This window comes from Pseudoduganella sp. OTU4001, assembly GCF_038440195.1.
Taxonomy (GTDB): Bacteria; Pseudomonadota; Gammaproteobacteria; order Burkholderiales; family Burkholderiaceae_D; genus Rugamonas.
Genome location: NZ_JASATG010000018.1, coordinates 1 through 55,987, shown reverse-complemented (window position 1 = coordinate 55,987; position 55,987 = coordinate 1). Strand labels below are relative to the sequence as shown.

The following is a 55,987-nucleotide window of genomic DNA, read 5'->3' as shown; positions in this document are numbered from 1 at the left end:
CGATACCACGCCGGCGGAAATCAAGCGGGTGACTTTGCATGCTTAAGAACTTCACGCAGTCGCTGCGGATCGAGATCACGGGGCAGGCCTTGCGCCTGCTGCGCGTGCGGCGCTGGAGCAAGGCCGCGCCGGAGCTGCTGGCCGGGCAGCAGCTGGCTGCGCCGGACGTACTTGGCGCCGCGCTGGACGCGCTGTTGGCCGGGCAGGACGTGTCCGGCATGGCCGCCTGCTTCGTCCTGTCCGATGAACTGGTGCGCTTGTGGCAGGTGGCGCCGCCCGCCCAGGCAGCACGGCTGGCCGACCTGGAGGCCGCCGCCGCGCTGCGCTTCCACACGCTGTACGGCGAATTGCCGGCGGCCTGGCATATCAGCGCCGACTGGAGCGCTGCGGAGCCGTTCATGGCCGCCGCCATCCCGCGCGTTTTGCAGGCCGCCATCGAGGCCGCTTGCACGAAGCATGCGCTGACCGCCACCGCCATCGTGCCGCACTTTGTGCTGGCATGGAACCGCCATGCCGGCGCCCTGAAGGACAACGCCTGGTTCGGTGTCGTGCAGGGCAGCGTGCTGGCGCTGGCTGCCTGCGAGGATGGCCAGCTGCGCGCCTTGCGCCATATCGCCGTCCCGCATGGCGCCGACCATTACTGGCTGACCCAGGCCGCCCAGCGCGAAGCACTGCTGCTTGGCCTGGCTGCGCCGTCATTGATCCAGCTGAGCGGCGAGCTGCCGCCGGCGCTGGCCAAGCCCGCCAGCACCGATAAGCACATTGCTACCGCTGCGCTGGGAGCCGCCGCATGAAGCCGATGCAGATCGATTTCGCCCCACGCGGCTGGCGGCGCGCCCTGTACCGCATGCATCCCGCCGCGCTGGTTGCCGGAATGGCGGGCGCCGCGCTGCTGGTGGCCGGGACGGTGCTTGGCGTGCAGGCGTCGCAGCAGCAGGCCGCGCGCGACGCTGCGCTGCGCGCCCAGGAGCGCAAGCAGGCCGCCGCCGTGCGCGCGCCGCAGCGGCAGCCGGAAGTGGCGATACCGGAAGCGCAGGCTATAGCCGTCAACGCTGCCGTGCTGCAACTGAACCTGCCGTGGCGCCAGCTGCAGGACGCGGTGGCCGCCGCCAGCTCGCCCGCGGTGGCCTTGCTGGCGCTGGATCCGGACCCGCGCAAGCAGACCCTGAAGATCACCGCCGAAGCGAAAAATGCCGACGATATGGTGGGCTATATCGAGCAATTGAAACAGCAGGAATTCTTTAGCGGCGCGGCATTGCTGCGGCACGAAATCAACGACCAGGACCCGAACCGCCCATTGCGGTTCCAGGTCGAGGTGCAGTGGAGGGCGCGATGAACGTTTCCGCCCTCATGCTGCGCGCGCGTTTACTGGCCATGCGCCTTGGCCCTGCTGTCTGCATCGCGCTGGCCCTGCTGCTGGCGGGAGCGCTGGCGCTGGCCTGGTCGCTCAAGGCGCGGCAGCTGGCGCGCTTACCGCTGCCGCCGGCGCCGCCGCAACTGGTGCAGGCCGCGCCGCCGCCCAGCGCCAATGAAAACCTGGCCCACTTCTACGCCACGCTGGGCGAGAAGCGCCATGCCGAGCAGCAGGTCAAGCAATTGTTCGATATCGCCGCCAAGACCGGCCTGGCGCTGGACCAGGGCGATTACAAATTCAGCATGGACAAGGCCAGCGGCGTGGCGGCCTACCAGGTCACGCTGCCGGTGAAGGGGGCATACCAGAATATCTGGCAATTCAGCCTGCAGGCGCTGGGGGCGATCCCGTTCGCGGCGCTGGACGATATTGCCTTCCGCCGCGAGACCATCACCGAGCCGGTGGTGGAGGCGCGCGTGCGCTTTACGCTGTATTTGAAGGAGCAGCCATGAAGCCGCGCCATATCCTGATGGGCGTGGCCCTGGTGGGCGCCGCAGCGCTGGTGCTGTTCGGCGACCGCACGCCGGGCGATGCCGTGGCCGAGGCGGTCGAGCGCAAGCCGGCGCGCAATACGGCCGCCACCGCGGCGCCGGCCGTAGCGGCGGCGGCTACGCCCGCAGCGCGGCCCGGCCAGGCCGCGATCCTGCGCCTGGTACCGCGCGAGGAACTGATCGGCGCGGTGGGCGAGGGCTCGTTCAAGAGCAAGGATGGCGTCTTTGGCGGCCAGACCTGGAATCCGCCGCCACCACCGCCGCCTCCCGAGAGCCTGAAACCGCCGCCGCCACCGCCGCCCACCGCACCGCCGCTGCCATTCCAGTTCCTCGGCAAAGCGGCTGCCGACGGCCAGTGGGAAGTCTACCTGGGCCGCGGCGAACAAACCTTTGTGGTGCGTAAAGGCACCCAGATCGACGGCGCATACCGCGTGGACAATATCGCGCCGCCGACGTTGACGATGACCTACCTGCCCATGAACCAGGTGCAGCAGCTACATATTGGAGTGATTGAGTGAAGCCAAGTCTGAGAACGCTGACCCTGTCCGTGCTGGTGCTGGCGCTGTCCGGCTGCGCGGCCGAAATGGCCTACCGCGAGGGCCGCGGCCTGGCCGAGAAAGACCAGGTCGAAGCCAGCCTGCTGAAATTCCAGGAAGCGATCAGCCGCGAACCGGGCAATCCCGTCTACCGCTCCGCCTTTTACGAGGCGCGCGACCGCAACAGCATCCGCTTGCTGGAGCAGGCCGACCGCTACGTCAACGACGGCAAGTACGACCTGGCCGCACAGAACTTCCAGCGCGTGCTGGTGATGAATCCGCAGGACGAACGTGCGCGCGCCGGCATGCGGGCGCTGGAAATGGCCGACCGCCATGACAAGCTGCTGGCGCAGGCCAGCGTCAGCCTGGAACAAAGGGAATACGAGGCGGCGAAGAACCGCGTCAACACGGTGCTGGCCGAGAAGCCGGAGCATGTGCGCGGCCGCGCGCTGATGCGCGCGATCAATGAGCAGATGCCGCAGGTGCCGGCGGAGTCCGGGCTGTCCAAAGCCTACAAGACGCCGATCACCATTGAATTCCGCGAAGCTCCGCTGAAGCAGGTGTTCGACATCGTCTCGCGCCGCTCGGGCCTGAATTTCATCTTCGACAAGGACGTGAAAAGCGACGCGCGCACCACCATCATGCTGAAGAACAGCACGGTGGAATCGGCGATCTATTTCCTGCTGATGACCAACCAGCTGGAGCAGCAGGTCATGGACGGCAATACCATCCTGATCTACCCGAACACCGCGGCCAAGCTGAAGGAGTACCAGGAGACGGTGGTGCGCACCTTCTACCTGTCCAATGCGGAAGCCAAGAGCGTGGCCAATACGCTGAAGACCATCCTGAAGTCGCGCGATGTGGTGGCGGACGAAAAGCTCAACCTGGTGATCCTGCGCGACAGCGCCGACGCGGTGAAGCTGGCCGAGAAGATCGTCGCCATGCAGGACCAGCCGGAGCCGGAAGTGATGCTGGACGTGGAGATCCTGGAGATCAAGCGCAGCCGCCTGATGGAGCTGGGCATCGAGTGGCCGAACACCGTCGGCCTGTCGGTGCTGAATTCCGGTAAGACGGCGACGCCGCTGACCCTGCGCGACCTGGACTTCATCAACCGCAATTACATTGGCGTATCGGCGCTGGGCGCCAACATCAACCTGAAGAAAACCGACGGCGATACCAACCTGTTGGCCAGCCCGCGCATCCGCGTGCGCAACAAGGAAAAGGCCAAGGTGGTGATCGGCGAGAAGGTGCCGGTGATTACCACCACCGTGTCGCCGGGCACGCAGGGCTTTGCCTATGAGTCGGTGAGCTATGTCGATGTCGGCCTGACGCTGAACGCCGAGCCGACCATCTACCTGAATAACGAAGTCGGCATCCGCATCGCGCTGGAAGTGTCGAACCTGATCCAGCAGATCCAGACTAAATCGGGTACCACGGCGTACCAGATCGGTACGCGCCAGGCATCCACCTTCCTGCAGCTGAAGGATGGCGAGAACCAGGTGCTGGCGGGCCTGATCAATAATGAGGAGCGCAGCACGGCGGACCGCGTGCCGGGCCTGGGCGATATCCCGATCCTGGGACGTCTGTTCGGCTCCCAGCTGGACGACAAGCAGAAGACGGAAATCGTGCTGTCGATTACGCCGCACCTGGTGCGCAACCTGCAGCGGCCGGAGACCTCGGCTGCCGAGTTCTCGGCCGGTACGGAAGCCAACTTCCGCCGCAAGCCTGACGTGACGCCGCGCCAGCAAGTGGTGCTGCCGGGCGCGCGCCCAGCCGGCACAGCGCCGGTCGCCGTGCCGCAGCCGGTGCCGGCGCTAACCACCTCCGTCCCGCAGAACATCCCGTTGTCGGGCAGCCAGCCGGGCCAGGCCACCAGCGTGACCGACCCTGCGCCGCCGGTGCCTGCGCAACCGCAGCCGCAGCCGCCTGCCAGCACGGAGCGCAAGGAATAAGACCGATGCGCGCACGCGGTTTCACGCTGATCGAACTGCTGGTGACGCTGGCGATCCTGGGCATGCTGGCCATGCTGGCGATCCCGGTCGGCCAGACCGTGGTCCAGCGCCGCAACGAACAGGAGCTGCGACGTTCGCTGCATGAAATCCGCAAGGCGCTGGACGACTACAAGGTGGCCTACGACGAAGGCCGCATCGCCAAGTCGATCACCGGCAACGGCTACCCGCGCAACCTGGAAGTGCTGGTGGAAGGCGTGGTCGACCTGCGCAGCCCAAAGCGCGCCAAGATCTTCTTCCTGCGCCGCATCCCGCGCGACCCGTTCAGTTCGGACAGCAACGCCACCAGCTCCCAAAGCTGGGGCAAGCGCAGCTACGCCAGCGAAGCGGACGATCCGCGCGAGGGCGAAGACGTCTTTGATGTGTATTCGACTTCGGAGCAGGTAGGCCTGAACGGCGTGCCGTACAAGAAATGGTGAACAAAAAGGGCTTCACGCTGATCGAGCTGCTGGTGGTGCTGGGCATTATCGCCTTGCTGCTGACGCTCGCCGTGCCGCGCTATTTCCCGAGCGTGGACAAGACCAAGGAAACCATCCTGGCCGATAACCTGCGCAATACACGCGCCGTCATCGACCAGTTCTACGGCGACACCGGCCGCTATCCGGATAGCCTGGAACAGCTGGTGGAGAAAAAATACCTGCGCGCCGTGCCGATGGACCCGATCACGGAAAAGAGCGACAGCTGGGTCGTCGTCGCGCCGGATGACGTGAGCAAAGGCAGTGTGGCCGATATCAAGAGCGGAGCGCCCGGCAATGACCGCAGCGGCAAGCCCTATTCGGAGTGGTAAGCAGCACGGGTTCACCTACGTCAGCGTGGTGATCCTGGTGATGGTTATCGGCCTGGTGGGCGCGGCCTCGCTGCGCCTGGGCGCCACCTTGCAGCGCGCGGCAGCCGAACAGGCCTTGCTCGATATCGGCATGGAGTACAGCAATGCGCTGGCCAGCTATGCCGCCGCCACGCCGGCCGGGCAGCCGAGCTATCCGAATTCGTTCCAGGAGTTGCTGAAGGACCCGCGCTTTCCGCAGATGCGCCGCCATTTGCGGCGTATCTACGTCGACCCGATGACGGGCAAGGCGGAGTGGGGCATCATGAAGGCGACCGAGAATGGCGGCATCCTGGCCATTTACAGCCTGTCCAAAGCGGCGCCGATCAAGATCGCAAACTTCCCGCCGCGCTTTGCGGCGTTCGAGGGCAAGACCCGCCTGGACGAGTGGCGCTTCACCGGCGAGGGCGTGACGGTCCCGGGCAGCAAGGGCGCCGAGCCGATGCCGGGCCAGCAGCCGGCCAAGCCTGGCATGCCGCCGCCCGGCAGCAAGCCCGGCATGCCGCAGGAACCGCCCAAGCCAACCGAGCCGCCCAAACCGGCCGAACCGCCGCCGGAGCCGGAACCACCGCAAGAGCCGCAAGAGCCGCCTGCCGAACCACCGCCGGAGCCGCAGCCGGAACAGCCTCCGGCCGACCCGCCGCGCCGCTGATTATTTGGCGCGGCGCTTGAAGTCGCGCAGGCGGAAACCGAGCGCGAACAGGGTGCCGAAGTAGATCGCGACGCAGGCCCCGATCACCAGGAACAGCGCACCCGCGCGCATCAAGGCGTGGCCGCGCATGCCCAGCCAGTCGAACTGCTGCGCGCCAAACCAGCCCGCCACGCCCATGAGGATGACCGCCACCAGCAGGCGCAGGAAGAACTTGGTCCATCCTGGCTGCGGCGCGTAAATGCCCTTCCGGCGCAGGCCGCGATAGAGCAGGGCGGCATTCAGCAGGGCCGCCACGCTGATCGACAGCGCCAGGCCCGCCACCTGGAACTGCCACACGAAACCGATATTCATGATCTGCGTCGCCACCAGGGTAATGATGCCGATGCGGACCGGTGTGCGCACATCCTGGCGCGCATAGAAGGCTGGCGTCAGCGACTTCACCAGGATGATGCCGACCAGGCCGACCGCATAGGCCAGCAGCGGCTGCGCCGAACCGAGGGCTGCCTTGTCAGTAAACGCGCCGTTGTGGAACAGGGTAGCAATCAGCGGCAGCGACAGCACCGCGATCCCCACCGCAGCCGGCAGGGCGAGCAGGAAGGTCAGGCGCAGGCCCCAGTCCAGCAGGGCGGAATACTCGGCATGGTCTTGCTCCTGGCTGGCCTTGGACAGGCTGGGCAGCAGGATGGTGCCCAGCGCCACGCCCAGCAGCGCATTGGGGAATTCCATCAGGCGGTCGGCGGCGGTCAGCCAGGACACGCTGCCTTCCTGCATCCAGGAGGCGTAGGTGGTGTTGATCATCAGGCTGATTTGCGCAACCGAAACCGCAAACAGCGCCGGCACCATATTCTTCAGCATGCGGCGCACGCCCGGATCGGCCAGGCCATGGCGCGGATTCCAGGACAGGCGCGGCAGCATGCCGATCTTCACCAGCGATGGGATCTGGAGCGCCACCTGCAGGATGCCGCCCACCATGACAGCAATCGCCATGGCGTACACCGGCTGCGCCAGGTGCGGCGCCAGGAACAGGGCGGCAGCAATGAAGGAGAGGTTCAGGAGTACCGGCGTGAAGGCGGGGATCTTGAACTGTCGCCAGGTATTCAGGATGCCGCTGGAAAGCGCCACGAAAGACATGCAGGCGATGTAAGGGAACATCAGGCGCGTCATCCAGACGGCGGCATCAAACGAAGCCGGATCCTTGCTCAGGCCCGAGCCAATCAGGTAGATGAACAGCGGAGCACCTATAATACCGACCGCGCTGGTCAGCAGGGTGGCCCAGACCAGGACCGTGGCGACATGGTCGACCAGGGTGCGGGTGGCTTCTTCGCCCTGTTTGGTTTTATATTCTGCCAACATTGGCACAAATGCCTGCGAAAAAGCGCCCTCGGCGAACAGGCGGCGCAGCAGGTTGGGGATGCGGAAGGCAATGTAGAACGCGTCGGTCAGCCCGCCCGCGCCGAATGCGCGGAAGAAGAGGATTTCGCGCAGGAGCCCCGTGATACGGGACAGCATTGTCATACTGGAAATGGCGGCCAGGGTTTTGAGCAGGTTCATGGGGGCTGATTATATTTTGAATTGCCCTGGCGGCAAAACCCCGTTATAATCTAAGGCTGTACAGAATTCAGTATGGCAGGCAACGACGTTCAGCCGGCTCTGAAAACACCGCACCGGTTTGGCAAACGCTATTGTTTGCAAACGAACTTTGACAACGAATTAGGATTCTCAAATGGCAAATACCGCACAAGCGCGCAAACGCGCTCGCCAAGCAGTTAAGCAAAACGCTCACAACTCCGCACAGCGTTCCACCCTGCGTACCGCTATCAAGGCTGTCCGCAAGGCGATCCAGGCTGGCGACAAAGCTGCTGCTACCACCATCTTCCAGGCTTCCGTGTCGACCATCGACTCGATCGCTGACAAGAAAATCATCCACAAGAACAAGGCTGCTCGTCACAAGAGCCGTCTGGCAGCTGCCCTGAAGGCACTGTCCGCTTAAGTTCGTGTGCTGGCGGCACTAGCCGCCAAACAGGTGTACCGGAATAACCCGCATGGCATTGCGCCATAGCGGGTTTTTCGCTTTGTGCTTACTTCATCGAGGCGGCGGATGCTGCCGATGCAGCGGAGGCGGCCGAAGCGGCGGAGGCGGCCGAAGCGGCTTTCTTGGCTTTTTGGCCCTTGTGCATGGAGGCTGCCGAAGCGGCCGATGCGGCCGATGCGGCCGATGCGGCCGAAGCGGCGGAGGCCATCGAGGCAGCCGAAGCAGCGGCGGAGGCCGAAGCCGAGCCCTTCATATGGTGGTCAGCGGCGAAGGCGGAGAGGGAAAGCAGGGAGGCAAGCAGCGCGACAGTAGTCTTAGACATGACGGACTCCTTTTATATAGTGAAGGCAGGTTCTTGATGAACCTGCTTCATAAACGCTGTCGCGCCGGATGGCGTTGACTTAAGCTGGGCGCAAGTCGTCGGGCGAGACTTCCATCCACTCGCCCGGCATCAGCGGGTGGCTGGCCAGGGAAATGCCGCCGATGGCGGAGCGTACCAGGCGCAGGGTGGGGTGGCCGACGGCGGCCGTCATGCGGCGCACCTGGCGGTTTTTCCCCTCTTGCAAAGTGAGGGCCAGCCAGGAGGTGGGCTGGTCGGCGCGCTGGCGGATCGGCGGGTTGCGCGGCCAGATCCATTCCGGATCGGCGATCCGCACCGCCTTGCAGGGCTGGGTGGTGAAGTCACCCAGGTCGAGCGGCGCCTGCAGGCGTGCCAGGGTGGCGGCGTCGGGCACGCCTTCCACCTGCACCAGGTAGGTCTTGGCTTCCTTGCGGTCGGGGTGGGCGATCTTGTGCTGCAGCTTGCCGTCGTCCGTCATCAGCATCAAGCCTTCGCTGTCGTAGTCGAGGCGGCCAGCCGGGTAGATGTTCGGGATCTTGATGTAGTCGGCCAGCGTTTCCTTATCTCCCGAAGGGGAAAACTGGCACAATACCTGGAAAGGTTTATTAAAAAGTATCAGTGGCATAGGCTGGATTGTATAGCGCCCTGTAAGATACTGGTGCATAATGTGGAACGCCAGTGTCTTATGTCTTATAGAAGACTGCTCTAACCCTTCTTCGGAGAACACGATGTACCAACATATCAAAGTACCTGCCGACGGCCAGAAAATCACCGTCAACGCCGATTATTCCCTGAACGTGCCGGACACCCCGATTATTCCTTACCTGGAGGGTGATGGTACTGGCGTTGATATTACCCCGGTGATGATCAAGGTGGTCGATGCGGCAGTGGCCAAGTCTTACGGCGGCAAGCGCAAGATCAGCTGGATGGAGATCTTCGCCGGCGAGAAGTCGACCAAGGTCTATGGCCCCGATGTGTGGCTGCCGGAAGAAACCCTGCAGGTGCTGAAGGATTATGTGGTCTCCATCAAGGGCCCGCTGACCACCCCGGTCGGCGGCGGCATCCGTTCGCTGAACGTGGCGCTGCGCCAGGAGCTGGACCTGTACGTCTGTCTGCGCCCGGTGCGCTATTTCAAGGGCGTGCCTTCGCCGGTGCGCGAGCCTGAGAAGACCGATATGGTGATCTTCCGTGAAAACTCGGAAGACATCTACGCCGGTATCGAATACCAGCAGGGCACTGAAGGCGCCAAGAAGATCATTGAATTCCTGACCAAGGAAATGGGCGTCAAGAAGATCCGTTTCCCTGAGACTTCGGGCATCGGCATCAAGCCGGTGTCGATCGAAGGTACCGAGCGCCTGGTGCGCAAGGCGATCCAGTACGCGATCGACAACGACAAGCCATCGGTGACCATTGTCCACAAGGGCAATATCATGAAGTACACCGAAGGCGGCTTCCGTGACTGGGCCTACGCGCTGGCGCAGAAGGAGTTCGGCGCGGAGCTGATCGACGGCGGCCCATGGTGCAAATTCAAGAATCCAAAGACTGGCCGCGAAATTACGGTCAAGGATTCCATCGCCGACGCGTTCCTGCAGCAGATCCTGCTGCGCCCGGCGGAGTATTCGGTGATCGCGACCCTGAACCTGAATGGCGACTACATTTCCGACGCACTGGCGGCGCAGGTGGGCGGCATTGGTATCGCCCCGGGCGCCAACCTGTCCGACTCGGTGGCCATGTTCGAAGCGACCCACGGCACTGCGCCGAAGTACGCCGGCAAGGACTATGTGAACCCAGGTTCGCTGATCCTGTCGGCAGAAATGATGCTGCGCCATATGGGCTGGACCGAGGCGGCTGACCTGATCATCACCGCGATGGAAAAAGCCATCACCTCCAAGCGCGTCACTTACGACTTTGCCCGCCTGATGGAAGGCGCGACCCAGGTGTCGTGCTCCGGCTTCGGCGATGTGATGATCGAGCAGATGTAATCCCCGCGCCCCCGCCAGCGCAAGCGAGCCCCGCCATCCGCAAGGAGGCGGGGTTTTTATTTTGTCGAGCGTGGAACTGATCCTTCGGCTGGCAGTCTAACAACCGAGGCAACCAGAAAGGGGGATCCTATGGAACGTGCGCCGATGGACGACGGCCAGAAACCGTCGCAGAATGATCATGAACTGCGGATTACAGCACTGGAGCGGGCCATGACAGGAATTGAAGCTGAGATCAGGCAATTGCGCCAGCATATGAATGATGGCTTCGCTTTGCTGCGTGATGCGCTGGCGGAAATCGTCAAACGCCTTGACCGCCAGGACGATCGAATGGATCGCTTCGAGAAGAAGTTGGATAAGATTGAAGGGCGTGTCGATCGGTTTGAGTTGCGAGTGGATGCGCGCTTCGACAAAATGGATGCGCGCTTTGACAAAATGGATGCGCGCTTCGATCAGATGGCTTCGCTACTTAGATGGGCGATCGGTCTGATGCTTGCCGTATTGGTTGCCGTACTCGGCGGCGAGATCTCTTTACTAGGTGTCGTGTTGCAGCGCCTGCTGTGAACTGTCGGCGAAGTGCCGGTAGTGCAGGCAGTCGAGCCGCTGGCCGGCGACGAGGGCTTTGATGGGGGAGGGGCCGGCGAGAGTGAAACCGGCGCGTTCGAGGACGCGGGCGGAGGCGGCGTTGGCGATGGTGACGTGGGCGTCCAGTCGGCTTAGCTGCCACTGGCCGTAGGCCAGCTCCATCAGATGGCGCAGGGCGCCCCCCGCCAGGCCGCGCCCGCAGGCGGAAGCCGCAATCCGGTAACCCACTTCGGCGCGCCCCGCATCCCGGTCGATATCTTTCAGGTTGCCGCGGCCAACGATGGTGCCGTCGCCTTCCACCAACAAACACGGATGCATGCTGCCAGCCGCATGACGGGCCAGGATGTCGTCGATATGCGCGGCCACGCCGGCCAGGTGATAGAAGTCCGGCGGGCGGGCGTCGATGTGCGACTCGAACCAGGTGCGGTTGGCGAGCTCAAATTCCAGCAGGGCAGGCGCGTCGGTGCGGCTGATTAAGCGGAAATGCATGACGAATTCTGCATAGTTTATGGCGGGTAGGGCCGAAAAAAAACCCCGCGGGGCGGGGCTTTTCGTTGTCCGAGGCAGGGATTAGCCGGTCTGGATGTTGGAAGCTTGCTTGCCTTTAGGGCCTTGCGTAACTTCGAACTGAACTTTTTGACCTTCTTTCAGGGTCTTGAAGCCGTTCATGTTGATCGCGGAGAAGTGTGCGAACAAATCCTCACCGCCATCATCAGGAGTGATGAAGCCAAAACCTTTGGAGTCATTGAACCACTTAACGGTACCAGTTGCCATTTTAAAAAAACTTTCAATAAAAACGAATCACACGAGCCATAAAAGCAAGAAGCTTCCTGCCCCCTCCTCGACAACTCACTTCTTACCAACACATGTACATATCTGCACAAAGTCGATATCGCATTGTTGGCGGAACAATTTTTAATGTCAAGCGCTTTCACTAACACATGGTGAGATTTTTGCAACAGCTTTTTTCACTGCCCTTGATTTCGGCAAACCCGACCGCCATCTGCGGCAATCGGCGAAAACGCGTAAGATGAGTACTGATGGAAACGCCCCTCTAAATGGGCGTTGCATCCAGTCTGAAAGCATTAGAATATAAGCGTATGGCAACCAAGCATGACACAGAAACTGTCCTGGAACGGCAGGCGATTAAGCCGCCACCTATGTACCAGGTGGCGCTACTCAATGACGACTACACTCCAATGGAGTTTGTAGTGGCCATCATCCAGGAGTATTTCAATAAGGACCGGGAAACGGCCACACAAATTATGCTGAGTGTCCATCGCTACGGCAAAGGCGTGTGCGGCGTTTTCTCTAAAGATATAGCTTCAACCAAAGTGGAGTTTGTTTTAACGCATGCACGCAAGGCGGGGCATCCCCTGCAATGTGTGATGGAGGAAGTATGATTGCGCAGGAATTGGAAGTAAGTTTGCATATGGCGTTTGTCGAGGCGCGGCAGGCACGGCATGAGTTCATCACCGTGGAACACCTGCTGCTGGCCCTCCTGGACAATCCATCGGCAGCCGAGGTGCTGCGCGCCTGCGCAGTGAATATTGAGGATCTGCGCAAGACGCTGACTAACTTCATCGGCGATAACACCCCAACCGTGCCTGGCACCGGCGAAGTGGATACCCAGCCAACCCTGGGATTCCAGCGCGTGATCCAGCGCGCCATCATGCATGTGCAGTCGGCTTCCAACGGCAAGAAGGAAGTGACCGGCGCTAATGTATTAGTGGCGATTTTCGGCGAGAAGGATTCCCACGCTGTTTACTACTTGCACCAGCAGGGCGTAACCCGCCTGGATGTGGTGAACTTCATCTCGCACGGCGTACGCAAGGACCAGCAGATGGATTCCGGCAAGGCATCGGAAGGCGTGGAAGAAGGCGCCGCACCGGAAGGCCAGACCAAGGAATCGCCGCTGGACCAGTTCACCCAGAACCTGAACAAGGCAGCAGCCGAGGGCAAGATCGACCCGCTGATCGGCCGCGAAGACGAGGTCGACCGCGTGATCCAGGTCCTGTGCCGCCGCCGCAAGAACAACCCGCTGCTGGTGGGCGAGGCCGGCGTGGGCAAGACCGCCATCGCGGAAGGCCTGGCTTACCGCATCACCCAGAACGATGTGCCGGAAGTGCTGACCAATGCGGTCGTGTACTCGCTGGACATGGGCGCGCTGCTGGCCGGTACCAAATACCGCGGCGACTTCGAGCAGCGCCTGAAGGCGGTGCTGAAGCAGCTGAAGGATAACCCGAACGGCATCCTGTTCATCGACGAGATCCACACCATTATCGGCGCCGGTTCGGCGTCGGGCGGCACCCTGGATGCGTCCAACCTGCTGAAACCGGCCCTGGCCAACGGCCAGCTGAAGTGCATCGGGGCGACCACCTTCACGGAGTTCCGTGGCGTGTTCGAGAAAGACCATGCGCTGTCCCGCCGCTTCCAGAAAGTGGACGTGAACGAGCCGACCGTGGAGCAGACCGTGCAGATCCTGCGCGGCCTGAAGTCGCGCTTCGAAGAACACCATGGCGTGAAGTATTCGTCGTCGGCGCTGTCGACCGCGGCCGAGCTGGCGGCGCGCTTCATCAACGACCGCCACCTGCCGGACAAGGCGATCGACGTGATCGACGAGGCGGGCGCCGCGCAGCGCATCCTGCCGAAGTCGAAGCAGAAGAAAACTATCGGCAAGACCGAGATCGAGGAGATCATTTCCAAGATCGCGCGTATTCCGCCGCAGACCGTCAACCAGGACGACCGCAGCAAGCTGCAAACCATCGACCGCGACCTGCGCAATGTGGTGTTTGGCCAGGATCCTGCGATCGAGGCGCTGGCTTCCGCGATCAAGATGTCGCGCGCCGGCCTGGGCAAGCAGGACAAGCCGATCGGCTCCTTCCTGTTCTCCGGTCCGACCGGCGTCGGCAAGACCGAGGTGGCGAAGCAGCTGGCCTTCATCCTGGGCATTGAGCTGATCCGCTTCGACATGTCCGAGTACATGGAGCGCCATGCGGTGAGCCGCCTGATCGGCGCGCCTCCTGGCTATGTGGGTTACGACCAGGGCGGCCTGCTGACCGAGGCGATCACCAAGAAGCCGCACGCGGTGCTGTTGCTGGACGAGATCGAGAAGGCGCATCCGGATATCTTCAATATCCTGCTGCAGGTGATGGACCACGGCACGCTGACCGACAACAACGGCCGCAAAGCCGACTTCCGCAACGTGATCATCATCATGACCACCAATGCGGGCGCGGAAAGCCTGCAGAAGCGTTCGATCGGCTTCACCGACACCAAGGAAGCGGGCGACGAGATGGCGGACATCAAGCGCATGTTCACGCCGGAGTTCCGCAACCGCCTGGATGCGACCATCAGCTTCCGCGCGCTGGACGAGGAAATCATCCTGCGCGTGGTCGACAAGTTCCTGATGCAGCTGGAAGAGCAGCTGCATGAGAAGAAGGTGGAAGCGATCTTCAGCGAGAAACTGCGCAAGTTCCTGGCGAAGAAGGGCTTCGATCCTCTGATGGGTGCGCGCCCGATGTCGCGCCTGATCCAGGACATGATCCGCAAGGCGCTGGCCGACGAACTGCTGTTCGGCCGCCTGGTCAGCGGCGGCAAGGTGATTGTCGACCTGGACGATGCCGAAGGCATCAAGCTGGAGTTCCCGGAACCGGATGCGGCGCCCACCCCGCCACCGGAGACCGTCGAAGTCGAATAAGCGGCTCTCCCGCCCACAAAACCCGCTCTACGAGCGGGTTTTTTTATTGGTCAATATTAATATAAATGCAATTTATTGATATACTGTCAGCTAATTTTGAATGGCTCGCTGTACAGCTCCCTGTTCGTGAACAATAACGGCAATGTCTCGTTCGGCTCAGGTATGAGCATGTTCGCACCAGGGGCGTTCAGCCCGAATACCTTCAGCTTTGATTCCCTCACTTTCCTCGCGCCGTATTTTGGCGACGTCGACACCACCAACGCAAATACTTTCCAGCTGCTGCTGGTGGACCGTTCCGAGACGGGCACGGGCAACTTCGACTTTTACTACAACTATGGTTCGCTGCTGTGGGATCACACCCAGTACGGTAACGCGCGCGCCGGCTACAACATTGCTGGGGCGGCGGCCGATTTCGAATTCGCTGGCTCGGGTGTTGCGGGCTCGATGCTGGACTCCGGCGCCAACGCGCTGATCAAGGGCAGTAACGTTGGCGTCAATGGACGCTATGGCTTCACGGTACGCGGTGCCGCGATCACCCAAGGCATCGAGGCGCCGGTGCCGGCGTCGCAAGTGCCGCTGCCAGGCACTGTCGGCCTGCTTGGCATCGGAGCGCTGGCGCTGGGCTTCACCCGCCGCCGCAAAGCCTGACTACCGCCGCTGCGCTGCACCATCGAAACCCGCTTACAGAGCGGGTTTTTTATTGCACAATCTCGGGCGGTTTAATCATCAATTTAACAAACGCAATGAATAAATCCCTGCTGCTTTCACTTGGCCTTTGCGCCGCTACCGTGGCCAGCGCCGCCAACGCGGCTGATCCTTATATCCGCTTCCCCGCCGTGCGCGGCGACACGGTGGTCTTCACCGCCGAAGGCGACTTGTGGAAAGCCGGCATCGCCGGCGGCGCCGCACAGCGCCTGACCACGCACGCCGGTTCCGAAACCCAGGCCGCCATCTCGCCCGACGGCCAGTGGCTGGCCTTCGTCGCCAGCTACGAGGGGACGCCGGAGGCCTACGTCATGCCGCTGGCGGGCGGCCTGCCAAAGCGCCTGACTTTCGCCAACGAGAATGCGCGCGTGCTGGGCTGGACAGCGAAAGGCGAAGTGCTGGTCGCGCTGCCGACCCAGACCGGTCCGCGCAACCGCTGGGAAGTGTCGGCGCTGAAGCCTGACACGCTGGCGCGGCGCGCCTTCCCGGTCGCCGACGCCAATGACGCGGTGCTGGACGATGCCGGCAAGACGCTGTACTTCACGCGCCTTGGCTTGCTCATGACCGGCGATAACGTGCGACGTTACCGTGGCGGCGCGGCGGCGCAGCTGTGGCGCTACGATATCGATGGCGGCGGCGAAGCGCGCCTGGTGTTCAAGGGCGAAGCGGGCAACTTCAAGCGGCCTATGTGGTGGAAGGGCCGCCTGTACTTCATCAGCGACCGAGATGGCGCCGACAATATCTGGTCCTCGAACGCGGACGGCGGCGACCTGCGCGCGCATACCCAGCACAAGGACTGGGACGTACGCAATGCCACGCTGGGCGATGGCCGCATCGTCTACCAGCTGGGCGCCGATGCGCAGGTGCTGGACCTGACAAGCGGTGCTTCGCGTCCGCTGAAGATGTCGCTGCTGTCGGACTTCGACCAGCAGCGTACGCGCCAGATCCGCTCGCCGCTGGAGGCGCTGACCAACACCGCCTTGTCGGCGCGCGAAGAGCGGGTGGTGCTGACCGCGCGCGGCCGCGTGAGCATTGCCGGCACCGGCAGCCTGCGCCGCGTGGAGATCGCGATTCCGGAAGGCGCGCGCGCACGCGATGCGGTATTCAGCCATGACGAGAAGTGGGTGTACGCGATTGTCGACACCACCGGCGAGAACGAGATCTGGAAGTTCGCTGCCGACGGTTCCGGTAAAGGCGAGCGCCTGACCACCGACGGCAACAACCATCGCTGGGCGATCTACCCTTCGCCGGACGGCAAATGGCTGGCCCACAGCGACAAGAAGGGCCGCATGTGGCTGATGGACCTGGCCACGCGCGTCAACACGCTGGTGGATGACGCGGGCAAGGCGGTCGGCATCGACCAGCACGACCCGGCCGTGTGGTCGCCCGACAGCCGCTACCTGGCCTTCGTGCGCTCCGACAGCGATGCGCAGCGCGACCAGATCGCGCTGTATGCAGTGGAAGGCAAGCAGTTGGCCTTTGTGACCGGCGACCGCTATCCGTCCGAGTCGCCGGTGTTCTCGCCGGATGGCCGCTGGCTGTATTTCCTGTCGGCGCGCAATTTCGCGCTGGCTAACGGTTCGCCATGGGGCGACCGCAATATGGGACCGGTGTTCGACAAGCGCGTTGGCGTCTATGCGCTGGCGCTGCAGCCGGGCAACCGCTTCCCGTTCAAGCCGGACGATGAGTTGAGTAAGGCTGGCGCCAAGCCGGCCGAGACGCCGGAAGACAAGGCGGCGGAGAAGGCAGTCGAGAAGGCTGCCGAGAAGGCGGCGGATGCCAAGGCCGACAAGGCAGCAGGCGGCGCCAAGCCGGCCGCACCGGCCAAGCCTTCGCTGCCGGCCATCGACTTCGCTGGCTTGGCGGAGCGCATTTATGAGGTGCCTCTGGCGGCAGGAAACTATCGCGACCTGGCGGTGGACGACAAGCGCCTGTATTTCCTGGAGCGCGAAGGCAACGACGGCCGCAGCACGCTGAAGACGCTGGCCATCGCCCGTACCAGCCCGCAGCCGGAGACCTTCGTGGCCGGCATCCGCAACTTCGAGCTGTCTGGCGACCGCAAGCGCATCTACTACCGCACCTTCTCGGCCTCCGGCCCGGGCGACATGATGATCGTTGACGCGGGCGCCAAGCTGCCATCCGACACCAGCAAGGCCAAGGTGCGCGTGGACGACTGGACTTTCGTCTCCAGCCCGCGCCTGGAATGGAAGCAGATGTTCAACGACGCCTGGCGCATGCACCGCGACTTCCTGTACGACGCCAAGATGCGCGGCGTGGACTGGAACATCGTGCGCTCGAAGTACACGCCGCTGGTCGAACGCGTGACCGAGCGCGCGGAGCTGAACGACATCCTCGGCATGATGGTGGCCGAAGTGGGCGCCTTGCATTCACAGGTACAGCCGGGCGATATCCGCCGGCCAACGCCGGAGGGCGCGCCAGCCAGTCTGGGTGCTGTGCTGGAGCGTACCGCCAAGGGCTACCGCGTGGAGCACATCTACAGCACCGAGCCTGAGCAGCCGAATGCCCGCGCACCGCTGGCGCAGCCGGACGTCGACGTGCGCGCAGGCGATACCATTACTGCCATCAATGGCAAGCCGGTGCTGGAAGCACGCGATATCTCCGACCTGCTGTTGAACCAGGCCGACAAGCAGGTACTGCTGAACGTGGCCACTGCCAAGGGTACGCAGCGATCCGTCATCGTCACGCCGGTGACGCAGGCACGCCATGCGTTGCTGCGCTACGGCGACTGGGAGCAGGGCCTGGCGCGCAAGGTGGACGAAGCCTCCAAGGGCCGTATCGGCTACCTGCACCTGCGTGCGATGGGGCCGAACGATATCGCCACCTTCGCCCGTGAGTTCTACGCCAACATCAACCGCGATGGCCTGATCATCGACGTGCGCCGCAACCAGGGCGGCAATATCGACAGCTGGATCATCGAGAAGCTGCTGCGCAAGGCTTGGGCTTACTGGGCGCCGCCATCGGGCCGCGTGTATCCGAACATGCAGAACACCTTCCGCGGCCACCTGGTGGTGCTGGTCGATGAGCTGACTTATTCGGATGGCGAAACCTTCGCGGCGGGCATCAAGTCGCTGGGCCTGGCGCCGCTTGTTGGCAAGCGCACCGCCGGCGCCGGCGTTTGGCTCAGCGACCGCAATCGCCTGAGCGACAACGGTATGGTGCGTGTGGCGGAGAACGGCCAGTTCAGCGAGGCCGATGGCCAGTGGCTGATCGAAGGTGTGGGTGTGGCGCCCGACGTGGAGGTGGACAATCTGCCGCACGCCGCCTACACGGGCCGCGACCGCCAGCTGGAAGTGGCGATTGAAATGCTGCAGAAGAAGCTGAAGGAGCAGCCGGTCAAGCCGCTGCAGCCGCAGGCCATTCCGGCATTGAAGTAAGCTTCAGAACTCCTGCAGCTGCTTGAGCGCCGCCGCCCGGCGGCGCGATACTTCCACTTCCATATCGTCCAGCCGCAAGGTCAGGCCGCCGCCGTCGTCGCTGTCGATGCTGCGCACGGCGGCCAGGTTGACAATGTGGCGGCGGCTGGCGCGGAAGAACTGTTGTGGGTCCAGGCGCTGCTCCAGGGCGAGCAGCGAGCGGGCCAGCAGCGGTTTGGCGCCGTCGAAATACAGGCGGGTGTAATTGCCTTCCGACTCGAACAGGCGGATATCTTCCAGCTTGACGAACCAGCAGCGTTCACCGTCGCGGATGAATAGTTTACGCGGCGTGCTGGCCGGCGTGGGCGCCATGCCCAGCCTTGCCGCCGCCCGTTCCAGCGCGGCCGCCAGGCGCGGCGGAGCGATGGGCTTCATCAGGTAATCCAGCGCGCTGGCTTCGAACGCTTGCAGGGTGTATTGGTCGAAGGCGGTGGTGAAGATCACTTCCGGCGCGTCGTCCAGCGCATCCAGCAGGTCAAAGCCGCTGCCGCCCGGCATTTGAACGTCCAGCAGAAGCAAGTCTGGCTGCAGGGCCGCAACCTGCTGCGCCGCCTCCGCCGCGTTGGCGGCTTCCCCGACTATTTCCACGCCCGGATGGGCGGCCAGCAGGCGGCGCAACTCCGCGCGTGCCAGGCGTTCGTCGTCGACGATCAGCGCGCGGATCATGCGGCCACCGGGAATTGCAAGGTTGCGCGCACCCAGCCGCTGTTTTCGCTCAATTGCAGGCTGGCGTCTTCGCCCATCGACAGCGCCAGGCGCTTGCGGGTATTGGTCAGGCCGACCTTGGTCGAGTTGCCGAAGGCGCGGATGGCGCCTGCATTGGCGATTTCGATGGTGGCGTTGGGGCCGTTGCGGCGCGCCGTTATCACGATATCGCTGCCGGTGGTGCTCATCTCCACGCCGTATTTGACGGCGTTCTCCACCAGGGTTTGCAATGACATCGGCGGGATCATGACCTGCTCCAGTCCCGGTTCGACTTCGATGCGGACGCGCAGGCGCTCTTCAAAGCGGATTTTCTCGATGGCCAGGTAGGCTTCCACGGCTTCCAGTTCCTTATGCAGCGGCACCTTCTGCTGCATGCCGGATTGCAGGGCGTAGCGCATCAGGCTGGCCAGCTGGTCGATCATCTGCGCCGCCGAATCGGGTTCTTCGTAGACCAGGGCGCGGATGCTGTTCAGGCTATTGAAGAAGAAGTGCGGGTTGACCTGGGCTTGCAGTGCGCGCAGTTCGGAGTCCTTGGCCTGCACTTCCATGCGCAGGGCGGTGGCTTCGAACTGGTTGGCGCGGCGCAGCGCCAGGGCTGCCATGTAAGCGATCTGCCAGCCCACGAACACGCCGCTCCACGGAATCATGATCATTGGCAGCGCTGCAGGGTTGATGTCGAACTTGCCCTGCAGGAGCCAGATCGCCGACATGACGCTGATGCCCTGCAGGGGGCCGAGCAGCAGCAGCGGGCCGGCGAACATGCGCAATTTAATGGAGCCTTCATTCCAGCGGCGAGCCTTGATGACGCGGTGCCACAGGTCCGACAGCAGCAGGCCGCTGGCGCCAGTCCAAACGCAGGTGAGGAATACACCCGGCTTGTCGAGGAAGCGGGCGTACACCGCCACCACCATCAGGAACACCATCGTCCAGCCGAGGCCCTGCATGATCCAGTACCAGTTGAGCCTTGCCAGCAGCGGACGCGTCGTGTGTTCCATGGTGAGCAGATTATTGGATGAATTGGTCGATGCGAGCATACATCCATTCCGGCTCGTCGTACATGATGAAGTGGCGCGCGTTATTGGCCAGTTCCACTTTCACGCCAGGCAGCTTTGCATATTGGGACTTGAACAGGCCTTCAACCGCTTCTTTTGGCGCGAAGGCAGCCATGGCTGGGCCCCAGGCGGCCAGCACCAGGGTAGGGGCCTTGATGCGTGCGATGTCTTCGCGCAGGTCGGTGGCCATGATGTCGTGCATTGCTTCAGTGACGGTGGCGCGGTCGGACTGCTTGCCCCAGCCGGCAATGCGCTGCGCGTGCTCGGGCGCGGTCACCATGGTGGAGACGCTGCGCTGTTGCATGGCGCTGAAGGTGGCGTCGTCCTGGCCGCTCATGGCGTCGCGCATCTGGGCTGCGCCGGCCAGCAATTGCTCTTTGGTGACGGCGGGATTGCGGGTGGCGCCCAAGGCCGGGAACGAATCGATGATGATCAGGCGGCCGACCTTTTCCGGGTGGTCGCTCGCCAGCTTCATGCCGAGGAAGCCGCCCAGGCTATGGCCGATGACGGTCGGCTTGGCCAGCTTGTTGGCGGTGATGTAGTCGGCCAGTTGCTGCTCGGCGGCTGGCAGCAGGCGTTCGCCTTTGAGGGCCGGTACGCCGGCGAATCCTGCCAGGGTCAGGATATGGCATTGACGGCTGGCGCAGATGCGGGCGGCGGTGTCCTGCCACACTTCGCCGGAAGAGGCCAGGCCTGGGATCAGGATGACCGGTTCTCCCTTGCCTTTAACTTCCGCTTTGAAAGCTGTTGCGGCGACGGCGGGAACAGCGGCTGCAGCCAGCAGCAAGGTCGCGGCGATTTTGACGAGTTGGGTTTTCATTGGGTGTTTCCTCCTTGTGAATGAAACACAGCTTATCGGCTGCTGCGGCGCGGCCAAATTGAAAACGTGATGAACGGTCAAATGCCGTGATGAGTGGAGGCGAGGATTTCGCGCGAGACCATGCCGGCGGCATGTGGTGACATATGGTCATCGTCGAAGTACAGGGCCTTCGATCCTTTCACCGCATAGCAGCGTTGCGCGTCGCATAGCAGTGATTCCGGTCGCAAGACGCGCACAGCGGAGGGCAGTTCGCCCAGCCGCCGCTCAACATACGCACTGCGCCGGTGCCACCAGTCGGTTGTAACGCCGGTCACGTTGCGAGGATCATCAGCCAGGCGTATCAGCTTGTCGACCTGGCGCGGCAGCTCCGGTGCTTGCAGCACGACTGTGACATGCTTGCCCGCGTCGACAAAGCGCTGCAGGATCGTCTTGTAGGAAGCCCAGATGGCTTCGCGCTGGGCATCGCTGTACTCGTGCGGCAGGTGCGGATAGCTGCTTTCATGGTCGCCGAACAGCGCGCTGTGGAGGCGGTAGCTGACCACGACTTCCTTGATATGCGGCTCGTGCGCGATGAACTCGACCGTCTCCCGGGTCCATTCGCTGCACCCGGGATTGCTATCCTCACGCTGGTAAGAAGGGGAGCAGCCACTAAAGCTGAACTGACGCACGCCTTGCCCTTGCTCTTTCAGTTCATTGGCGAGCGCAAACGCCAGTTCAATGGCATGGCTGTCGCCAAACACGGCCCATGCGCCGTTGGGCACATTGAAGGCACATGCATCCTGCGGCTTGCGATAGTCGAGCCCCTTGGTATGGCAGCCTGAGCGCTTGGGGCTGGAGGTGACGGTCTGTAGGACTTCTTGCTGCTGCGGCGTGGTTTTCGCGGCTTTCATGCCATCGGTTTTGTGACCTGCCATGCCGATGCCGAAGAACAGTAGCGAGCCTGCAATCGTGAATGCGAAGACCTGCGAACGGTTAAACCGGCTGCGGTTACGGAATGGCTTCTCGACGTATTGCCAGCTCAGGTAGGCCAGTACCAAGGTCAATACGACCAGCGCCGCCATCCATTGCGGTGTCGGACCTTCCAAGGTGCGATGGCGGGCAAAAGCAAGGATAGGCTGGTGCCACAGATAGGCGCTGTAGCTGATCAACCCAACGCCGACCGCTATCCGGCTGCCGAGGACTTTGCCCACCGTGGTCGCTGGCGCGGCAAACAGGATCACCAGTGCGGCACCGATGGTTGGCAGCAAGGCGTAGATACTGGGGAATGGCGTATATTTATTGAAGGCAACGATGCTGACCCCGATCATGGACAGGCCCGCCAGGCTGGCCAGCTCGTGTGTGCGCCTTGTTGGCTGCTTCGCAGCGGGGCGCTTCATATAAAAGGCGCACAAGGCGCCAATCGCCAGTTCCCAGCTGCGTGTGGGTAACAGGAAGAAGGTCGCGGTCGGATCGCGTGCGACACCCCATTGGGCGGCGCCCAGGCTGAGCACTGCGGCGCCGACCAGAACGGCTAGCAGCAGACGTTGGCTGCGGCGCCAGAAGAGCATCAGGAACAGCGGGAACAGCAGGTAAAACTGTTCTTCGACCGCAAGGCTCCAGGTATGCAGCAGCGGTTTGAATTCTGCGGCGGCATCGAAGTAATCGCTTTGCTGCCAGAACACGATGTTGGATGCGAATAGCGTAACGGCCAACAGGCTTTGGGCGAAGCCTTTCAAGTCCTCAGGCACCAGCCAGAACCAGGCGAATGGCAGGCAGGCAAGCAACAGCACGAAGAGTGCGGGCAGGATACGGCGTGCCCGTCTTTCGTAGAAATTGATGATGGAGAACTGGCCGGCAGCCAGTTCGTTGATCAGAATGGTCGTGATCAGGTAGCCGCTGATGACGAAGAAAATGTCGACGCCGACGAAGCCACCGCCAAAGAACTGGAAGCCGGCGTGAAACAGAATTACTGGCAAGACGGCAACCGCGCGCAGCCCGTCAATTTCCCTGCGATAGTCCATCGTCGACCTTTTTGGATTCGCAAGGACGATACTACAGGATTGATATTAATGCAATGATTTGCGGCGCTGGCGCAGGGGGTAGGCGAACCAGAGTCCAATCAGCAACACGAAGGCGCACAGACCGCCGCCGGCGCTGGCCATGCTGCTCTCGGTCACCATGTATAAAACTACAGCAACATCAAGCGCCAAGGCCGCGGCGAGCGGAGCGAGGGCGTAGCAGATGGCGCGCGAACTGACCTTGATGGCGCGGCGCGATACGATGCTAGGTTCGGCCAGGCGGTGGTAGGCCGCAGGCAGCATGACCAGCGCGATCGCCACCACGACCAGGGCCAGCGCAGCGGCGTGGCAGTCCTGTGCGTACACTGGCAGCCTTTCGAAGCGGTCGCTGAAGACGGCAATGGTCTGGAAGCCAAACAGGGCCTGGATACCAGGCAGCATCATGCGCGCTTCTTCGATGATGCGTCCTATCTGTTCTTTCAGCGATTCGGGTTCACTATGCGCATGCTCGTCCATATCCCAGTGTAGCTGGCTGCGGGAATGGGAAGCGCAAGGTTGCGCGTACCCAGCCGTCGTGCTCACCGAAGTCCAGGGAAGCTTGCTCTCCCTTGGACAAGACCAGCCGCTTGCGCGCGTTCTGCAGGCCGACGCCGGTCGAGCGGCCCGAGGCCTGGATGGCGCCCCGGTTGGCGACTTCAATGACGGCGTTGCCGTCCACGTTCAGGGCGCGGATAGTGATCGTACTGCCTGCACTGGAGTGCTCGACGCCGTACTTCACGGCATTTTCCACCAGGGTCTGAAGCGCCATTGGCGGGACGGTTACGTGTTCCATGCCTGGCTCGATCTCAATGGCGAACTGCAGCCTGTCCTCAAAGCGGATCTTCTCGATGGCCAGGTAGGCGCGCACGGCAGACAATTCCTCGGACAGCGGCACGCAGCCACTATAGCTGGTGAGCAGGGTGTAGCGCATCAGGGTTGCCAGCTGGTCGATCATGCGGGCTGCCGCATCATGGTCCTGATACACGAGGACCCGTACGCTGGCCAGGCTGTTGAAGAAGAAGTGCGGATTCACCTGCGCCTGGAGGGCGCGCAGTTCGGCATCTTTGGCTTGTACCTCAAGGCGCAGGGTTTCGGCTTCCAGCAGCAGGGTTTCCGCTTCCAGGCGCTCGTTGCGGCGCAGCGAGAGGGCAGCCATATAGCAGACGTTCCAGGCCAGCATGATGCCGATCCAGAAGGAATTCAACATCAGGAACCAGACCGGGCTTGGCATGCGCCAGCTGGCACCGGATAACGGCATGTCCATCAAGAAATTGCTCGCGGATTGCACGATGCCGAGTACTAATGCTGCGCCCAGGGCAACCCGCAAGGGCATATGCTTGCTGCGCTGCAGGCGGGGCTTGTACAGCGCGTGCCATAGGGTAGTCAGCAGGAGGCCGCTGATGCCGGACCAGGCGGAAATAGCGAAGTACTGCGCACCAAGGCGGTTAGCGAAGGCGACAAACAGGGCGACGCTGATCCACCCCAGTAGCTGCAGTAGCCAGAAATAGTGTTGACGTGTCATGGGGGGAGAGCTTAGCCGATCCTGGCGCCGGCGGCTCGCCTGGCGTGATAGACGGTTGAATTATGGGGATGAGCTGCTGGTATCGCCCGATTCTTCGCGCAGGCGCCGCCACAGGGTGGTGCGGCTGATGCCGAGGTATTCGGCGGCGGCATCGCGGCGGCCGCCGAAGCGTGCCAGCACCTCAGTGGCGGTCTCGCGCAGCCCTTGCGCGCCTTGGCGCCGCGCTGCAGGCAGAAGGGCTGCAGGCGCCGGGGCAGCCAGCGTAGCCGCGGCAGGCCAGGCACTGGCGCCGGCGGCGAGTTCTGGTGCGACGCCGGCGACAAAGCTTGGGGTCAGCGCCTGCAGCGGCTCGGCGGCGAGGAACAGGGCGATACGCTCGGTGAGGTTGCGCAGTTCGCGCACATTGCCCGGCCAGCCGTAGCGCAGCAGCAGAGGCCCGCAGGCCGCCAGTTCGGCCGCCAGGTTGGGGTGGGCGCGCGCGCCGAGGCTGGCGAGCGCTGTGCGCAGCGACCATTCCGCCAGGGGCAGGATATCGTTCGGCCGCTCGCGCAACGGCGGCAGCGACAGCCGCAGCACGGCCAGGCGGTAGAACAGGTCCGCGCGGAAGCGGCCCTCGCGCACGCGCGCCTCCAGGTCGCAGTGGGTGGCGCTTATAATGCGCACGCTGACCGGGATCGGCCGCGTGCCGCCGACCCGCACTACCTCGCGCTCTTCGAGCACGCGCAGCAGGCGCGTTTGCAAAGTGAGCGGCATTTCGCCAATCTCGTCCAGGAACAGCGTGCCCCGGTTGGCCGCTTCGAACAGCCCCGCATGGCCGCCGCGCCGGGCGCCGGTAAAGGCGCCTTCCTCATGCCCGAACAGTTCCGATTCCAGCAGCGATTCCGCAATGGCGCCGCAATTGACCGCCACGAAAGGCCGATTGGCGCCGCCCAGCATGCGCGGTGATTCGCGGTGGATGGCCTGCGCCACCAGCTCCTTGCCGCAGCCGGTCTCGCCCTGGATCAGCACCGTGGCGGGCGACTTCGCATACAGCACCACCGCCTGGCGCACGCGCTCCATGGCGTCCGACTCGCCGCGCAGGTCGGCCAGGCCATGTTTGGCGCGCAGCGTGTCGGCGACGGCCGGCCGGCGGCTGCGGCCAGTTTCCAGTTGCGCCAGGCGCGCCAGTTCCAGCGCATCGTCAAAGGCCTGGCGGATCGAGGCGGCGGAGTAGACGAAGACGCCCGTCAGGCCGGCTTCCTCGGCCAGGTCGGTGATCAGGCCGGCACCGACAATCGCCTTGATGCCCGCCGCTTTCAGGTCGTTGATCTGGGCGCGCGCATCCTCCTCGGTGGCATAGGTACGCTGCGCGATCGGGACGCCGAAGGTGGTGGCGAATTCCGCCAGCGCCGGCATATCTTCCTGATAGGTGATCACGCCGATGCGGTCCGAGATGCGGCGGGCACGCGCCAGCGCCTGCATGAAATCGAAGCCGCTGGCCTTGGCGATGACCACCGGCACGGAAAGGCGGCCTTTCAGGTAGGCCGCGTTGGAGCCGGCGGCGATCACGGCATCGCAGCGCTCCGTCGCCAGCCGCTCGCGGATGTGGCGCGCCGCTTCGTCGAAGCCAAGGTTGATCGGCTCGATGTCTGCCAGCGCGTCGTATTCCAGTGTGATGTCGCGGAACAGCTCGGACAGGCGCGAGACGGAAACGGTCCAGATGACCGGTTTGTCGGCGGGATCGAAGGGCAGGGGCGTGGAATGTCTCATGTTTCGCCTGAAGCGTTTCATGTTTCAATGTGAAACATTATACTACGGCGCCCGCGTTGCAAGTGCTTGATTTTGCTGGCTTGGCCCAGCTGGCACGCAGCTTGCAGTATGGACGGCAAACAATCCGTTTCTGAAAGGACTTCAATGAGCCAATACTCCGCCGGCGCCGCCTTCCGCAAGGCCGTGCAAGAAGAATCCCCACTGCAGGTGGTGGGCGCCATCAACGCCAACCACGCCCTGCTGGCCAAGCGCGCCGGTTTCAAGGCGATCTACCTGTCGGGCGGCGGCGTTGCAGCCGGCTCCCTGGGCCTGCCTGACCTGGGCATCTCCAGCCTGGACGACGTGCTGACCGACGTGCGCCGCATCACCGACGTGTGCGACCTGCCGCTGCTGGTCGACGTGGATACCGGCTTCGGCGCCTCCGCCTTCAACGTGGCGCGCACCGTGAAGTCGATGATCAAGTTCGGCGCCGCTGCGATGCATATCGAAGACCAGGTGGGCGCCAAGCGTTGCGGCCACCGTCCGGGCAAGGAAATCGTCTCCAAGGGCGAGATGGTGGACCGTATCAAGGCCGCCGTCGATGCGCGTACCGACGAAAACTTCGTGATCATGGCCCGCACCGACGCGCTGGCAGTGGAAGGCCTGGATGCCGCTATCGACCGCGCGGTGGCCTGCGTGGAAGCCGGCGCCGACATGATCTTCCCTGAAGCGATGATCTCGCTGGACATGTACAAGCAGTTCGCCGCTGCCGTGAAAGTGCCAATCCTGGCCAATATCACCGAATTCGGCTCGACCCCGCTGTTCACCGTGGAAGAACTGAAGTCCGCCGACGTGGGCCTGGTGCTGTACCCGCTGTCCGCTTTCCGCGCCATGAACAAGGCTGCCGAAAACGTGTACACCGCAATCCGCCGCGACGGCACCCAGCAGAACGTGGTCGACACCATGCAGACCCGCGCCGAACTGTACGAGCGCATCAACTACCACGATTTCGAACAGAAGCTGGATGCACTGTTCGCAGCCGCTAAAAAATAATCATACGATCCGAGGAGATTCCCAAATGACCGAACAAGCCCCAGCTTTCAAGCCTAAAAAATCCGTCGCCCTGTCCGGTGTTGCCGCCGGCAATACCGCCCTGTGCTCCGTCGGCAAGACCGGCAATGACCTGCACTATCGCGGCTACGATATCCTGGACGTCGCCACCACCTGCGAATTCGAAGAAATCGCCTACCTGCTGGTGCACGGCAAGCTGCCAACCACGGCCGAACTGAAAGGCTACAAGTCCAAGCTGAAGGCCCTGCGCGGCCTGCCGCAAGCCGTGAAGTCCGCGCTGGAAGCCCTGCCGGCTTCCGCCCACCCGATGGACGTGATGCGCACCGGCGTGTCCGTACTGGGCTGCTGCCTGCCGGAGAAGGACGACCACAACATCGCCGGCGCGCGCGATATCGCCGACCGCCTGATGGCATCGTTCGGCTCCATGCTGCTGTACTGGTACCACTTCAGCCACAACGGCAAGCGCATCGACGTGGAAACCGACGACGACTCGATCGGCGGCCACTTCCTGCACCTGCTGCACGGCGAGAAGCCATGCGACAGCTGGGTACGTGCAATGCACACCTCCCTGATCCTGTACGCGGAGCACGAGTTCAATGCTTCGACCTTCACCAGCCGCGTGATCGCCGGCACCGGTTCCGACATCCACTCCGCCATCACCGGCGCGATCGGCGCGTTGCGCGGCCCCAAGCACGGCGGCGCCAACGAAGTCGCGCTGGACATCCAGCAGCGCTACGAGAACCCGGACGAGGCAGAAGCCGACATCCGCAACCGCGTGGCCAACAAGGAAGTTGTGATCGGCTTCGGCCACCCTGTGTACACCGTTTCCGACCCTCGTAACGTGGTGATCAAGGAAGTGGCGCGCAAGCTGTCGCAGGAAGCCGGTTCGACCAAGATGTTCGACATCGCCGAGCGCCTGGAATCCGTGATGTGGGAAGTGAAGAAGATGTTCCCGAACCTGGACTGGTTCTCCGCCGTGTCCTACCACATGATGGGCGTGCCGACCGCCATGTTCACCCCACTGTTCGTGATCTCCCGTACCTCGGGCTGGTCCGCGCACATTATCGAGCAGCGTATCGACAACAAGATCATCCGTCCTAGCGCCAACTACGTTGGCCCTGAAGACCTGGCCTTCGTACCGATCAAGGACCGCAAGTAATCATGAACAGCCAATACCGCAAACAACTGCCAGGCACCAAGCTCGATTACTTCGACGCGCGTGAAGCCGTCGACGCGATCAAGCCAGGCGCCTATGCCACGCTGCCGTACACCTCGCGCGTGCTGGCCGAAAACCTGGTGCGCCGCTGCGACCCGGCTACGCTGAAGGCGTCGCTGGAACAGCTGATCGAGCGCAAGCGCGACCTGGACTTCCCATGGTTCCCGGCGCGCGTGGTGTGCCACGACATCCTGGGCCAGACCGCCCTGGTGGACCTGGCCGGCCTGCGCGACGCGATCGCGGAGCAGGGCGGCGATCCAGCCCTGGTCAACCCGGTGGTGCCGACCCAGCTGGTGGTCGACCACTCGCTGGCCGTGGAATGCGGCGGTTTCGATCCGGACGCGTTCAATAAGAACCGCGCCATTGAAGACCGCCGTAACGAAGACCGCTTCGACTTCATCAACTGGACCAAGAAGGCGTTCCAGAACGTCGACGTGATCCCGCCGGGTAACGGCATCCTGCACCAGATCAACCTCGAGCGCATGTCGCCGGTGATCCAGGTAACCGACGGCGTGGCCTACCCGGACACCCTGGTCGGCACCGACTCCCACACCCCGATGGTGGATGCGCTGGGCGTGATCGCTATCGGCGTGGGCGGCCTGGAAGCGGAAACCGTGATGCTGGGCCGCGCATCCTGGATGCGCCTGCCGGACATTATCGGCGTTGAGCTGACCGGCAAGCCGCAGCCAGGCATCACCGCGACCGACATCGTGCTGGCGCTGACCGAGTTCCTGCGCAAGGAAAAAGTGGTGTCGGCCTACCTGGAGTTCTACGGCGAAGGTTCCACCGCGCTGACCCTGGGCGACCGCGCCACCATCTCGAACATGGCGCCGGAATTCGGCGCCACCGCTGCGATGTTCTCCATCGACGCGCAAACCATCAAGTACCTGAAGCTGACCGGCCGCGACGACGAGCTGGTGGCGCTGGTGGAAACCTACGCCAAGCACACCGGCCTGTGGTCGGACGACCTGGCGAAGGTGGAGTATGAGCGCGTACTGAAGTTCGACCTGTCGAGCGTGGTGCGTAACATCGCCGGCCCATCCAACCCGCACAAGCGCGTGCCGACCAGTGAGCTGGCCGCGCGCGGCATCTCGGGCGTGGTGGAGAACGAGCCGGGCAAGATGCCTGACGGCGCCGTGATCATTGCCGCCATCACCAGCTGCACCAACACCAATAACCCGCGCAATATGATCGCCGCCGGCCTGCTGGCACGCAATGCGAACAAGCACGGGCTGCTGCGCAAGCCGTGGGTCAAGTCCTCGTTGGCGCCCGGCTCCAAGGCCGTGACCCTGTACCTGGAGGAAGCCGGCCTGATGCCTGAGCTGGAAAAGCTGGGCTTCGGCGTCGTGGCTTACGCCTGCACCTCCTGCAACGGCATGTCCGGCGCGCTGGACCCGGTGATCCAGAAGGAAGTGGTGGAGCGCGACCTGTACGCCACCGCCGTCCTGTCGGGCAACCGCAACTTCGACGGCCGTATCCACCCGTATGCCAAGCAAGCCTTCCTGGCCTCGCCGCCGCTGGTGGTGGCCTACGCCATCGCCGGCACCATCCGCTTCGATATCGAGAAGGATGTGCTGGGCCACGATGCCGCCGGCAAGCCGATTACCCTGAAGGACTTGTGGCCGAGCGACGAGGAAATCGACGCCATCGTCGCTTCCTCCGTCAAGCCGGACCACTTCCGCAAGGTCTACATCCCGATGTTTGCGCGCAGCGCCGACGCGGGCGAGCGCGCCGAGCCGCTGTACGACTGGCGTCCGCAATCGACCTACATCCGCCGTCCACCGTACTGGGAAGGCGCGCTGGCAGGCGAGCGCACGCTGAAGGGCATGCGTCCGCTGGCGCTGCTGGGCGATAACATCACCACCGACCACCTGTCGCCGTCGAACGCGATCATGATGGACTCCGCTGCTGGCGAATACCTGCACAAGATGGGCCTGCCGGAAGAGGACTTCAACTCCTACGCCACCCACCGCGGCGACCACCTGACCGCGCAGCGCGCGACCTTCGCCAACCCGACCCTGAAGAACGAGATGGTGCGCAATGCCGACGGCAGCATCAAGGCCGGTTCGCTGGCGCGCGTTGAGCCGGATGGCAAAGTGACCCGCATGTGGGAAGCCATCGAAACCTATATGGACCGCAAGCAGCCGCTGATCGTGATCGCCGGCGCCGACTACGGCCAGGGTTCCTCGCGCGACTGGGCCGCCAAGGGTGTGCGCCTGGCTGGCGTGGAAGCGATCGTGGCTGAAGGCTTCGAGCGTATCCACCGCACCAACCTGGTGGGCATGGGCGTGTTGCCGCTGGAGTTCAAGCCCGGCGTGAACCGCCTGACGCTGGGCCTGGACGGCACCGAGACCTACGACGTGATTGGCCAGCGCGCGCCGCGCGCCACGCTGACCCTGGTGATCCACCGCAAAAACGGCGAACGCGTCGAAGTGCCGGTCACCTGCCGCCTCGACTCGTCGGAAGACGTATCGATCTACGAGGCCGGCGGTGTGCTGCAGCGCTTCGCCCAGGACTTCCTGGAATCGGCAAAGGCGGCGGCATAAATGGCACACAAACCGCAAATCAAGATCCCCGCCACCTATATGCGTGGCGGCACCAGCAAGGGCGTGTTCTTCCGGCTGCAAGACTTGCCGGAGGCCGCCCAGGTGCCGGGCAAGGCGCGCGATGATGTGCTGCTGCGCGTGATCGGCAGCCCTGACCCGTACGGTAAGCAGATCGACGGCATGGGCGGTGCGACCTCGAGCACCAGCAAGACGGTGATCCTGTCCGCCTCCAACCGCGCCGACCACGACGTCGATTACCTGTTCGGCCAGGTCAGCATCGACAAGGCCTTCGTCGACTGGAGCGGCAACTGCGGCAACCTGTCCGCTGCGGTGGGCGCCTTCGCCATCAGCGGCGGCCTGGTGGCCCCGGCCCGCGTGCCGCGCGACGGCATGGCCGTGGTGCGCATCTGGCAAGCCAATATCGGCAAGACCATCATCGCCCACGTGCCGATGACCAATGGCGAAGTGCAGGAAACCGGCGACTTCGAGCTCGATGGCGTGACCTTCCCGGCCGCTGAAGTGCAGCTGGAGTTCATGGATCCGGCGGCGGAAGAAGAGGGCGCAGGCGGCTCGATGTTCCCGACCGGGAACCTGGTCGACGACCTGGAGGTACCTGGCGTCGGCACGCTGAAGGCCACCATGATCAACGCCGGCATCCCGACCATCTTCGTCAACGCCGACGCCATCGGCTACACCGGCACCGAGCTGCAGGAAGCCATCAACGGCGACCCAGCCGCGCTGGCGAAGTTCGAGACTATCCGCGCCCACGGCGCGCTGCGTATGGGCCTGATCAAGGACGTGAGCGAAGCGGCCACCCGCCAGCACACACCGAAAGTCGCCTTCGTCGCACCACCTGCCAGCTACGCCGCCTCCAGCGGCAAGCAGGTGCAGGCTGTCGATATCGACCTGCTGGTGCGCGCGCTCTCGATGGGCAAGCTGCACCACGCCATGATGGGCACCGCCGCTGTCGCCATCGGCACGGCAGCCGCCGTTCCTGGCACGCTGGTCAATATTGCGGCCGGCGGCGGTGAGCGCGAAGCGGTGCGCTTCGGCCACCCATCCGGCACGCTGCGCGTGGGCGCCCAGGCGACCCAGGAAAACGGTGAATGGACGGTGAAAAAAGCCATCATGAGCCGCAGCGCAAGGGTGCTGATGGAAGGCTGGGTAAGGATCCCAGGCAACTAAAGTTAAATTTGTTGCATATAAGCCCGGCCTGGCCGGGCTTTTCTTTTCGCCGACTGGGTTGTAAGTTAAGATCTTCAGGATACTGAAAAGCCCAGGGGTCATGAATCAAGTCTTGAGTCACGTCGGAGTGGTTGCCAATGCTTTGCAACTGATCGGGATGCCCGCTTGCGCGTGCGATGCCGACGGGACGGTATTCGCCTCCAACGAAGAATTCGAGGCCTTGCTCCAGTCGGACCCGCGCGGCCGCAATATCCTCGACGTGTTTGCGCGCCACGTGCGCGCCGAAGCCAGCGCCCAGCTGCAGGCGGCGCTGGTCGACTCCGCCGCCTTGCCGCATATGGCGCCGCGCACCGCCCCCAAGTGGGACAGTGTGCTGACCAACGCCAGCGGCAACTATGTGGCCGTGCAACTGACCGTCAAGGCGCTGCCGGGCGGGCTGGAAGGCGGCGCCACCATCATCTTCAACGACATCAGCAGCGCCCAGCGCGACCAGCGCGCGCTGCGCAAGGCCATGCTGGAGCAGCAGGCCATCCTGGAAAACGCGGCGGTCGGCATCATCCTGGCCAAGGGCGGCCAGATCGTCGAATGCAATATGCGTGCTGCTGAAATGTTTGGTTATGCACGGCATGAGCTGGAAACCGCGCCCAGCGCCGTGCTGTATCCGACGCTGGAAGAAGCGGAGCGCATCCGCGACGAATATTTCCCGCTGCTGGAGCAGGGCAAGTCGATCGCGGTCGAACTGCAATTGCGGCGCCGCGACGGCACGCTGTTCTGGTGCCGCACCAACGGTCGCGCGCTGGATCCGACCGACCCGCGCGAGGGCGTGGTCTTCATCCTGGAAGACACCAACGAGCAGCACATGGCCACCGATGCGATGGGGCGCCTGCTGCTGGAACAGAAAGCGATCCTGGACAATGCTTCGGTCGGCATCCTGTTCACCAAGAATACCGAGATCCTGACCGTCAACCCGCGCCTGGCCGAGATGTTCGGGTATGCGCTGGAAGAGCTGCGCGGCAAGAAGGCGTCGGCGTTGTTCGAAACGCCGGAGCAGCACGCGGAATTCGGCCTGCTGGCCGGCCCGTTCCTGAGCGCTGGCGAATTGTTCGAGCTGCACGAGTGCCAGTTGATGCGCAAGGACGGCAGCAAGATCCTGTGCCGCGTGCGCGCCAAGGCGGTCGACGAGGAGCATAACCAGGGCGGCACCATCTGGATCCTGGAAGACGTAACCCTGTCGCGCCAGACCCAGTTGGAAGTCGAGGCGATCATGACCAATGCCTCGATCTCCATCCTGTTCACCAAGAACCGCATCATCACGCGCTATAACCGCGGCTTTGCCGACATGTTCGGCTACCAGGGCGACGAGGTGCTGGGCATGCCGGGCCGCACCATCTATCCGGATGATGAAACCTATGCACGGGTCGGCGCCGTGGCCGGGCCTCTGCTCAGCCAGGGCAAGCACTTCCACTGCGAGACGCTGATGCGCCGCAAGGACGGCAGCGACTTCTGGGCGCAGCTGATCGGCTATGTGGTGAACCCGGACGACCCGACCCAGGGCACGATCTGGATCATCGAAGACCGCACTGCGCAAAAGCAGGATGAGGAATCGCTGCGCAACGCGCTGCTGGAAAACCAGGCCATCCTGGATAGCGCCGTGATGGGCATTTCCGTCTGCGAAAAAGGCCGCAACCTGCGCTGCAACGCCAAGATGGAGGAGCTGTTCGGCTACGGCCCCGGCGAAATGGCCGGCGTCAGCGTGCAGACTTTCTACCCCGACCTGGCCGCCTGGGACGCCGCACGCAAGGCGACCGAGAAGGAATTCCTGGCCGGCCACGCCAGCTCCTACGAATACCAGCTGGTGCGCAAGGACGGCAGCAGTTTCTGGGCGCGCCTGTCGGGCCGCCCGTTCGACATGGCCGACCCGAAGGGCCGCTCGGTATGGCTGATCGACGACGTGACCTCGCGCCGCGAAGCCGCCGAAGCGGTGCGTCGCGCGCGCGACGAGCTGGAAGTGCGCGTGCTGGAACGCACCGCCGAACTGGCGGGCGCCAATGCCCAGCTGCAGGCCGAGATCGTGGAGCGCCGCCAGGCCGAGGCCCGCGTGCACCACATGGCTTACCACGACAGCCTGACCGGCCTGCCGAACCGCGCCCTGCTGGCAGACCGCCTGGACCGCGCCATGCTGGCCGCCCAGCGTTCCGAGCGCCGCCTGGCGGTGATGTTCATCGACCTGGATCGCTTCAAGACCATCAACGACTCGCTAGGCCATATGACCGGCGACGCGCTGCTGAAGGAAGTGGCGGGGCGCCTGGTGGGTGCGGTGCGCGCCAGCGACACCGTGGCGCGCCTGGGCGGCGACGAATTCGTGGTGCTGCTGCCGGGCATCCGCAATACCGAAGAATCGAGCCATGTGGCGCAGAAGATCATCGACACGCTGTCCGAGCCGATCCCGCTGGAAGGACGCCTGCTGCACATCACGCCATCGATCGGCATCTGCACCTATCCGGACGACGGCAACGACGTCGCCACCCTGATGCGCAATGCCGACGCGGCGATGTACCACGCCAAGGCCTCGGGCCGTAACAATTACCAGTACTTCAACGAAGAGATGAACACGGCGGCGGCCCTGCATTTCGAGATGGAGAGCAGCCTGCGCTCGGCGCTGCAGCTCGGCCAGTTCGAGCTGCACTACCAGCCGATCATGGATATCGCCACGCGCCGCCTGGCTACGCTGGAAGTGCTGCTGCGCTGGCGCCGTCCGTCGAGCGGGCTGGTGATGCCGGACCAGTTCATCCCGCTGATCGAAGAGAATGGCCTGATCGTGCCGATCGGCGAATGGGTGCTGCGCCGCGCCTGCGAGCAAAGCGTGGAATGGCAGCGCCAGGGCATGGCGCCGGTGCCGATGGCGATCAACCTGTCGGCGCGCCAGTTCATGCACCGCGGCCTGGTCGACTCGATCCGCCGCACGCTGGATGAAACCGGCATCGACCCGGCGCTGATCGAATTCGAAATCACGGAAACCGCGCTGATGCAGCACGGCGAGCAGACGCTGGATATCCTGGGGCAGATCAATGCGATGGGCATCCGCCTGTCGATCGACGACTTCGGCACCGGCTATTCCTCGCTGGCTTACCTGAAGCGTTTCCCGGTGCGCAAGATCAAGATCGACCGCGCCTTCATCAAGGACCTGGAAGAGAGTGCCGAAGACCGCGCCATCGTGGCCGCGATCATCGCGCTGTCGGACAGCCTGCAGCTATCGGTGGTGGCGGAAGGGGTGGAGACGGAAGGGCAGTTTGCCCTGCTGCGCCAGCAAGGCTGTACCTACGCCCAGGGTTACCTGTTCTCCAAGCCGGTGCTGGGCGTGCGCGCCCAGCTCATGATGGACCGCAGGGCGGCTTAAGTACCCAGCGTCGCAATCACCGGCGCGTGGTCGGACGGCTGCTGCCACTTGCGCGGCGCGCGGTCGATTACGCAGGACAAGCAGCGTGCCTTCAATGGCTCCGACAGCAGCACATGGTCGATGCGCAGGCCTTTGTTCTTCTGGAAGCCCAGCATGCGGTAATCCCACCACGAGAAGGTTTTTTCCGGCTGCTCGAACAGGCGGAAGGAATCGTGCAGGCCCAGGTCCAGTACCGCCTGCAGGGCGGCCCGCTCTTTGTCCGAGCAGAAGATATCGCCTTCCATGGCCGGGTCGTGGGTGTCGCGCACGTCGGGCACGATGTTGTAGTCGCCCAGCACCGCCAGGTGCGGGTTGCGTGCCAGCTCTTCGCCCAGCCAGTCGCGGAAGGCCGCCAGCCAGCCCAGTTTATAAGTGTACTTATCCGAATCCAGCGCCTGGCCGTTCGGCACATAGGCGCTCACCACGCGGATGCCGTTGATGGTGGCGGCCAGGATGCGCTGCTGTTCGTCCGGATATTTCGGGTTGTTCTTGACCACGTCTTCCATCGGATGGCGCGACAGGATGGCGACGCCGTTGTAAGTCTTCTGACCGCTGTATGCAACCTGGTAGCCCATCTCCTCGATTTCCTTGACCGGGAACTTGTCGTCGGTGAGCTTGGTTTCCTGGATGCAGAGTACATCCACCGGGTTCTCGCCCAGCCATTTCGTAACGTGCGGCAAGCGAACATTCAATGAGTTAACATTCCAGGTGGCCAGTTTCATAACTATCCTTCAAGTTGCGTGGGCGCTGATCTTATCAATACTTGCTACGGTCTGTGAAGCTGTCGTTTTTGAGCCAAACAATGATTCTGTAGTGTCATCAAAATTGCGCTTTCTTGTAGCAAAAAGGGCGCAGCGAAAAAAAAATTTCCAATAGTGCTTCATAGTTATCAGATTGGTACTAAAATTACGCTATCAACAACCGTAAACGTAATTAGACAAACAGGTTGGTATCGAAGTTGTTTCCTCGAAGCTGGGTATTTTTGCTTATTTGCAACGGATAGAGTATTGCCGTACGTCAATAAGTGGTAATATACGGAAACTAATTCCGATTTAACAGGCACTGCACATTAAAGGAATAACATGCGATCTGCATTCGAAGCATGGGCGCAAAAGGACGGTCAGATCGTCCGCCGGCGCGAAGACAAGCCAGACGAGTATCTGGTCTACGAAACGCAACGTCGTTGGCTGATTTGGCAAGCGGCGCTGGAACATGGCAAGTCGCCAGCTGGCCGCAAGTCGGCCAAGGAAGCGACGGCGGCACGCGCTGCCACGGCCTCGGCCCAGCGACCAGTTGCTATGGCTACAGCCGACGCAGAAGTGCGTAACCAAGTCCTGAACGAAGTCCTCGACGCGTTCCAGGGGCTGGGTGGTGGCGGGGGCATGGACGATATCATGCACGTCATCCAGGGCCTCAAGCAGAAAAAAGCCCAATCGGGCGAATGAGTCTGCCATTCAGGCTGAGCCGAGCCGCGTCCGCTGCCCTGGCCGCAGCGGCGTTGGGCGGTTGCGCAACCCTGTTCGATTCGACTGAGCAGACGGTACTCGTGCAGACTGTGCTGGACCACCAGCAGGTGTCCGGTATCGGCTGCGTACTGTCGAACGATAAGGGGCGCTGGTTTGTCACTTCTCCCGGGCGGGTGACGGTGCACAAGAGCACCCAGCCGCTCGTGGTCGACTGTCGCCGCGAGGATGTCTGGGCCTTCGATCAGATCGAAGCGCGCCAGAATGCATCCAAGTGGGGCAATATCATCTTTACGCTGGGCGCGGGCCAGTATGTCGACAAGCAGACTGGCGCCGGGTTCGACCTGCCATCCACGCTGACAGTGATCCTGCAGCGCGGGGAGGGCGCCGCCGCACGCGGTGCACCGCCGCAGCAACCGTCACCGACGTCCATCTATTAAAAAAGCCAGGTTCCCCCGGCTTTTTTTTATCAGCCTGCGCGGCCGATCAGGAAGTTGGCCAGCAGCGGGACTGGACGGCCGGTCGCGCCTTTCGCGCCACCCGATTTCCAGGCGGTGCCGGCGATATCGACGTGCGCCCATGGATACTTGCGGGTGAAGTTTTCCAGGAAGGCGGCAGCGGTGCAGGATGCGCCGCCAGGGGTGCCGATATTGGCCAGGTCGGCGAAGTTGGACTTCAGCTGCTCGTTGTACTGCTCGCCGATCGGCAGGCGCCATGCGGTGTCGCCGGTGGCTTTGCCGGATGCCAGCAGGGCGTCCGCCAGCGCGTTGCCGGCGTCGTCGTCACGGGCGAAGATGCCGCTGTTGTGGTGGCCCAGGGCCACGATGCAGGCGCCGGTCAGGGTCGCCACGTCGATCACGGCGGCCGGGTTGAAGCGCTCAGCGTAGGTCAGCGCGTCGCACAGGATCAGGCGGCCTTCGGCGTCGGTGTTCAGGATCTCGATGGTCAGGCCGTTCATCGAGGTGACGATGTCGCCCGGCTTGGTGGCGCGGCCGGAAGGCATGTTTTCGCAAGCGGCCACGATGCCGATCACGTTGGACTTCAGGCCCATCTCGCCGATCGCGCGGAAGGTTCCCAGCACGGAGCCGGCGCCGCACATATCGTATTTCATCTCATCCATGCCAGGACCGGCCTTGATCGAGATGCCGCCGGTGTCGAAGGTGATGCCTTTGCCCACCAGGACGGTCGGGGCTTCCTTGGCCTTGCCGCCTTTGTGCTTCAGGACGATGAATTTAGGCGCCTGCTCGGAGCCGTTGGTGACGGACAGGAAGGAACCCATCTTCAGGGCTTCCATCTGCTTGCGGTCCAGGATTTCGACTTCAAAGCCGAAGTCCTTGGCCAGCTTCTTGGCGGTGTTGGCCAGGTAGGTCGGGGTGCAGACGTTGGCCGACAGGTTGCCCAGGTCCTTGGTCAGCTCCATGCCGTTGGCGATGGCGACCGCCTGCGACAGCGCCAGCTTGGTAGCGGCGGTATTAGCGACGGCCAGGGCGACTTTCTTAGGGCCGGTCCAGGCTGGGTCTTTCTTGGATTTCTGTACGTCGGTGCGGTACACGGCTTCGCGGCCGGCGATGACGGCGGTGCGGATAGCCCAGTTGACGTCGCGGCCTTTCACTTCATCCAGTGGCAGTGCGATAATAGCGTCCGTCGAAGCCACGGTGCCCAGCGCCTTGATGGCGGCGCCGAGAGCGGAGGCGATGGCTTTTTCGGCGACGGCTTCGTCGCTGCCCAGGCCTACCAGCAGCACGCGCTCGGCGGCCGCGCCCTTCAGGCCGCGCAGCAGCAGGGTGGTGCCGGCTTTGCCGGTGATGTCGCCGGACTTCAGCGCTGCAGTGATTTCACCGGCGCTGTCGAGGGCTTTAGCCGCTTTCGAGAGTTTCTTGTTTTCGAAGACGCCGACCACGACGCAGCCGCTCTTGGCGGTGGCGATGGTGTTCTTGGCGTCGAATGCTTTTATGCTAAAGTCCATTTGGTTTCTCCTTAATTTTGTAGAACGAATTATAAACGTCGAATGATTTTCCATCGCGCCCTCCGCCGTGAGCTGGTCAGCTCTGCCGGGGCTTCCTTTACGGTTCTGTTCTCGATCCTTCTGACGTGGACCCTGATCAAAATTCTCGGGCAAGCCGCCGGCGGTAAGGTTGCGCCTGGCGATGTCATCGCGCTTATTGCGTTCGCAGCCCTGAATTATCTGCCAATTGTCCTGATTTTCACCAGTTTTATTTCCGTGTTAATGGTGGTAACCCGCATCTACAAGGATTCGGAGATGGTGGTGTGGTTTGCGTCCGGTGTCAGCCTGACCCGTTTCATCAAGCCGGTGCTGATGTATGCCTTGCCCCTGATCGTGACGACCGGCGTGCTCAGTTTCTATGCAACCCCGTGGGCGCGCTCGAAAAGCGCGGAGTACGTGGACCGTTTCGCCAAGCGCGAAGACTTGCAGAAGGTGTCGCCGGGGCAGTTCAAGGAATCCTCCTCGGCCAACCGCATCTTCTTTGTTGAAGGCGTGTCGGGCAGCAGCGCCGTGGTGCGCAATGTGTTCGTCAACCAGGTCGATGCCAAGGGCACCTCCGTGGTCGTTGCCAGCGAGGGTGTGATCGAGACGCTGCCATCGGGCGACCGCCACCTGGTATTGAAAAACGGCCGCCGCTACCAGGGCAAGCCGGGCGACGCCGATTTCCAGAGCATGGAATTTGAGCGCTACAGCATGCGGGTGTCGCAGCAGGCGTCGGAGTCGGGCGGGCAGAAGGAAGTCAGGTCCTTGCCGACCATGGAGCTGGTGGCGGCAGGCAGCGAGCCGGCCAAGGCAGAATTGATGTGGCGCCTGTCGCAGCCGCTGGCATGCGCGGCGCTGGTGATGCTTGCGATTCCGCTTGGCTTTGTTAATCCGCGCGCCGGTAGTGCCGCCAACCTGATTATTGCGGTGCTGATCTTCTTCACTTATAACAACCTGATCACGGTGATTGAATCCGGTATCCGCCGCGGCAAGTTCAACTTCGGCATGTCCTGGTGGCCGCTGCATTTGGGCATGGCTGTCACCGTGCTGGCGCTGTTCGCCTGGCGTTTGAACGTGAACCACCGCTACCATCCGCGCGCCCTGTGGGCGGCCTTCAAGCGCGGAGGCGGAAAATGAAGATCCTGCAGCGCTATTTCTTTGTCTCGATCCTGCAGTCGGTGGCGTTCGCGCTGGCCGCGCTGCTCGGCCTGCAAGCCTTCTTCGACCTGACCGGCGAGCTGCCGGTGGTGGGCAAGAACGGCTACGGCATGGAGCACGCGGCCTTGTTCACGCTGGCCATGATCCCGCAGCACGTGAATGAGGTGCTGCCGGTGGCGGCGCTGATCGGCACCATCTATACGATGGCGCAGTTTGCTTCGACATCGGAATTCACGATCATGCGTGCGGCATCGATGTCCACGCGCATGGCCGCCGTTATGGTCGGCAAGGTTGGCGTGGTGCTGGTTGCCATCGCTTTCATCTTCGGCGAGCTGGTGACGCCGCGCCTGGCGCCGCTGGCGGAGAAACTGCGCCTGACCGGGCGCGGTGCGACGGTGTCGTCGGAGTTCCGCTCCGGTATGTGGACCAAGGACATTATCAAGAGCGAGGGCATGACCGGCGTCACGCTGGGTACGCGCTTCTTCAATGTGCGCGAGGTGCGCTCGGACGGCCAGCTGATCGATGTCAAGCTGTATGACTTCGATACCGCTTTCCGCCTGCGCACCATGACCCTGGCGAAGACCGCCGTCTTCGAGGGCAAAAACACCTGGCGCCTGAACGAGGTGACCGAGAATATCTTCAGCAACCCGGCCCTGGCCGTGGAAGGCGCGGAAGCCAACCTGGCCAATAACTTTGCCCAGGCATCCGGCGCGGTGGAGATCAAGCAGTACGCTACCAAGGAGCTGATCTCCGAAATCACGCCGAAGATCCTGTCGGTGTCGCGCTCCGATCCCGAGCGCATGTCGGCAGCCGAACTTGCGGTCTACACGCGCCACCTGCAGGAGAACAAGCAGGGCACGGAGCGCTTCAAGATCGCCTTCTGGAAAAAGCTGTTCGACCCGCTGGCGATCTTCGTGCTGATGGCGCTGGCGCTGCCTTTCGCCTACCTGCACACCCGCGCCGGCGGCGTGAGCCTGAAGATCTTCATCGGCATCATGATCGGCGTCAGCTTCCTGCTGGTGAATACGCTGTTCTCGCATATCGGCCTGCTGTCGGCGCTGCCGGCCTTCCTCACCGCGCTGATGCCTAGCTTGCTGTATCTGCTGCTGGCGCTGGCCGCGCTTTACTGGGTGGAGCGGCACTAGCATGGGCGGCCGGGCACTGGTGCTGTTTGCGCACGGCGCGCGTTCCGCCAGCTGGGCGGCGCCGTTCGAGCGCCTGCGTGACATGGTCGCCGCACGTGCGCCGGATGTCGACGTGTCGCTGGCTTTCCTGGAGCTGATGTCGCCGCGCCTGCCGGAGCGGGTGGCGGACTTGGCCGCGAAGGGCGTGGATGATGTGACGGTGGTGCCGGTATTCCTGGGGCAGGGCGGCCATGTGCTGCGTGACCTGCCGCTGCTCCTGGATGAGATGCGCCTGGCGCATCCGGGTGTCGCGATCCGCGCCGTGGGCGCGGTGGGCGAGGACCCGGACGTGCTCAGGGCGATGACGGATTACTGCTTGTCTTCCTTGCCTTCGCCTTTGGCGTGAGCCACCATGGCGGCGATGGTGCTGCCGGGATTTTCGAATTCACGCTGGACGGCGTCGCGCAAAGCGTCCGATTTCAAAGCTTCCAGGGCGGCGCTGCTGGCCTTGGCCACTTCTTCATCTTCGCCCAGGCGGCGCAGCACTTCCACTACCAGGCGTACTTCCTTGGCGTAGTTCAGCACGAAGGCCAGCAGTTGCGGGGCGGATGAGGTGTTGCCGCGCTTGGCCATTTCTGCGGCGAAGTCGTTGACGCGGGTGGCCAGGGCGGTGATGCGGGCTACCGGGTCGGGCAGGTAGCGGCGCGCCAGCTGGAAGTCTTCCACCGCGACCAGGGCAGGCAGGGCCAGGTCGGCGCAGTCCTTGGCCAGGTCGGGCAGCTGGATGTCCAGTTGGGTGAACAGTTCGTGGGTGGCGCGGTCGTCGCCCAGGGCGCTGTTGATGGCGCTGACGTCCTGGAAGAGCCCGAGGGTGGCGGCGCCGTTCAGGATGCGCTGGGTGTCGCGGTCGCGGATCGCCTGCAGGGCGCGGCGGGCCAGGGGAAATTGTTCGGCCAGGTAGATCCAGTCGCGCAGCGCGAAGGACAGGCGGACGCCGGCCAGGCCTGGGTCTTCTTCGAGCGCGTGCTCATGGAACCACAGGTGGTCGCGCAGGGCGTCTTCGTATTTGCCTGCCAGGCGTGCGTTGCGGGCGCGCTCCAGGATGTCGTGGGCTTGGCTCATCTTTTACCTCTCTTTTTGCGAGGTCGGTATTTTACGCCCAAACCGGTAAACCGGTACCTGACCCTGCGGTTCAGGTACCGGTTTACCGGTTCTGGTGCGCCCGCGCCGCCATGGCGTTGCCCAGCATGACCAGCACCGGCCCATGCGCGGCCGGCAAACCATGCGCCAACTCGGCCAGGGTGATGCGCTCAATCCGCTGGTCCGGGCGAGAAACATTCTCAATCACCACCACCGGCGTCTCCGGCGCGCGTCCCTGCGCCAGCAGGTTGGTGGCAGTCGCAATCGCCTCGCGGCCGCCCATGTATTGGACCAGCGTGTCGGTGGAAGGGATCGTCAGCTCTTCCGGATGCCCCGGCGCTGTGGAGGAGGTAAAGAAGGCCACACTGCGCGCCACCCCTCGCTTGGTCAGCGGCTGCAGGGTGGCGGCTGCGGCAGCAACAGCGGTGGTGATGCCGGGAACGACTTCGACCTCGATGCCGTGCTTCTCCAGCGCCGACAATTCCTCGTCGGCGCGGCCAAACAGCATCGGATCGCCGCCCTTGAGCCGCACGACCAGCTGATAGCGTGCCGCGCATTCAACCAGTTGCTGGTTGATGAATTCCTGCGCGGCCGAACGCTGGCCGGCCCGTTTGCCGACCGAGATTTTCTCGGCCTGCGGGCATAGTTCCAGCATTTCCGCTGTCACCAGCGCGTCGTACAGCACCACATCGGCCTGGGCCAGCAGGCGTGCGCCACGCATGGTGATCAAGTCCTGCGCCCCGGGTCCAGCTCCAATCAGATACACCTTCCCGTATGGCATTGCGCAGGCTCCTTGGCGATGAATTACTCGCCGAGGCGGATCATGCCGGCGGCGACTGTCTGGTGCGTGACTTCATCGATCAGGATGAAGGCGCCGGTGGCGCGGATGTCCGAGTAGGCATCGGCCGCCAGCGGCTGCTGCACGGTGAGCGCAATGCGCGCCACGTCGTTCAGCTTCAACGCCTCTGCATCGTGCCGCTGCTGGGTGTTGATGTCAAGGATCGAGTCGATTTTCGTGATCTTGGCGGCGGTCTGCTTGGTGCCGTGCTTGATCCAGTACTTGCGGCGCAGGTCCAGCGGCTCCTCCGACAGCCAGCACACATCGGCGCTGACTTGCTTGAGCAGGGTGGCCGGCTGCGCGCTGGAGGCCAGCAGGTCGCCGCGCGACACGTCCACGTATTCTTCCAGCACGATGGTGACCGACTGGCCGGCGGAGGCGAACGGGATCGAGCCGTCGAAAGTGACGATCTCTTTCACCGTGGCGCTTTGGCCGGAAGGCTGCACCACCAGCTTGTCGCCTACCGCGACGCTGCCTGCTTCAATGCGGCCCATGTAGCCGCGGAAGTCGTTTGCTTCGTGGCCGTTGTGGCGCGCTACCAGCTGCACCGGGAAGCGGAAGGAGGAAGCGTGCGACTCGTCGTACACCGACAGGTCTTCCAGCAGCTCGATCAGGGTAGGGCCCTGGTACCAGCCCATGCGCTCGCTCTTTTCGACCACATTGTCGCCGGCCAGTGCGGACAGCGGCAGGGTGGTCACGTGCTTGATGCCCAGGGTGTCTGCGAATTCGCGGTAGGCCTTGACGATGCGCTCATAGACGTCCTGGTCGTAATTCACCAGGTCCATCTTGTTCACGGCCACCACCACGTGCTCGATCTGCAGCAGGTGGGCGATGGTGGAGTGGCGCTTGGTCTGGATCAGCAGGTCCACGCCGCCGTCTTCGCGCAGCTTCACTTTCGACACGTCGACCAGGATGATCACGGCGTCGGCGGTGGAGGCGCCGGTTACCATATTGCGGGTGTACTGCTCGTGGCCCGGGGTGTCGGCGATGATGAATTTGCGCTTCGGCGTGGCGAAGTAGCGGTAGGCCACGTCGATGGTGATGCCTTGTTCGCGCTCGGCTTCCAGGCCGTCGGTCAGCAGGGACAGGTCGATGGTGTCGCCTACGGTGCGCTTATGCTTGGCGCGCGATACGGCAGCCAGCTGGTCGGCGAAGATGCCCTTGCTGTCGAACAGCAGGCGGCCGATCAGGGTGCTCTTGCCGTCGTCGACGGAGCCGGCGGTGATGAAGCGCAGCAGGTTACGCTGGTTCAGGTTGTCGTTCAGTGCGTTCATCAGAAATATCCTTGCTTCTTGCGTTTTTCCATCGATGCTTCGGAGGTCTGGTCGTCCATCCGGGTGGCGCCGCGTTCAGTAACTTCGGTGACAGCGGTTTCGGCAATGATCGAATCCACGTCGGCTGCGTCGGAAGCTACAGGGCAGGTGCAGGAGATGTCGCCCACGGTGCGGAAGCGCACCACGCGGGTTTCGACGGTCTCGCCTTCACGCGCCGGGGTCAGGTCGGTCAGCGGCACCAGCAGGCCGTTGCGCGGGATCACCTGGCGCTCGTGCGCGAAGTAGATCGATGGCAGGGCCAGTTTTTCGCGGGCGATGTACTGCCACACATCCAGCTCGGTCCAGTTCGAGATCGGGAACACGCGCATGTTCTCGCCTGGGTGGACGCGGGTGTTATACAGGTCCCACAGTTCCGGGCGCTGCGCCTTCGGGTCCCATTGGCCGAATTCGTCGCGGAAGGAAAAGATACGCTCCTTGGCGCGGGCTTTTTCCTCGTCGCGGCGGGCGCCGCCGATGCAGGCGTCGAAGCCGTGTTCGGCGATGGTTTCCAGCAGCGTCACGGCTTGCGCCGCATTGCGCGAGTCGGTCTGCGGATTACGCAGGCGCACGGTGCCCTTCTTGATCGATTCTTCGACGGAGCCGACGATCAGGCGCTCGCCCAGTTCGGCCACGCGGCGGTCGCGGAATTCGATCACTTCCTGGAAGTTGTGGCCGGTGTCGATGTGCACCAGCGGGAAGGGGAATTTACCAGGACGGAAGGCCTTCTCGGCGATGCGCAGCAGGACCACGGAATCCTTGCCGCCGCTGAACAGCAGGGCTGGATTCGAGCATTCGGCTGCGACCTCGCGCATGATGTGGATCGCTTCCGATTCCAGCGCGTCCAGGTGGCGCGAATTGACTTGTTGTTCTACCAGTGCGTTCATGTTCAGGCTACTTTCTTAATTCGGACCAATTTGCCGTCGACCAGGTGCAGGCCGCATTCCTTCGATTCCGGTTTTTCCCACCACCAGCGGCCGGCGCGGACATCTTCGCCCGGCTGGATGGCGCGGGTGCACGGTTCGCAGCCGATGGAAGGGAAGCCCTGGTCATGCAGCGGGTTGTATGGCACTTCGTTGCCGCGGATGTATTCCCAGACTTCCTCTTCCGACCAGTCGGCCAGGGGATTGAACTTCTGCATGCCGTGCGCGGCGTCGTCTTCCTGCACCGACAGCTCGGCGCGGGTGCTCGATTGCGCGCGGCGCTGGCCGGTGACCCAGGCTTTCTTGCCTTGCAGCGCGCGGCCCAGCGGTTCGACCTTGCGGATACGGCAGCATTCCTTGCGCAGCTCAACGCTGTCGTAGAAGGCGTTGTGGCCGAACTTGATAATGTGGTCGGTGACGGCTGCCGTCACCGGGCGATACAGGGCGATCTCGTAGCCATAGCGTTCGCGCACGCGGTCCACCATGCCCAGGGTTTCCTTGTGCAGGCGGCCGGTTTCCAGCGAGAAGATGCCGATCGGCAGGCCTGCCTTCAAAATCAGGTCGGTCAGGACCATGTCTTCCGCCGCCAGGCTGGAGGCGAATACCGCCGGCGAATAGTCTTGGGCAATACGTTCCAGCGTGGCGAGCGTCTGTCCGACGCGGGCTGCGAGTTCGCTCATGTTCAGGCTCCGGTTGCGGCGGTGGCTGGGGCAGGGCGGGCGTGGCGGCGGAACAGCGGCACGCGCTGGTCGACCGATGCCTGGTAGGTTTCGCTGAAGACGGTCAGGCCTTTCAGTGCGTCCTCAATGCTGCGGTCAGGGCGGGTGTCGTAGGCGTCGAAGCCGACGCGCTGCATGGAGAACAGCTGGTCGCGCAGCACGTCGCCGATGGCGCGCAGCTCGCCGGTCCAGCCCAGGCGCGAACGCAGGTTCCAGGCGTGCGAGTAGCCGCGGCCATCGGTGAATTTCGGGAAGTCGACAGCCACCAGCGCCAGGCGCGGCAGGTCGTCGCGCAGGGCGCGTGGATCGTCGTCAGGCGCCAGCCAGACGCCGATCTCGCCGGCGTCGGCGCGGGCGGACAGCGCGTCGCGCTGCGCCAGCCAGGCCGCCAGCGGCACGATCACGCGGCCGGCAGGCACCGCCAGCGCGGCCACGGTGGCCGCATCGGCCTCGGCGCCGTCTTCGGCAGCCGGTGCGCGCAGCAGGTTCCAGTCGTCGGCCACGATTTCGCGGCCCTTGATGATTTGCTTAGGCATATTCGTCTTCTCCTACCAGGCGGCCAGCGGTTTCAATCGGGGTGGCGTACACAAATTCCTTGAACGGGGCGATGCCCAGGCGCTGCGCGGTATCGACGAAGCGTTCTTCTTCCGTGCGTTCGCGGACATACACTTGCAGCAGGCGGTCGATCACTTCCGGCATTTGCGAAGCCGAGAACGACGGGCCGATGATCTTGCCGATCGCGGAGTTGTTGCCCTGCGCGCCGCCAATCGACACCTGATACCATTCGCTGCCATCCTTATCCACGCCCAGCACGCCGATATTGCCGACGTGGTGGTGGCCGCAAGCGTTGATGCAGCCCGAGATGTTCAGCTCGAAGTCGCCGATGTCGTGCAGGAAGTCGATGCGGTCGAAGCGCTCCGCAATCGCTTGTGCAATCGGGATCGACTTGGCATTGGCCAGCGAGCAGAAATCGCCGCCAGGGCAGCAGATAATGTCGGTCAGCAGGCCAATGTTCGGCGTTGCCAGGCCTTGCGCCTTGATCTCTTGCCACAGGTCGAACAATTGCGACTGCTCGACGTCGGCCAGTACGATGTTCTGTTCGTGCGTCACGCGCAGTTCGGCAAAGCTGTAACGCTCGGCCAGGTCGGCCATGAAGTCCATCTGTTCGGCGGTCGCATCGCCCGGCGGCACGCCGGTCTTCTTCAGCGACAGCACCACAGCGGCGTAGCCCGGCACCTTGTGCGGCTTGACGTTACGCTTCAGCCACAGGCCGAACGCCTTGTTGTCGGCGTGGGCTGCAGCCGGATCGATGGCTGGCAGGGTCTTGTATGCGTGCGGCTGGAAGTAGGCGATGATGCGCTCCATTTCTTCCAGCGTCAGGGTCTGCTCGGTGCCTTTCAGGTCTTCCCATTCCGCTTCCACCTGGCGGGTGAATTCTTCCACGCCCACGGCTTTCAGCAGGATCTTGATACGGGCCTTGTACTTGTTATCGCGGCGGCCGTGCAGGTTATACACGCGCATGATCGCTTCGATATAGGTCAGCATGTGCTCGCGCGGCAGGAACTCACGGATCACGCTGCCCAGGATCGGGGTGCGGCCCATGCCGCCGCCGACCATCACCTTGAAGCCGATTTCGCCGGCTTCGTTCTTCACCACGGTCAGGCCGATATCGTGCACGGCGATGGCGGCACGGTCTTCCACGGCGCCGTTGATGGCGACTTTGAATTTGCGCGGCAGGGCGGCGAACTCAGGGTGGAAGGTGGACCACTGGCGCAGCACCTCGGCGTACGGACGCGGATCGACGATCTCGTCGGCCGCCACACCCGCGAATTCATCGGAGGTCACGTTGCGGATGCAATTGCCCGAGGTCTGGATCGCGTGCATTTCCACGGTTGCCAGGTCGGCCAGGATGTCCGGCGACTCTTCCAGCTTGATCCAGTTGAACTGAATGTTCTGGCGGGTGGTGAAGTGGCCGTAGCCGCGGTCGTATTTGCGCGCGATATGGGCAAACATGCGCATCTGCTTGGACGCCAGCAGGCCGTAAGGTACGGCGATACGCAGCATGTAGGCATGGCGCTGGTTATACAGGCCATTCTGCAGGCGCAGCGGCAGGAATTCGGCCTCGGTCAGCTCATCGTTCAGGCGGCGTTGCACCTGGTCGCGGTATTGCGCGATGCGTTCGCGGACGATGAGGTGGTCGTATTGATCGTATTGATACATAGCTTTCCCAGTAAGGCATGCCCAAAGTGGAATCAATGGTAATAAACTGGGGCCTTATTCCAAACGACATAGTCTTTATTTGCTTATATGCTGATAAGGTATAAGCATCAGCGTAAAATAGCGCTGGGGAGTCCAACGAGAACTAAGAATGAACCTTCACCAACTGCGATTCGTACGGGAAGCCGTGCGTCAAAACTACAACCTGACCGACGCCGCCAAGGCCCTGTTCACGTCCCAGCCGGGCGTTTCCAAGGCGATCATTGAGCTGGAAGAGGAGTTGGGTGTTGATATTTTTACAAGGCATGGCAAGCGCATCCGCGGTCTGACCGAGCCGGGAAGGCTGGTTTTATCGTCGGTCGAGTTGATCATGCAGGAAATCGACAGCCTGAAACGCATCGGCAAGGAATACGCCGCACAGGACTCCGGCAGCTTTACCATCGCCACCACCCACACCCAGGCCCGCTACACGCTGCCGAAAGTGGTGCAGGCCTTCATGCAAAAGTACCCGAAAGTGCGACTTTCGTTGCTTCAGGGTAATCCGAAGCAGATCGCCGAGATGGTGCAGCGCGACCAGGCCGACCTGTGCATCGCCACCGAATCCATCGCGGGCATGGATAACCTGGTGACGTTGCCTTGCTACCAGTGGGAGCACGTGGTGGTGGTGCCGCCCGATCATCCGCTGCTGAAGATCAAGTCGATCACGCTGGAAGAGGTGGCCGAGCATCCCGTGATCACGTATGATGCCGCCTTCGCCGGCCGGTCGCGCATTGACCAGGCCTTCGACAAGCGTGGCCTGAAACCCGATGTCCTGCTGGAAGCCATTGACGCGGACGTGATCAAGACCTACGTTGAACTGGGTATGGGCATCGGCATCATCGCCGGCATGGCCTTCGACCCGGAACGTGACCGCAACCTGCGCGCCATCCCCGCCGGACACCTGTTCGGCATGAATGTGTCGCGCGTGGCAGTCAAGCAAGGCGCGTACCTGCGCTCCTATATATACACCTTCATCGAACTGCTGGCGCCAACCCTGAACCGCAAGCTGATCGAATCGGCGATGAAGGGCGAACATGAGAACTACGAACTGTGATTAACGAAGAAGAACTGTACGAAGTGCGCGAGCACGTGGAAGAACTGCTGGAGGACCATGAGGTCCTGCAGCTGGAAAGCCTCGACCTGGACAGCCTGGACGTCGAGCCGGGGCAGTACACGGCCGTCTACGCGGAGTTCCTGTGGGCCCAGCTGGGCCGCGAAAAGCAGGACAAATTCCTGAAACAATTGCGCGAGAAGGTCGGCAAGGACGTGCTGCTGGTGCTGATGGGCGAAGACTATGTAGACGGCGAAAGCTTCCCGGTGGCGCGCACCGACCAGCACGGAAATACCTACGAGTTCCAGAAAGATGCCGACGGAAACCGCTTCGAAGTGATGAAAAACTACCCGTCCGACAGCTGGCTGCGCAAGCGTTTGGGCATCGCCGCGCGCGAAATTAAGGTGCTTCGTTCGGAATATTACTGGGTTGTGACAAGCCGCCTGAAGTAATTTTTTCCTGTCACATTGTTGAAGTAATTCGAGGGCAATATAGCTGCGTTTGAAACATTTCCCTCAACTTCAACACTGTAGGACAACAAGTGAAAAAACTGACTCTGGCAGCACTGATCATCGGCGGTTTCGCAGCACAAGCCCAAGCTCAATCCAATGTGACCATCTACGGTATCGCCGACGCGGGTATCGTCGGTGAACGCGGCGGCGCCGCCGGCAGTGTCACCAAGGTGACCAGCGGCGTGGGCAACGCTTCCCGTATCGGCTTCCGCGGCGTGGAAGACCTGGGTGGCGGCACTTCCGCCCTGTTCCAGCTGGAAGCCGGCACCAAGATCGATACCGGTGAAACCGACGCAGCGCTGTTCCAGCGCCAGTCTTTCGTGGGCCTGAAAAACAAAGACCTGGGCCAAGTGACCCTGGGCCGCCAGTACACCATGCTGTACAACGCGCTGTCCAAGATCGCTGACCCATTCGGCGCCGGCTTCGCTGGCAACGCCAAGAACCTGTTCGCCACCGGCGGCGCAGGCACCCGCGTGAGCAACTCCATTGTCTACACCTCCCCAACCGTTGAAGGCTTCAGCGCTGACGTGCAGTACGGTATGGGCGAGCAAAACGGCGACAACACCGCCGGCCGTCAACTGGGCTTCGGCCTGAACTACGCACAGGGCCCGCTGAAAGTCTCCCTGGTGCACAACAACAAGAACAACGACACTGCCGCTGTGGGCGCCACCCCGGCCGTGCGTCGTGACCGCGTAAAGAACACCCTGCTGGCCGCCAACTATGACTTCGGCGTGGCCAAGGCTTACTTCGGCTACGAAACCGACAAAGGCGCAGGCAGCTCCCCACTGCCAGTGGCCAATGCGTACGGCTACAAAGTCGCTCCTAAAGCTTCCGCTGACAGCTCGACCCTGCTGCTGGGCGTGGGCGTGAAGGCCGGCATGGGCACCGTTCTGGCTTCCTACATCCGCAAGGACGACAAGCAGAACAACCAGGACGCCAACCAGTTTGGTATCGGCTACCTGCACCCGCTGTCGAAGCGTACCGACCTGTATGCAATGGTTGCCAAGATGAGCGACAAGAACGGCGCCGGCTACACCATCGGCAACAACACCGAAGCCGGCACCGGCGACAAGGCCTACAACCTGGGCGTGCGTCACATCTTCTAAGCAGTTTTGTAGCACCAGCAGTAAGCAGTAATCTCTCTCGAGGTGATTCATGATCTTTGGCGGGTCTTCGGACCCGCCGTTTTTTTTGTTATGCTGGGCGCCATGCGCGCCTTGCTACTTACAATGAGCTTGCTGCCTTCCGCTGTCCTGGCTGCGGAATGGTTTCCGGTCCCTGCGACCATGGATGGCAAGCCTGGCTTGTATTCACCGCTTCCCCGCGCGGCCAGCCCATGGCGCATCTGCGTGCTCCTGCCGCATGCGCGGGACAAATACTGGTGGGGCGTTTCATGGGGCTTGATGGAGGAGGCGGACCGGCTTGGCCTTCGCATCGGCATCTACCAGGCTGGCGGCTATGAATTCCTTGATACCCAGCGCGCGCAGTTCATCTCCTGCATCGAACAGAAGGCCGACGCCATTGTGCTCGGAGCTATTTCCGCCGATGGCCTCAATAAAGAAATCGATATTGCCCGCGCCAAAGGCATTCCCGTGATCGATTTGGTTAACGGCGTGACGAGCAAGGCGGTCACTGCGCGCTCGCTGGTGGATTTTGGCGACATGGCTAACGCCGCCTTGCGCTATCTTGTGGCCGATGCCGGCGGGCGGCCGATCAAGGTGCTCTGGCTACCGGGGCCAAAGGATGCGGGGTGGGTCAATGATGCGGAAGTCGCGCTGCGGCAGCGCCTTGCTGGTCTCAAAATTGAACTGGTCCACGGCGGCTATGCGCCGCCGGATGCCAGCAGCCAGATGGCGCTGGTGCGCAGGCATGTGCAAGCCGCCGCGCCCGACTACGTCCTCGGCAACGCCGTCGCGGCGGAAGTGGCTGCGAACTATGCGCAGTACCAGGCGCCGAAAGGCATTAAAGTGGTCGCCTATTACGCCACCGAGCCCGTGGTGGAGATGGTGAAGGCGGGCAGGGTGCTTGCCGCGCCGAGCGATGGCACGATCCTGCAGGCGCGTATCAGCCTGGATTTGGCTGTGCGTGCCATCGAGAAGAAACCGCACCCGTTCAAGGTTTCGCCAGCGATTGAAGTGCTTGATGCGCAAAGCGTCCAGCAATACGACCTCTCACGCCTCCTCGCGCCCCCATTCAAACGCTTCACCCAACGCCCGCTTCCCCCGCCGTCGCAGAACTAGCCGGCAGCGGAATCCAGATCTCAATCCGCGTCCCGCCATCCCCATCGCCCGCGGCGGTGGCGGGGCTGCTCACTGTCATTTGTCCACGCAGCGAAGCAACGCGCTCGCGCATGCCGAGAAGCCCGAGTCCCCCGGCCTTGGCGCCATCCCCAACCCCGATGCCTCGCCCGTCATCCTTAATCTCCAAAGACAGCTCCCCGCCAGAACAGCGCAGAAGCACCCGCGCAGATCTCGCCCCCGCATGCCGCGCTATATTAGTCAGCGACTCCTGCACCAGCCGATAAACCGCCGTGCTATACCTCTCATCCAGCACAAGTGTATCCGGCGTAGCATCCAGCAAGCAGCAAATCCCAAACCGCTGCTCAAACTCCCGCCGAAGCGACTCCAGTGCAAAATAAAGCCCACCCTCGTCGAGCGCACGAGGGCGCAGATTGCCCGCAATCCGCCGCAACGAACCGATAGCCGTCAGCAGCAACGCATCCATGCTATCCAACAGTGCCCCAGCCTGCGGAGATCCCGCCGGCAGCTGTTTCAAAAGAGTGAGTTCAACCCGCAAGGTGGCCAGCAACTGGCCCAAGTCGTCATGCAGTTCGCGAGAGATATGCGCGCGCTCGTCCTCGCGAATTTCCGCCAAAGCGGAATCGGAAAAACGGCGTCCCTGTTTGCGGTTACGGGGATGTTTCATGTCGGCCTCCTGGCGGCAACAAGCCACCAGGACACCGTATTACATCAAGCCGAGGAGCGGCTTGAGATGGATCACATCTGCTTGAAGAGATGCAGGAAGGAGCGGCTGACCTCCAGCTTATCGCTGCGGCCCTTGATCATCACCAGGTGGCGGCCACGGATATCGCGCGTCACACCTTCAATGGCATTCACATTCACCAGCGTCGCGCGGTGGATCTGCCAAAACAGGGACGGATCAAGTTCTTCCGCCAGATCGCGCACAGGCTTGCGGATCAGCGCCTCGAATTTATCGGTCTGCACGCAGGTGTACTTCTCATCCGAACGGAAGAACAGGATCTCCTCCACCGGAATCATGCGCAGATCCGACCCGATGCTGGCCTGGATCCACTGCAGGTACTTCTGCTTAGGCGACGCAATCTTCTCCGCCAGCTGGCTCAGGATAGCGGCCATATCCGCACCCTGCGCAGCGCTGGCAGCCGGCGAAGAAAGCCGGCTCTTCAAGCGCTCAACCGTGATCTTCAGACGCTCAGGCTCTGGCGGTTTCAGCACATAGTCGACCGCGCCGCGCTCAAACGCCTCCACCGCATAAGCATCGTAAGCGGTGACAAACACCACATTGCTCTTGTTGCCGATCTCGGCGGCAGCCTCCATGCCGGTCTTGCCCGGCATGCGGATGTCCAGGAACGTGAAATCAGGATTCAGTTCATTGACCAGTTCAATGGCTTCATCGCCATTCTTTGCTTCGCCGAGGATTTCCAGTTCAGGCCAGACTTGTTCCAGGCGCATGCGCAGCTGGTCACGCATCAGTCGCTCATCGTCGGCAATAATTGCGGTAGGCATGGTGCTCTAAGTGATGAAATAAGAGGTAGTAATTATTCAATGGATTGCCGCTTTAGGCAATCGCTCATTCTGATCGCGCCAACTGGTAAGGCACCTCGATAATCGCGATCACCCCGCTCGGCTGGTTGGGCTCGATGCGCAGCGACGCCTGGTCGCCATGCAGGAGCTTCAGACGCTCGCGGATATTGGTCAGGCCAAGGCCGGTGCCGGTGCTTGGCTTGGCGCCAAAGCCCAGGCCGTTGTCAGCCACGATCACACGCAGCTTATTGTGCGCCACTTCCGCCCGTACCCGCAGGTAGCCGCCTTCCGGCTTGCCTTCCAGGCCGTGCTTGATCGCGTTCTCAACCATGGACTGCAGCATCATGGGTGGGAACGCCGCAGAGCGCAGGCCATCAGTGATATCGAAGTCGATGGTCAGGCGCTCTTCCATGCGCATTTTCAGCAGCGCCAGGTAAGCTACCACCATGTCCGACTCGCTGCCCAGGCTGCTGGTCAGCTTGTTTTCGCGCATTTGCGGCAGAACCGCGCGCAAGTATTTGATCAGGCTGCGCTGCATCGCCGAGGCCCGCGGAGGATCGGTTTCAATCAAGTGCTCCACCGAAGCGAGCGTATTGAACAGGAAGTGCGGCTCAACCTGAGCCTGCATCATCTGCATCTTTGCTTCACTCAACTGGCGCTGCATGGACTCGCGTTCGGCAGCGGCGGTCGCGACCTGGGCTTCGGCTTCTGCCTTCTTCTTGCCGCCAACCAGGGCCTTCATCGCGAAAAGGGCCAGCAGCAGCAAGGTGATGAAGCTGGTGAACCAGGTTGACGCCTGCTTGTGGTACTTCGAAACCTTTTCCTCAGCAGCGCTGTCTACCGCCTGCTCCAGCGCATTCGACAGTTCCTCGCCGATTTGCGGCGGCAGTTCAATGTGGACTTCCTCGCCCGGCATCGGCGCGGCAGGAGCAGTCGGCGCAACCGGCAACTTGCCCTTGCCAGGCTTTGGCGCGGGTGGTGCCGGCGGCACGGGCACCATTGGCGATTCAGGATTTTCCGGCAGGGCAGGGGCGGCAGCTTCTGCAGCAGCCGCGGCGGCGGCTTCAGCCGCTTGTGCGGATGCCTCCGCGTTGGCCGCGTCGTCACCGGCTTCTGCTGCGCGCGTCTCGGCTTCCGCCGCGCCCTTCTTGATCTTGCCGGCGCGCGGATTGAAGTGGATGCCGCTATCGTCAATCGTAATGTTTGGATCCGCTGTCTTCGTGCGCTTATGCGAGCGCATCGCCATCTCTTCGTTGCGCGATGGCGAGAACAGCTCATCCTGCAGGATCGACGCCGCGATCATCGACAGCGCAGCAAACAGGAAAAATTTCCACCAAGACAACTGAGTGACCCAGCTGGTAATCCCGTCAAAGCCACGGTGCAGCCAGGCCAGGACGGTTTTTGCAGTTTCTTGGGCTTTCGGGGTTGGAAACATTCGCGGCTTTCTATTGAATATGGGGCAAGTGTAGATAACCTTGCGCAAAGCCGCCATAGGTGTGCGACAGAATGCAGAAATCCGGGAATAGAAGATTGCCCTTGCGGACAGTCGGATCGTTTGCTATAGTTCTGTCCCTCGCAACGCAGCACACGCTGCAGAGTGAGAAAAGAAGGGGTTGACGAGCTGCACGATGTACCGCATAATCTCGCCTCTCTGCTGCTGACGAACACAACGCTTCGTCGATAAACGAAAGCAGCGATCTTTAAAAAATC

Annotated in this window: 54 protein-coding genes (1 of these 54 cut by a window edge); 30 read left to right on the top strand and 24 right to left on the bottom strand. The window is 62.8% G+C overall.

From position 1 onward, the window contains the following. The 9 genes in view from AAHE99_RS16955 to AAHE99_RS16915 are tightly spaced (at most 5 nt apart) and all read left to right on the top strand, a layout consistent with a single transcriptional unit that may run on beyond the window. A protein-coding gene (locus AAHE99_RS16955; protein ID WP_342118533.1) for a GspE/PulE family protein crosses the window boundary here: on the top strand, positions 1–46 show its final stretch. 1,640 nt of this gene lie to the left of the window's left edge; the window shows 46 of its 1,686 coding nt (coding positions 1,641–1,686); its start codon lies beyond the left edge, outside the window; it ends in the stop codon at positions 44–46. Continuing rightward, a complete protein-coding gene (locus AAHE99_RS16950) occupies positions 39–794 on the top strand; it encodes a hypothetical protein (protein ID WP_342118532.1) in 756 nt (251 codons plus the stop codon). Before AAHE99_RS16955 ends, AAHE99_RS16950 begins: the two co-directional genes overlap by 8 nt. Continuing rightward, entirely contained in the window at positions 791–1,336 is a 546-nt protein-coding gene (locus AAHE99_RS16945) for a hypothetical protein (RefSeq protein WP_342118531.1), read from the top strand. Before AAHE99_RS16950 ends, AAHE99_RS16945 begins: the two co-directional genes overlap by 4 nt. Beyond that, positions 1,333–1,863 (top strand): hypothetical protein, encoded by a 531-nt coding sequence (locus AAHE99_RS16940; RefSeq protein WP_342118530.1) that lies wholly within the window; start codon positions 1,333–1,335, stop codon positions 1,861–1,863. The genes AAHE99_RS16945 and AAHE99_RS16940 overlap by 4 nt, the downstream gene beginning before the upstream one ends. After that, on the top strand, positions 1,860–2,420 hold the full coding sequence (locus tag AAHE99_RS16935; protein WP_342118529.1) for a hypothetical protein: 561 nt from the start codon (positions 1,860–1,862) through the stop codon (positions 2,418–2,420). The genes AAHE99_RS16940 and AAHE99_RS16935 overlap by 4 nt, the downstream gene beginning before the upstream one ends. Beyond that, on the top strand, positions 2,417–4,390 hold the full coding sequence (locus AAHE99_RS16930; RefSeq protein WP_342118528.1) for a secretin N-terminal domain-containing protein: 1,974 nt from the start codon (positions 2,417–2,419) through the stop codon (positions 4,388–4,390). The genes AAHE99_RS16935 and AAHE99_RS16930 overlap by 4 nt, the downstream gene beginning before the upstream one ends. 5 nt (positions 4,391–4,395) lie before the next feature. Further along, entirely contained in the window at positions 4,396–4,866 is a 471-nt protein-coding gene (locus tag AAHE99_RS16925; RefSeq protein WP_342118527.1) for a type II secretion system protein, read from the top strand. Then, complete coding sequence (locus tag AAHE99_RS16920; RefSeq protein WP_342118526.1) at positions 4,860–5,234, top strand: type II secretion system protein; 375 nt, start codon at positions 4,860–4,862, stop codon at positions 5,232–5,234. Before AAHE99_RS16925 ends, AAHE99_RS16920 begins: the two co-directional genes overlap by 7 nt. After that, positions 5,200–5,922, top strand: coding sequence for a type II secretion system protein (locus AAHE99_RS16915; RefSeq protein ID WP_342118525.1), 723 nt, complete (start codon positions 5,200–5,202; stop codon positions 5,920–5,922). Before AAHE99_RS16920 ends, AAHE99_RS16915 begins: the two co-directional genes overlap by 35 nt. On the opposite strand, the gene murJ is transcribed toward AAHE99_RS16915, so the two are convergent. Continuing rightward, complete coding sequence (gene murJ, locus AAHE99_RS16910; RefSeq protein ID WP_342118524.1) at positions 5,923–7,473, bottom strand: murein biosynthesis integral membrane protein MurJ; 1,551 nt, start codon at positions 7,471–7,473, stop codon at positions 5,923–5,925. A 172-nt stretch (positions 7,474–7,645) separates the two neighbouring features. Here murJ and rpsT point away from each other — a divergent pair, with 172 nt between their 5' ends. Next, positions 7,646–7,912 (top strand): 30S ribosomal protein S20, encoded by a 267-nt coding sequence (gene rpsT / locus AAHE99_RS16905; RefSeq protein ID WP_055937377.1) that lies wholly within the window; start codon positions 7,646–7,648, stop codon positions 7,910–7,912. Positions 7,913–8,000: 88 nt separating this feature from the next. Here rpsT and AAHE99_RS16900 read toward each other — a convergent pair whose 3' ends face one another. Continuing rightward, entirely contained in the window at positions 8,001–8,276 is a 276-nt protein-coding gene (locus AAHE99_RS16900; protein ID WP_342118523.1) for a hypothetical protein, read from the bottom strand. A gap of 79 nt (positions 8,277–8,355) precedes the next feature. Then, a complete protein-coding gene (locus tag AAHE99_RS16895; RefSeq protein WP_342118522.1) occupies positions 8,356–8,919 on the bottom strand; it encodes a pseudouridine synthase in 564 nt (187 codons plus the stop codon). Between the two features lie 103 nt (positions 8,920–9,022). Between AAHE99_RS16895 and icd the strand changes: the two genes are divergently transcribed. Beyond that, positions 9,023–10,276: an NADP-dependent isocitrate dehydrogenase gene (gene icd / locus AAHE99_RS16890; RefSeq protein ID WP_342118521.1), complete on the top strand. Its 1,254-nt coding sequence runs from the start codon at positions 9,023–9,025 to the stop codon at positions 10,274–10,276. A 129-nt stretch (positions 10,277–10,405) separates the two neighbouring features. Beyond that, the gene (locus AAHE99_RS16885) at positions 10,406–10,837 is read left to right on the top strand and encodes a hypothetical protein (RefSeq protein WP_342118520.1); all 432 of its coding nucleotides are present in this window, start codon (positions 10,406–10,408) and stop codon (positions 10,835–10,837) included. On the opposite strand, the gene AAHE99_RS16880 is transcribed toward AAHE99_RS16885, so the two are convergent. Both AAHE99_RS16880 and cspE read right to left on the bottom strand, forming a co-directional pair. Continuing rightward, positions 10,808–11,347, bottom strand: a complete 540-nt coding sequence (locus AAHE99_RS16880) for a GNAT family N-acetyltransferase (RefSeq protein WP_342118519.1) — start codon at positions 11,345–11,347, stop codon at positions 10,808–10,810. The genes AAHE99_RS16885 and AAHE99_RS16880 overlap by 30 nt on opposite strands. 81 nt (positions 11,348–11,428) lie before the next feature. Then, positions 11,429–11,632, bottom strand: a complete 204-nt coding sequence (gene cspE / locus AAHE99_RS16875; protein ID WP_342118518.1) for a transcription antiterminator/RNA stability regulator CspE — start codon at positions 11,630–11,632, stop codon at positions 11,429–11,431. 326 nt (positions 11,633–11,958) lie between these two features. On the opposite strand from cspE, the gene clpS reads away from it, so the two are divergent. From clpS to AAHE99_RS16855, 4 genes are all read left to right on the top strand, one after another. After that, positions 11,959–12,261, top strand: coding sequence for an ATP-dependent Clp protease adapter ClpS (clpS, locus tag AAHE99_RS16870; protein ID WP_055937573.1), 303 nt, complete (start codon positions 11,959–11,961; stop codon positions 12,259–12,261). Beyond that, entirely contained in the window at positions 12,258–14,558 is a 2,301-nt protein-coding gene (gene clpA / locus AAHE99_RS16865; RefSeq protein WP_342118517.1) for an ATP-dependent Clp protease ATP-binding subunit ClpA, read from the top strand. Before clpS ends, clpA begins: the two co-directional genes overlap by 4 nt. A 96-nt stretch (positions 14,559–14,654) precedes the next feature. Continuing rightward, the gene (locus AAHE99_RS16860; protein ID WP_342118516.1) at positions 14,655–15,206 is read left to right on the top strand and encodes a PEP-CTERM sorting domain-containing protein; all 552 of its coding nucleotides are present in this window, start codon (positions 14,655–14,657) and stop codon (positions 15,204–15,206) included. Between the two features lie 95 nt (positions 15,207–15,301). Next, entirely contained in the window at positions 15,302–18,658 is a 3,357-nt protein-coding gene (locus tag AAHE99_RS16855) for a S41 family peptidase (RefSeq protein WP_342118515.1), read from the top strand. Between the two features lie 3 nt (positions 18,659–18,661). Here AAHE99_RS16855 and AAHE99_RS16850 read toward each other — a convergent pair whose 3' ends face one another. From AAHE99_RS16850 to prpR, 7 genes are all read right to left on the bottom strand, one after another. Next, positions 18,662–19,363: a LytR/AlgR family response regulator transcription factor gene (locus tag AAHE99_RS16850; RefSeq protein ID WP_342118514.1), complete on the bottom strand. Its 702-nt coding sequence runs from the start codon at positions 19,361–19,363 to the stop codon at positions 18,662–18,664. Next, positions 19,360–20,436 (bottom strand): sensor histidine kinase, encoded by a 1,077-nt coding sequence (locus AAHE99_RS16845; RefSeq protein ID WP_342118513.1) that lies wholly within the window; start codon positions 20,434–20,436, stop codon positions 19,360–19,362. Before AAHE99_RS16845 ends, AAHE99_RS16850 begins: the two co-directional genes overlap by 4 nt. Further along, entirely contained in the window at positions 20,408–21,274 is an 867-nt protein-coding gene (locus tag AAHE99_RS16840; RefSeq protein WP_342118512.1) for an alpha/beta fold hydrolase, read from the bottom strand. Before AAHE99_RS16840 ends, AAHE99_RS16845 begins: the two co-directional genes overlap by 29 nt. Before the next feature lie 77 nt (positions 21,275–21,351). Beyond that, a complete protein-coding gene (locus tag AAHE99_RS16835) occupies positions 21,352–23,274 on the bottom strand; it encodes an acyltransferase family protein (RefSeq protein WP_342118511.1) in 1,923 nt (640 codons plus the stop codon). A gap of 45 nt (positions 23,275–23,319) precedes the next feature. Next, positions 23,320–23,787, bottom strand: coding sequence for a DUF6328 family protein (locus AAHE99_RS16830; RefSeq protein ID WP_342118510.1), 468 nt, complete (start codon positions 23,785–23,787; stop codon positions 23,320–23,322). Continuing rightward, positions 23,768–24,832, bottom strand: a complete 1,065-nt coding sequence (locus AAHE99_RS16825; protein WP_342118509.1) for a sensor histidine kinase — start codon at positions 24,830–24,832, stop codon at positions 23,768–23,770. The genes AAHE99_RS16830 and AAHE99_RS16825 overlap by 20 nt, the downstream gene beginning before the upstream one ends. A 60-nt stretch (positions 24,833–24,892) precedes the next feature. After that, entirely contained in the window at positions 24,893–26,581 is a 1,689-nt protein-coding gene (gene prpR, locus AAHE99_RS16820; protein WP_342118508.1) for a propionate catabolism operon regulatory protein PrpR, read from the bottom strand. A 144-nt stretch (positions 26,582–26,725) separates the two neighbouring features. Between prpR and prpB the strand changes: the two genes are divergently transcribed. The 5 genes from prpB to AAHE99_RS16795 all read left to right on the top strand — a co-directional run bounded on the left by prpB (position 26,726) and on the right by AAHE99_RS16795 (position 35,975). After that, positions 26,726–27,613, top strand: coding sequence for a methylisocitrate lyase (gene prpB, locus AAHE99_RS16815; RefSeq protein WP_342118507.1), 888 nt, complete (start codon positions 26,726–26,728; stop codon positions 27,611–27,613). A gap of 25 nt (positions 27,614–27,638) precedes the next feature. Then, positions 27,639–28,790: a bifunctional 2-methylcitrate synthase/citrate synthase gene (gene prpC / locus AAHE99_RS16810; RefSeq protein ID WP_342118506.1), complete on the top strand. Its 1,152-nt coding sequence runs from the start codon at positions 27,639–27,641 to the stop codon at positions 28,788–28,790. A 2-nt stretch (positions 28,791–28,792) separates the two neighbouring features. Further along, on the top strand, positions 28,793–31,393 hold the full coding sequence (acnD, locus tag AAHE99_RS16805) for a Fe/S-dependent 2-methylisocitrate dehydratase AcnD (RefSeq protein ID WP_342118505.1): 2,601 nt from the start codon (positions 28,793–28,795) through the stop codon (positions 31,391–31,393). After that, positions 31,394–32,578 (top strand): 2-methylaconitate cis-trans isomerase PrpF, encoded by a 1,185-nt coding sequence (gene prpF, locus AAHE99_RS16800; protein WP_342118504.1) that lies wholly within the window; start codon positions 31,394–31,396, stop codon positions 32,576–32,578. 112 nt (positions 32,579–32,690) lie between these two features. Then, on the top strand, positions 32,691–35,975 hold the full coding sequence (locus AAHE99_RS16795; RefSeq protein ID WP_342118503.1) for a bifunctional diguanylate cyclase/phosphodiesterase: 3,285 nt from the start codon (positions 32,691–32,693) through the stop codon (positions 35,973–35,975). Here the strand turns inward: AAHE99_RS16795 and xth are convergent. Further along, complete coding sequence (gene xth, locus AAHE99_RS16790) at positions 35,972–36,736, bottom strand: exodeoxyribonuclease III (protein WP_342118502.1); 765 nt, start codon at positions 36,734–36,736, stop codon at positions 35,972–35,974. The two genes, AAHE99_RS16795 and xth, sit on opposite strands and share 4 nt — an antisense overlap. Positions 36,737–37,096: 360 nt before the next feature. Between xth and AAHE99_RS16785 the strand changes: the two genes are divergently transcribed. Continuing rightward, a complete protein-coding gene (locus AAHE99_RS16785; RefSeq protein ID WP_342118501.1) occupies positions 37,097–37,459 on the top strand; it encodes a hypothetical protein in 363 nt (120 codons plus the stop codon). After that, on the top strand, positions 37,456–37,917 hold the full coding sequence (locus AAHE99_RS16780; RefSeq protein ID WP_342118500.1) for a hypothetical protein: 462 nt from the start codon (positions 37,456–37,458) through the stop codon (positions 37,915–37,917). The genes AAHE99_RS16785 and AAHE99_RS16780 overlap by 4 nt, the downstream gene beginning before the upstream one ends. Before the next feature lie 29 nt (positions 37,918–37,946). Here AAHE99_RS16780 and AAHE99_RS16775 read toward each other — a convergent pair whose 3' ends face one another. Further along, positions 37,947–39,443: a leucyl aminopeptidase gene (locus AAHE99_RS16775; RefSeq protein ID WP_342118499.1), complete on the bottom strand. Its 1,497-nt coding sequence runs from the start codon at positions 39,441–39,443 to the stop codon at positions 37,947–37,949. A 42-nt stretch (positions 39,444–39,485) separates the two neighbouring features. On the opposite strand from AAHE99_RS16775, the gene lptF reads away from it, so the two are divergent. The 3 genes from lptF to AAHE99_RS16760 are packed head-to-tail and all read left to right on the top strand — an operon-like array spanning position 39,486 to position 42,152. Continuing rightward, positions 39,486–40,601 (top strand): LPS export ABC transporter permease LptF, encoded by a 1,116-nt coding sequence (gene lptF, locus AAHE99_RS16770; protein ID WP_342118498.1) that lies wholly within the window; start codon positions 39,486–39,488, stop codon positions 40,599–40,601. Beyond that, positions 40,598–41,767 (top strand): LPS export ABC transporter permease LptG, encoded by a 1,170-nt coding sequence (gene lptG, locus AAHE99_RS16765; RefSeq protein WP_342118497.1) that lies wholly within the window; start codon positions 40,598–40,600, stop codon positions 41,765–41,767. Before lptF ends, lptG begins: the two co-directional genes overlap by 4 nt. Position 41,768: 1 nt before the next feature. Next, positions 41,769–42,152: a sirohydrochlorin chelatase gene (locus AAHE99_RS16760; RefSeq protein ID WP_342118496.1), complete on the top strand. Its 384-nt coding sequence runs from the start codon at positions 41,769–41,771 to the stop codon at positions 42,150–42,152. Here AAHE99_RS16760 and AAHE99_RS16755 read toward each other — a convergent pair. From AAHE99_RS16755 to AAHE99_RS16725, 7 genes are all read right to left on the bottom strand, one after another. Next, on the bottom strand, positions 42,116–42,868 hold the full coding sequence (locus AAHE99_RS16755; protein WP_342118495.1) for a hypothetical protein: 753 nt from the start codon (positions 42,866–42,868) through the stop codon (positions 42,116–42,118). The two genes, AAHE99_RS16760 and AAHE99_RS16755, sit on opposite strands and share 37 nt — an antisense overlap. An 82-nt stretch (positions 42,869–42,950) precedes the next feature. Next, on the bottom strand, positions 42,951–43,667 hold the full coding sequence (cobA, locus tag AAHE99_RS16750) for a uroporphyrinogen-III C-methyltransferase (RefSeq protein ID WP_342118494.1): 717 nt from the start codon (positions 43,665–43,667) through the stop codon (positions 42,951–42,953). A gap of 23 nt (positions 43,668–43,690) precedes the next feature. Continuing rightward, positions 43,691–44,998: a sulfate adenylyltransferase subunit 1 gene (locus AAHE99_RS16745; protein ID WP_342118493.1), complete on the bottom strand. Its 1,308-nt coding sequence runs from the start codon at positions 44,996–44,998 to the stop codon at positions 43,691–43,693. After that, the gene (gene cysD, locus AAHE99_RS16740) at positions 44,998–45,921 is read right to left on the bottom strand and encodes a sulfate adenylyltransferase subunit CysD (protein WP_342118492.1); all 924 of its coding nucleotides are present in this window, start codon (positions 45,919–45,921) and stop codon (positions 44,998–45,000) included. Before cysD ends, AAHE99_RS16745 begins: the two co-directional genes overlap by 1 nt. A 2-nt stretch (positions 45,922–45,923) precedes the next feature. Next, complete coding sequence (locus AAHE99_RS16735) at positions 45,924–46,637, bottom strand: phosphoadenylyl-sulfate reductase (protein WP_342118491.1); 714 nt, start codon at positions 46,635–46,637, stop codon at positions 45,924–45,926. Between the two features lie 2 nt (positions 46,638–46,639). Next, positions 46,640–47,212, bottom strand: a complete 573-nt coding sequence (locus AAHE99_RS16730; RefSeq protein ID WP_342118490.1) for a DUF934 domain-containing protein — start codon at positions 47,210–47,212, stop codon at positions 46,640–46,642. Then, positions 47,205–48,896 carry a nitrite/sulfite reductase gene (locus AAHE99_RS16725; RefSeq protein WP_342118489.1) on the bottom strand — a complete coding sequence of 564 codons (1,692 nt, stop codon included), beginning with the start codon at positions 48,894–48,896 and terminating at the stop codon, positions 47,205–47,207. The genes AAHE99_RS16730 and AAHE99_RS16725 overlap by 8 nt, the downstream gene beginning before the upstream one ends. A gap of 148 nt (positions 48,897–49,044) precedes the next feature. On the opposite strand from AAHE99_RS16725, the gene AAHE99_RS16720 reads away from it, so the two are divergent. From AAHE99_RS16720 to torT, 4 genes are all read left to right on the top strand, one after another. Beyond that, positions 49,045–49,986 carry a CysB family HTH-type transcriptional regulator gene (locus AAHE99_RS16720; RefSeq protein ID WP_342118488.1) on the top strand — a complete coding sequence of 314 codons (942 nt, stop codon included), beginning with the start codon at positions 49,045–49,047 and terminating at the stop codon, positions 49,984–49,986. Further along, positions 49,983–50,435: a hypothetical protein gene (locus AAHE99_RS16715; protein WP_342118487.1), complete on the top strand. Its 453-nt coding sequence runs from the start codon at positions 49,983–49,985 to the stop codon at positions 50,433–50,435. The genes AAHE99_RS16720 and AAHE99_RS16715 overlap by 4 nt, the downstream gene beginning before the upstream one ends. 89 nt (positions 50,436–50,524) lie before the next feature. Then, positions 50,525–51,601, top strand: coding sequence for a porin (locus AAHE99_RS16710; protein ID WP_342118486.1), 1,077 nt, complete (start codon positions 50,525–50,527; stop codon positions 51,599–51,601). Between the two features lie 123 nt (positions 51,602–51,724). Then, a complete protein-coding gene (gene torT, locus AAHE99_RS16705) occupies positions 51,725–52,735 on the top strand; it encodes a TMAO reductase system periplasmic protein TorT (RefSeq protein WP_342118485.1) in 1,011 nt (336 codons plus the stop codon). Here torT and AAHE99_RS16700 read toward each other — a convergent pair. From AAHE99_RS16700 to AAHE99_RS16690, 3 genes are all read right to left on the bottom strand, one after another. After that, positions 52,698–53,420: a sensor histidine kinase gene (locus AAHE99_RS16700; protein ID WP_342118484.1), complete on the bottom strand. Its 723-nt coding sequence runs from the start codon at positions 53,418–53,420 to the stop codon at positions 52,698–52,700. The genes torT and AAHE99_RS16700 overlap by 38 nt on opposite strands. Positions 53,421–53,491: 71 nt before the next feature. Next, the gene (locus AAHE99_RS16695; protein WP_342118483.1) at positions 53,492–54,259 is read right to left on the bottom strand and encodes a LytR/AlgR family response regulator transcription factor; all 768 of its coding nucleotides are present in this window, start codon (positions 54,257–54,259) and stop codon (positions 53,492–53,494) included. Between the two features lie 64 nt (positions 54,260–54,323). After that, positions 54,324–55,712 (bottom strand): sensor histidine kinase, encoded by a 1,389-nt coding sequence (locus AAHE99_RS16690; RefSeq protein WP_342118482.1) that lies wholly within the window; start codon positions 55,710–55,712, stop codon positions 54,324–54,326. Positions 55,713–55,987 lie beyond the last annotated feature (275 nt).

What these genes read in the sequence shown, in the direction of transcription:
- AAHE99_RS16950 (WP_342118532.1), top strand. Translation starts at nt 39, where the DNA reads ATGCTTAAGAACTTCACGCAGTCGCTGCGGATCGAGATCACGGGGCAG.
- AAHE99_RS16945 (WP_342118531.1), top strand. Translation starts at nt 791, where the DNA reads ATGAAGCCGATGCAGATCGATTTCGCCCCACGCGGCTGGCGGCGCGCC.
- AAHE99_RS16940 (WP_342118530.1), top strand. Translation starts at nt 1,333, where the DNA reads ATGAACGTTTCCGCCCTCATGCTGCGCGCGCGTTTACTGGCCATGCGC.
- AAHE99_RS16935 (WP_342118529.1), top strand. Translation starts at nt 1,860, where the DNA reads ATGAAGCCGCGCCATATCCTGATGGGCGTGGCCCTGGTGGGCGCCGCA.
- AAHE99_RS16925 (WP_342118527.1), top strand. Translation starts at nt 4,396, where the DNA reads ATGCGCGCACGCGGTTTCACGCTGATCGAACTGCTGGTGACGCTGGCG.
- AAHE99_RS16920 (WP_342118526.1), top strand. Translation starts at nt 4,860, where the DNA reads ATGGTGAACAAAAAGGGCTTCACGCTGATCGAGCTGCTGGTGGTGCTG.
- AAHE99_RS16915 (WP_342118525.1), top strand. Translation starts at nt 5,200, where the DNA reads ATGACCGCAGCGGCAAGCCCTATTCGGAGTGGTAAGCAGCACGGGTTC.
- murJ (WP_342118524.1), bottom strand. Translation starts at nt 7,473, where the DNA reads ATGAACCTGCTCAAAACCCTGGCCGCCATTTCCAGTATGACAATGCTG.
- rpsT (WP_055937377.1), top strand. Translation starts at nt 7,646, where the DNA reads ATGGCAAATACCGCACAAGCGCGCAAACGCGCTCGCCAAGCAGTTAAG.
- AAHE99_RS16900 (WP_342118523.1), bottom strand. Translation starts at nt 8,276, where the DNA reads ATGTCTAAGACTACTGTCGCGCTGCTTGCCTCCCTGCTTTCCCTCTCC.
- AAHE99_RS16895 (WP_342118522.1), bottom strand. Translation starts at nt 8,919, where the DNA reads ATGCCACTGATACTTTTTAATAAACCTTTCCAGGTATTGTGCCAGTTT.
- icd (WP_342118521.1), top strand. Translation starts at nt 9,023, where the DNA reads ATGTACCAACATATCAAAGTACCTGCCGACGGCCAGAAAATCACCGTC.
- AAHE99_RS16885 (WP_342118520.1), top strand. Translation starts at nt 10,406, where the DNA reads ATGGAACGTGCGCCGATGGACGACGGCCAGAAACCGTCGCAGAATGAT.
- AAHE99_RS16880 (WP_342118519.1), bottom strand. Translation starts at nt 11,347, where the DNA reads ATGCATTTCCGCTTAATCAGCCGCACCGACGCGCCTGCCCTGCTGGAA.
- cspE (WP_342118518.1), bottom strand. Translation starts at nt 11,632, where the DNA reads ATGGCAACTGGTACCGTTAAGTGGTTCAATGACTCCAAAGGTTTTGGC.
- clpS (WP_055937573.1), top strand. Translation starts at nt 11,959, where the DNA reads ATGGCAACCAAGCATGACACAGAAACTGTCCTGGAACGGCAGGCGATT.
- clpA (WP_342118517.1), top strand. Translation starts at nt 12,258, where the DNA reads ATGATTGCGCAGGAATTGGAAGTAAGTTTGCATATGGCGTTTGTCGAG.
- AAHE99_RS16855 (WP_342118515.1), top strand. Translation starts at nt 15,302, where the DNA reads ATGAATAAATCCCTGCTGCTTTCACTTGGCCTTTGCGCCGCTACCGTG.
- AAHE99_RS16850 (WP_342118514.1), bottom strand. Translation starts at nt 19,363, where the DNA reads ATGATCCGCGCGCTGATCGTCGACGACGAACGCCTGGCACGCGCGGAG.
- AAHE99_RS16845 (WP_342118513.1), bottom strand. Translation starts at nt 20,436, where the DNA reads ATGCTCGCATCGACCAATTCATCCAATAATCTGCTCACCATGGAACAC.
- AAHE99_RS16840 (WP_342118512.1), bottom strand. Translation starts at nt 21,274, where the DNA reads ATGAAAACCCAACTCGTCAAAATCGCCGCGACCTTGCTGCTGGCTGCA.
- AAHE99_RS16835 (WP_342118511.1), bottom strand. Translation starts at nt 23,274, where the DNA reads ATGGACTATCGCAGGGAAATTGACGGGCTGCGCGCGGTTGCCGTCTTG.
- AAHE99_RS16830 (WP_342118510.1), bottom strand. Translation starts at nt 23,787, where the DNA reads ATGGACGAGCATGCGCATAGTGAACCCGAATCGCTGAAAGAACAGATA.
- AAHE99_RS16825 (WP_342118509.1), bottom strand. Translation starts at nt 24,832, where the DNA reads ATGACACGTCAACACTATTTCTGGCTACTGCAGCTACTGGGGTGGATC.
- prpR (WP_342118508.1), bottom strand. Translation starts at nt 26,581, where the DNA reads ATGAGACATTCCACGCCCCTGCCCTTCGATCCCGCCGACAAACCGGTC.
- prpB (WP_342118507.1), top strand. Translation starts at nt 26,726, where the DNA reads ATGAGCCAATACTCCGCCGGCGCCGCCTTCCGCAAGGCCGTGCAAGAA.
- prpC (WP_342118506.1), top strand. Translation starts at nt 27,639, where the DNA reads ATGACCGAACAAGCCCCAGCTTTCAAGCCTAAAAAATCCGTCGCCCTG.
- acnD (WP_342118505.1), top strand. Translation starts at nt 28,793, where the DNA reads ATGAACAGCCAATACCGCAAACAACTGCCAGGCACCAAGCTCGATTAC.
- prpF (WP_342118504.1), top strand. Translation starts at nt 31,394, where the DNA reads ATGGCACACAAACCGCAAATCAAGATCCCCGCCACCTATATGCGTGGC.
- xth (WP_342118502.1), bottom strand. Translation starts at nt 36,736, where the DNA reads ATGAAACTGGCCACCTGGAATGTTAACTCATTGAATGTTCGCTTGCCG.
- AAHE99_RS16785 (WP_342118501.1), top strand. Translation starts at nt 37,097, where the DNA reads ATGCGATCTGCATTCGAAGCATGGGCGCAAAAGGACGGTCAGATCGTC.
- AAHE99_RS16780 (WP_342118500.1), top strand. Translation starts at nt 37,456, where the DNA reads ATGAGTCTGCCATTCAGGCTGAGCCGAGCCGCGTCCGCTGCCCTGGCC.
- AAHE99_RS16775 (WP_342118499.1), bottom strand. Translation starts at nt 39,443, where the DNA reads ATGGACTTTAGCATAAAAGCATTCGACGCCAAGAACACCATCGCCACC.
- lptF (WP_342118498.1), top strand. Translation starts at nt 39,486, where the DNA reads ATGATTTTCCATCGCGCCCTCCGCCGTGAGCTGGTCAGCTCTGCCGGG.
- lptG (WP_342118497.1), top strand. Translation starts at nt 40,598, where the DNA reads ATGAAGATCCTGCAGCGCTATTTCTTTGTCTCGATCCTGCAGTCGGTG.
- AAHE99_RS16760 (WP_342118496.1), top strand. Translation starts at nt 41,769, where the DNA reads ATGGGCGGCCGGGCACTGGTGCTGTTTGCGCACGGCGCGCGTTCCGCC.
- AAHE99_RS16755 (WP_342118495.1), bottom strand. Translation starts at nt 42,868, where the DNA reads ATGAGCCAAGCCCACGACATCCTGGAGCGCGCCCGCAACGCACGCCTG.
- cobA (WP_342118494.1), bottom strand. Translation starts at nt 43,667, where the DNA reads ATGCCATACGGGAAGGTGTATCTGATTGGAGCTGGACCCGGGGCGCAG.
- AAHE99_RS16745 (WP_342118493.1), bottom strand. Translation starts at nt 44,998, where the DNA reads ATGAACGCACTGAACGACAACCTGAACCAGCGTAACCTGCTGCGCTTC.
- cysD (WP_342118492.1), bottom strand. Translation starts at nt 45,921, where the DNA reads ATGAACGCACTGGTAGAACAACAAGTCAATTCGCGCCACCTGGACGCG.
- AAHE99_RS16735 (WP_342118491.1), bottom strand. Translation starts at nt 46,637, where the DNA reads ATGAGCGAACTCGCAGCCCGCGTCGGACAGACGCTCGCCACGCTGGAA.
- AAHE99_RS16730 (WP_342118490.1), bottom strand. Translation starts at nt 47,212, where the DNA reads ATGCCTAAGCAAATCATCAAGGGCCGCGAAATCGTGGCCGACGACTGG.
- AAHE99_RS16725 (WP_342118489.1), bottom strand. Translation starts at nt 48,896, where the DNA reads ATGTATCAATACGATCAATACGACCACCTCATCGTCCGCGAACGCATC.
- AAHE99_RS16720 (WP_342118488.1), top strand. Translation starts at nt 49,045, where the DNA reads ATGAACCTTCACCAACTGCGATTCGTACGGGAAGCCGTGCGTCAAAAC.
- torT (WP_342118485.1), top strand. Translation starts at nt 51,725, where the DNA reads ATGAGCTTGCTGCCTTCCGCTGTCCTGGCTGCGGAATGGTTTCCGGTC.
- AAHE99_RS16700 (WP_342118484.1), bottom strand. Translation starts at nt 53,420, where the DNA reads ATGAAACATCCCCGTAACCGCAAACAGGGACGCCGTTTTTCCGATTCC.
- AAHE99_RS16695 (WP_342118483.1), bottom strand. Translation starts at nt 54,259, where the DNA reads ATGCCTACCGCAATTATTGCCGACGATGAGCGACTGATGCGTGACCAG.
- AAHE99_RS16690 (WP_342118482.1), bottom strand. Translation starts at nt 55,712, where the DNA reads ATGTTTCCAACCCCGAAAGCCCAAGAAACTGCAAAAACCGTCCTGGCC.